Source organism: Mesorhizobium sp. AA22 (genome assembly GCF_001672375.2).
Classification (GTDB): domain Bacteria; phylum Pseudomonadota; class Alphaproteobacteria; order Rhizobiales; family Rhizobiaceae; genus Mesorhizobium; species Mesorhizobium wenxiniae.
The window spans coordinates 2,914,067-2,971,737 of sequence record NZ_CP048406.1; the positions used below are offsets into that span (position 1 = coordinate 2,914,067).

At 62.5% G+C, this 57,671-nt stretch carries 49 protein-coding genes (2 of these 49 running past the window's edge); 31 read left to right on the plus strand and 18 right to left on the minus strand.

Features of this window, described 5'->3' with window-relative positions; genetic code table 11:
* A protein-coding gene (locus A9K68_RS14190; RefSeq protein WP_029351638.1) for an ABC transporter permease crosses the window boundary here: on the minus strand, nucleotides 1-696 show its 5' portion. Its footprint begins 303 nt before the window's first position; 696 of the gene's 999 nt are visible here — the first part of the coding sequence; it begins with the start codon at nucleotides 694-696; its stop codon lies beyond the left edge, outside the window.
* 40 nt (nucleotides 697-736) lie between these two features.
* Nucleotides 737-1,477 carry an ATP-binding cassette domain-containing protein gene (locus A9K68_RS14195; protein WP_029351636.1) on the minus strand — a complete coding sequence of 247 codons (741 nt, stop codon included), beginning with the start codon at nucleotides 1,475-1,477 and terminating at the stop codon, nucleotides 737-739.
* A gap of 426 nt (nucleotides 1,478-1,903) precedes the next feature.
* On the opposite strand from A9K68_RS14195, the gene A9K68_RS14200 reads away from it, so the two are divergent.
* A complete protein-coding gene (locus A9K68_RS14200; protein ID WP_065006737.1) occupies nucleotides 1,904-2,893 on the plus strand; it encodes a sugar-binding protein in 990 nt (329 codons plus the stop codon).
* 135 nt (nucleotides 2,894-3,028) lie between these two features.
* A complete protein-coding gene (locus tag A9K68_RS14205) occupies nucleotides 3,029-3,826 on the plus strand; it encodes a FadR/GntR family transcriptional regulator (protein WP_065006738.1) in 798 nt (265 codons plus the stop codon).
* Between the two features lie 8 nt (nucleotides 3,827-3,834).
* Here A9K68_RS14205 and A9K68_RS14210 read toward each other — a convergent pair whose 3' ends face one another.
* Nucleotides 3,835-4,773: an NAD(P)-dependent oxidoreductase gene (locus A9K68_RS14210; RefSeq protein ID WP_065006739.1), complete on the minus strand. Its 939-nt coding sequence runs from the start codon at nucleotides 4,771-4,773 to the stop codon at nucleotides 3,835-3,837.
* A 155-nt stretch (nucleotides 4,774-4,928) separates the two neighbouring features.
* On the opposite strand from A9K68_RS14210, the gene A9K68_RS14215 reads away from it, so the two are divergent.
* Both A9K68_RS14215 and A9K68_RS14220 read left to right on the plus strand, forming a co-directional pair.
* Nucleotides 4,929-5,825: an NAD(P)-dependent oxidoreductase gene (locus A9K68_RS14215; RefSeq protein ID WP_065006740.1), complete on the plus strand. Its 897-nt coding sequence runs from the start codon at nucleotides 4,929-4,931 to the stop codon at nucleotides 5,823-5,825.
* A gap of 102 nt (nucleotides 5,826-5,927) precedes the next feature.
* Nucleotides 5,928-6,704, plus strand: a complete 777-nt coding sequence (locus A9K68_RS14220) for a FadR/GntR family transcriptional regulator (protein WP_065006741.1) — start codon at nucleotides 5,928-5,930, stop codon at nucleotides 6,702-6,704.
* Here A9K68_RS14220 and A9K68_RS14225 read toward each other — a convergent pair.
* A complete protein-coding gene (locus tag A9K68_RS14225; RefSeq protein ID WP_065006742.1) occupies nucleotides 6,691-7,002 on the minus strand; it encodes a DUF3175 domain-containing protein in 312 nt (103 codons plus the stop codon). The genes A9K68_RS14220 and A9K68_RS14225 overlap by 14 nt on opposite strands.
* Nucleotides 7,003-7,179: 177 nt before the next feature.
* On the opposite strand from A9K68_RS14225, the gene A9K68_RS14230 reads away from it, so the two are divergent.
* The 10 genes from A9K68_RS14230 (at nucleotide 7,180) to A9K68_RS14275 (ending at nucleotide 16,469) form a co-directional block, all read left to right on the plus strand.
* Entirely contained in the window at nucleotides 7,180-8,412 is a 1,233-nt protein-coding gene (locus A9K68_RS14230; protein WP_065006743.1) for an MFS transporter, read from the plus strand.
* A gap of 152 nt (nucleotides 8,413-8,564) precedes the next feature.
* Nucleotides 8,565-8,888, plus strand: a complete 324-nt coding sequence (locus tag A9K68_RS14235) for a metalloregulator ArsR/SmtB family transcription factor (protein WP_065006744.1) — start codon at nucleotides 8,565-8,567, stop codon at nucleotides 8,886-8,888.
* Nucleotides 8,885-9,295 carry an SRPBCC domain-containing protein gene (locus A9K68_RS14240; protein WP_065006745.1) on the plus strand — a complete coding sequence of 137 codons (411 nt, stop codon included), beginning with the start codon at nucleotides 8,885-8,887 and terminating at the stop codon, nucleotides 9,293-9,295. The genes A9K68_RS14235 and A9K68_RS14240 overlap by 4 nt, the downstream gene beginning before the upstream one ends.
* Before the next feature lie 121 nt (nucleotides 9,296-9,416).
* Nucleotides 9,417-9,638, plus strand: coding sequence for a hypothetical protein (locus A9K68_RS14245; RefSeq protein WP_065006772.1), 222 nt, complete (start codon nucleotides 9,417-9,419; stop codon nucleotides 9,636-9,638).
* Between the two features lie 234 nt (nucleotides 9,639-9,872).
* Nucleotides 9,873-10,901: a LacI family DNA-binding transcriptional regulator gene (locus A9K68_RS14250; protein WP_065006773.1), complete on the plus strand. Its 1,029-nt coding sequence runs from the start codon at nucleotides 9,873-9,875 to the stop codon at nucleotides 10,899-10,901.
* 307 nt (nucleotides 10,902-11,208) lie between these two features.
* Nucleotides 11,209-12,333 carry a sugar ABC transporter substrate-binding protein gene (locus A9K68_RS14255; protein WP_065006774.1) on the plus strand — a complete coding sequence of 375 codons (1,125 nt, stop codon included), beginning with the start codon at nucleotides 11,209-11,211 and terminating at the stop codon, nucleotides 12,331-12,333.
* A gap of 71 nt (nucleotides 12,334-12,404) precedes the next feature.
* Entirely contained in the window at nucleotides 12,405-13,952 is a 1,548-nt protein-coding gene (locus A9K68_RS14260; RefSeq protein WP_065006746.1) for a sugar ABC transporter ATP-binding protein, read from the plus strand.
* A complete protein-coding gene (locus A9K68_RS14265) occupies nucleotides 13,949-14,929 on the plus strand; it encodes an ABC transporter permease (RefSeq protein ID WP_065006747.1) in 981 nt (326 codons plus the stop codon). Before A9K68_RS14260 ends, A9K68_RS14265 begins: the two co-directional genes overlap by 4 nt.
* A complete protein-coding gene (locus A9K68_RS14270) occupies nucleotides 14,926-15,912 on the plus strand; it encodes an ABC transporter permease (RefSeq protein ID WP_065006748.1) in 987 nt (328 codons plus the stop codon). The genes A9K68_RS14265 and A9K68_RS14270 overlap by 4 nt, the downstream gene beginning before the upstream one ends.
* A gap of 71 nt (nucleotides 15,913-15,983) precedes the next feature.
* Entirely contained in the window at nucleotides 15,984-16,469 is a 486-nt protein-coding gene (locus A9K68_RS14275; protein WP_156768205.1) for a gluconokinase, read from the plus strand.
* Nucleotides 16,470-16,508: 39 nt separating this feature from the next.
* On the opposite strand, the gene A9K68_RS14280 is transcribed toward A9K68_RS14275, so the two are convergent.
* From A9K68_RS14280 to A9K68_RS14320, 9 genes are all read right to left on the minus strand, one after another.
* Nucleotides 16,509-16,958 (minus strand): Rrf2 family transcriptional regulator, encoded by a 450-nt coding sequence (locus A9K68_RS14280; protein WP_029351604.1) that lies wholly within the window; start codon nucleotides 16,956-16,958, stop codon nucleotides 16,509-16,511.
* A 250-nt stretch (nucleotides 16,959-17,208) separates the two neighbouring features.
* Nucleotides 17,209-18,195: a sulfate ABC transporter substrate-binding protein gene (locus tag A9K68_RS14285; RefSeq protein ID WP_029351602.1), complete on the minus strand. Its 987-nt coding sequence runs from the start codon at nucleotides 18,193-18,195 to the stop codon at nucleotides 17,209-17,211.
* A gap of 200 nt (nucleotides 18,196-18,395) precedes the next feature.
* Nucleotides 18,396-19,436: a sulfate/molybdate ABC transporter ATP-binding protein gene (locus A9K68_RS14290; RefSeq protein WP_065006751.1), complete on the minus strand. Its 1,041-nt coding sequence runs from the start codon at nucleotides 19,434-19,436 to the stop codon at nucleotides 18,396-18,398.
* An 81-nt stretch (nucleotides 19,437-19,517) separates the two neighbouring features.
* A complete protein-coding gene (cysW, locus tag A9K68_RS14295) occupies nucleotides 19,518-20,402 on the minus strand; it encodes a sulfate ABC transporter permease subunit CysW (protein ID WP_029351598.1) in 885 nt (294 codons plus the stop codon).
* Nucleotides 20,395-21,246 (minus strand): sulfate ABC transporter permease subunit CysT, encoded by an 852-nt coding sequence (gene cysT / locus A9K68_RS14300; protein WP_029351596.1) that lies wholly within the window; start codon nucleotides 21,244-21,246, stop codon nucleotides 20,395-20,397. The genes cysW and cysT overlap by 8 nt, the downstream gene beginning before the upstream one ends.
* Nucleotides 21,247-21,278: 32 nt before the next feature.
* Entirely contained in the window at nucleotides 21,279-22,307 is a 1,029-nt protein-coding gene (locus A9K68_RS14305; RefSeq protein ID WP_065006752.1) for a sulfate ABC transporter substrate-binding protein, read from the minus strand.
* Between the two features lie 238 nt (nucleotides 22,308-22,545).
* Complete coding sequence (locus A9K68_RS14310) at nucleotides 22,546-23,259, minus strand: M15 family metallopeptidase (protein WP_065006753.1); 714 nt, start codon at nucleotides 23,257-23,259, stop codon at nucleotides 22,546-22,548.
* Between the two features lies 1 nt (nucleotide 23,260).
* Nucleotides 23,261-25,366, minus strand: a complete 2,106-nt coding sequence (pbpC, locus tag A9K68_RS14315) for a penicillin-binding protein 1C (RefSeq protein ID WP_065006754.1) — start codon at nucleotides 25,364-25,366, stop codon at nucleotides 23,261-23,263.
* A 195-nt stretch (nucleotides 25,367-25,561) separates the two neighbouring features.
* Nucleotides 25,562-31,042: an alpha-2-macroglobulin family protein gene (locus A9K68_RS14320; protein WP_065006755.1), complete on the minus strand. Its 5,481-nt coding sequence runs from the start codon at nucleotides 31,040-31,042 to the stop codon at nucleotides 25,562-25,564.
* A gap of 278 nt (nucleotides 31,043-31,320) precedes the next feature.
* Here A9K68_RS14320 and A9K68_RS14325 point away from each other — a divergent pair, with 278 nt between their 5' ends.
* The 3 genes from A9K68_RS14325 (at nucleotide 31,321) to A9K68_RS31340 (ending at nucleotide 41,702) form a co-directional block, all read left to right on the plus strand.
* Nucleotides 31,321-33,249, plus strand: a complete 1,929-nt coding sequence (locus A9K68_RS14325) for an autotransporter assembly complex family protein (RefSeq protein ID WP_065006756.1) — start codon at nucleotides 31,321-31,323, stop codon at nucleotides 33,247-33,249.
* Nucleotides 33,249-41,165 (plus strand): translocation/assembly module TamB domain-containing protein, encoded by a 7,917-nt coding sequence (locus A9K68_RS14330; RefSeq protein WP_246811376.1) that lies wholly within the window; start codon nucleotides 33,249-33,251, stop codon nucleotides 41,163-41,165. Before A9K68_RS14325 ends, A9K68_RS14330 begins: the two co-directional genes overlap by 1 nt.
* Before the next feature lie 270 nt (nucleotides 41,166-41,435).
* A complete protein-coding gene (locus tag A9K68_RS31340) occupies nucleotides 41,436-41,702 on the plus strand; it encodes a hypothetical protein (RefSeq protein WP_065009878.1) in 267 nt (88 codons plus the stop codon).
* Nucleotides 41,703-41,827: 125 nt separating this feature from the next.
* Here the strand turns inward: A9K68_RS31340 and A9K68_RS14340 are convergent, their stop codons facing one another.
* From A9K68_RS14340 to A9K68_RS14355, 4 genes are read right to left on the minus strand one after another with little or no spacing between them, the layout of a single operon-like run.
* Nucleotides 41,828-42,511 (minus strand): transporter substrate-binding domain-containing protein, encoded by a 684-nt coding sequence (locus tag A9K68_RS14340; protein WP_065009879.1) that lies wholly within the window; start codon nucleotides 42,509-42,511, stop codon nucleotides 41,828-41,830.
* A complete protein-coding gene (gene hpaI, locus A9K68_RS14345; RefSeq protein WP_065009880.1) occupies nucleotides 42,498-43,289 on the minus strand; it encodes a 4-hydroxy-2-oxoheptanedioate aldolase in 792 nt (263 codons plus the stop codon). Before hpaI ends, A9K68_RS14340 begins: the two co-directional genes overlap by 14 nt.
* An 8-nt stretch (nucleotides 43,290-43,297) precedes the next feature.
* Nucleotides 43,298-44,080, minus strand: a complete 783-nt coding sequence (locus A9K68_RS14350) for a fumarylacetoacetate hydrolase family protein (protein WP_065009881.1) — start codon at nucleotides 44,078-44,080, stop codon at nucleotides 43,298-43,300.
* Nucleotides 44,081-44,104: 24 nt separating this feature from the next.
* Nucleotides 44,105-44,998: an intradiol ring-cleavage dioxygenase gene (locus tag A9K68_RS14355; protein ID WP_065009882.1), complete on the minus strand. Its 894-nt coding sequence runs from the start codon at nucleotides 44,996-44,998 to the stop codon at nucleotides 44,105-44,107.
* A gap of 256 nt (nucleotides 44,999-45,254) precedes the next feature.
* On the opposite strand from A9K68_RS14355, the gene A9K68_RS14360 reads away from it, so the two are divergent.
* Genes A9K68_RS14360 through A9K68_RS14405 form a run of 10 tightly spaced genes read left to right on the plus strand, consistent with a single transcriptional unit; the run spans nucleotide 45,255 to nucleotide 52,629 of the window.
* Nucleotides 45,255-45,992 carry a GntR family transcriptional regulator gene (locus tag A9K68_RS14360; protein WP_065009883.1) on the plus strand — a complete coding sequence of 246 codons (738 nt, stop codon included), beginning with the start codon at nucleotides 45,255-45,257 and terminating at the stop codon, nucleotides 45,990-45,992.
* Nucleotides 45,992-46,813, plus strand: a complete 822-nt coding sequence (locus A9K68_RS14365; RefSeq protein ID WP_065009884.1) for a sugar phosphate isomerase/epimerase — start codon at nucleotides 45,992-45,994, stop codon at nucleotides 46,811-46,813. The genes A9K68_RS14360 and A9K68_RS14365 overlap by 1 nt, the downstream gene beginning before the upstream one ends.
* Before the next feature lie 46 nt (nucleotides 46,814-46,859).
* Entirely contained in the window at nucleotides 46,860-47,528 is a 669-nt protein-coding gene (locus A9K68_RS14370; protein ID WP_065009885.1) for an amino acid ABC transporter permease, read from the plus strand.
* 9 nt (nucleotides 47,529-47,537) lie between these two features.
* Nucleotides 47,538-48,188 carry an amino acid ABC transporter permease gene (locus A9K68_RS14375; RefSeq protein WP_065009886.1) on the plus strand — a complete coding sequence of 217 codons (651 nt, stop codon included), beginning with the start codon at nucleotides 47,538-47,540 and terminating at the stop codon, nucleotides 48,186-48,188.
* 41 nt (nucleotides 48,189-48,229) lie between these two features.
* Complete coding sequence (locus A9K68_RS14380; protein WP_065009887.1) at nucleotides 48,230-49,054, plus strand: transporter substrate-binding domain-containing protein; 825 nt, start codon at nucleotides 48,230-48,232, stop codon at nucleotides 49,052-49,054.
* Between the two features lie 7 nt (nucleotides 49,055-49,061).
* Nucleotides 49,062-49,838: an amino acid ABC transporter ATP-binding protein gene (locus A9K68_RS14385; protein ID WP_065009888.1), complete on the plus strand. Its 777-nt coding sequence runs from the start codon at nucleotides 49,062-49,064 to the stop codon at nucleotides 49,836-49,838.
* 18 nt (nucleotides 49,839-49,856) lie between these two features.
* Nucleotides 49,857-50,717 carry a shikimate dehydrogenase gene (locus A9K68_RS14390; protein WP_065009889.1) on the plus strand — a complete coding sequence of 287 codons (861 nt, stop codon included), beginning with the start codon at nucleotides 49,857-49,859 and terminating at the stop codon, nucleotides 50,715-50,717.
* Nucleotides 50,718-50,731: 14 nt separating this feature from the next.
* A complete protein-coding gene (locus tag A9K68_RS14395; protein WP_065009890.1) occupies nucleotides 50,732-51,100 on the plus strand; it encodes a 5-carboxymethyl-2-hydroxymuconate isomerase in 369 nt (122 codons plus the stop codon).
* Between the two features lie 33 nt (nucleotides 51,101-51,133).
* Nucleotides 51,134-51,583, plus strand: coding sequence for a type II 3-dehydroquinate dehydratase (gene aroQ / locus A9K68_RS14400; RefSeq protein ID WP_065009891.1), 450 nt, complete (start codon nucleotides 51,134-51,136; stop codon nucleotides 51,581-51,583).
* Nucleotides 51,584-51,591: 8 nt separating this feature from the next.
* The gene (locus A9K68_RS14405) at nucleotides 51,592-52,629 is read left to right on the plus strand and encodes a Gfo/Idh/MocA family oxidoreductase (protein WP_065009892.1); all 1,038 of its coding nucleotides are present in this window, start codon (nucleotides 51,592-51,594) and stop codon (nucleotides 52,627-52,629) included.
* Nucleotides 52,630-52,841: 212 nt separating this feature from the next.
* On the opposite strand, the gene A9K68_RS32275 is transcribed toward A9K68_RS14405, so the two are convergent.
* A complete protein-coding gene (locus A9K68_RS32275; protein ID WP_281409502.1) occupies nucleotides 52,842-52,973 on the minus strand; it encodes a hypothetical protein in 132 nt (43 codons plus the stop codon).
* A 477-nt stretch (nucleotides 52,974-53,450) separates the two neighbouring features.
* Between A9K68_RS32275 and A9K68_RS14410 the strand changes: the two genes are divergently transcribed.
* The 4 genes from A9K68_RS14410 to A9K68_RS14425 form a co-directional block, all read left to right on the plus strand.
* The gene (locus A9K68_RS14410; protein WP_065009926.1) at nucleotides 53,451-55,103 is read left to right on the plus strand and encodes an ABC transporter substrate-binding protein; all 1,653 of its coding nucleotides are present in this window, start codon (nucleotides 53,451-53,453) and stop codon (nucleotides 55,101-55,103) included.
* Between the two features lie 226 nt (nucleotides 55,104-55,329).
* Entirely contained in the window at nucleotides 55,330-56,364 is a 1,035-nt protein-coding gene (locus tag A9K68_RS14415) for an ABC transporter permease (protein ID WP_082982534.1), read from the plus strand.
* Nucleotides 56,365-56,376: 12 nt separating this feature from the next.
* A complete protein-coding gene (locus A9K68_RS14420; protein WP_065009893.1) occupies nucleotides 56,377-57,534 on the plus strand; it encodes an ABC transporter permease in 1,158 nt (385 codons plus the stop codon).
* Nucleotides 57,535-57,586: 52 nt separating this feature from the next.
* Nucleotides 57,587-57,671, plus strand: the 5' end (the start) of a protein-coding gene (locus A9K68_RS14425; RefSeq protein ID WP_065009894.1) for an ABC transporter ATP-binding protein. It continues 2,120 nt past the right edge of the window; only the first 85 of its 2,205 coding nucleotides appear in the window; it begins with the start codon at nucleotides 57,587-57,589; its stop codon lies beyond the right edge, outside the window.

The following is a 57,671-nucleotide window of genomic DNA, read 5'->3' on the forward strand; positions in this document are numbered from 1 at the left end:
GATCATATAGACCGCGACCTTGATCTGGCGCACCGGAACGCCGGTCAGCGTCGCCGCATGCTCGTTGCCGCCGATGGCGAAGATGTGCCGGCCGAATTTCGTCCAGCGCAGGACGAAGCCGGTGATCAGTGCCAGCACGATCGTGTAGAGCACCGGATTGGCGATGCCGAACACAAAGGCGCCGCCGCCCAGCGCCAGAAGCTTGTCGTGATCCGGCCCGAACTGGAAGACGACGGTGTTGTTGGAGGCGACCATGGCAAGGCTGCGCGCAATCGACAGCATGCCGAGCGTCACCACGAACGGCGGAAAGCCGAGATAGGCGATCAAGATACCGTTGAAGGCGCCGATGATCAGCGCTGTCGCGATTGCAGCGGCAATGCCGATCTCGATGCCGTAGCCGGCATGCATGGTCACCGCCAGCACCATCGAACACAGGCAAAGCACCGAACCGACCGAAAGGTCGATGCCGCCGGTGATTATGACGAAGGTCATGCCCAGAGCGACGATGGCGACGAAGGTGACGTTACGGGTGATGTTGTAGAGGTTCTTCGTCGTGGCGAACGAATCCGTGGCGACAGACAGGAACAGGCAGGCGAGGATGACCGCGATCACCACCCAGAAGGTCTGGCTGGCAAACACCCTGGTCAGCAAAGTGTGCTGCTTCTGCGCGATCGTCTGGTCAAGAGTTACTGCCATCGTCGACCTTTATCTGCTTGCGTGATGAAACCCGCTGACATCAAACCTGTTCGATGGCGCCGGTGATGAGCCCGGTGACTTCCTCGGGCGAACTCGACGCGATCGTCTTGTCGGCAACCTTGCGGCCGCGCCGCATGACGATGACGCGGTCGGCAACGTCAAAGACGTCGGGCATGCGGTGACTGATCAGCACGACCGCAATGCCCTGGTCGCGCAAATGGCGGATCAGGTTCAGCACCTCGGCGACCTGTCGGACCGAAATCGCCGCCGTCGGCTCGTCCATCAGCACGATCTTAGCCTGCGAAAGCATGGTGCGGGCAATCGCCACCGCTTGCCGCTGGCCGCCCGACATCTGCTTGACCAAGTCGCGCGGGCGGGTTTCGGATTTCAGCACGGCAAAGATCTGGCCGGCGCGCTTGTACATCGCGGCGTAGTCGAGGATGCGAAACGGCCCGACGCCGCGGCGCAGCTCGCGGCCGAGATAGACGTTGGCGGCGGCCGTCAGATTGTTGCACAGCGCCAGATCCTGATGGACGATCTCGATGCCGTGCTGGCGCGCCTCCACCGGCTTGTGCAGGATCAGTTCCTTGCCGTCCATCTGCATCGTGCCGTGGCTCGGGCGGAAGTTGCCGGCGATCATCTTGACCAGTGTCGACTTGCCGGCGCCGTTATCGCCCATCAGGCCGACCACCTGTCCGGCCTCGATCGACAGCGAAACGTCGTTGACGGCTTGGATGGCGCCGAAATGTTTCGAGATGTTGGCGAGTTCGAGAACCGACACCAGACTGCTTCCTCCCCGTGGTTCCGGCCAGCGGTTCTGCCGCGGCCTCGCTCTCCCCAGCCCCTCCCGGGAACAGCGCTTTCGCCCATTTACGCACATGCCCCCTTGCCGTCAACAGCGGCCTCTTTCGAAAAATCCGTTTTGTAGGACAAATAGCAATTGACGTTGGTCGCAAGCCGATATTAGCTAAGCGTCGGAGGAGATTATGCCGATCTCCTGTTCCGGCGCGCCGGCGGAATCGGCGGAGGTTTATCGGTCGAGGATCTGGCAGCGTCCGTACCGCGCTGGTCTGCGGCCGCATCTGGAAATACTTATCGGCCCGGCTTGGCGACACGAGTGCTCGCGAAACGAACCTCTGTCATCGCGCATCCGGGCCGGTCTGTGTGGCGGGCACGCCGTGTCCGTCTGTTTCAAGGGAGGACTGAAATGAGGAAATCACTATTGCTCGCTGCCGTCGCCATGCTGGCGTTGGGCGCCGGGCCGGCTATGGCCAAGAAACAGCTCGTCATCGTGGTGAAGGGGCTCGACAATCCGTTCTTCGAGGCCATCAACCAGGGTTGCCAGAAATGGAACTCGGAAAACGCCAACTCGGAATATGAATGCTTCTACACAGGTCCGGCGTCGACCTCGGACGAGGCCGGCGAAGCCCAGATCGTTCAGGACATGCTAAGCAAGCCAGACACGGTGGCGATGGCCATTTCGCCGTCCAACGCGCCGCTGATCGCGCAGACGATCAAAAGCGCCAATCCGTCGATCCCCATCATGACGCTCGACGCCGACCTCAGCAAGGAAGATGCGGCGCTGCGCAAGACCTATCTCGGCACCGACAACTACCTGATGGGCTACAAGATCGGCGAGTATATCAAGAAGGCCAAGCCGGATGGCGGCAAGATCTGCACCATCCAAGGCAATCCGGCGGCCGACAACATCCTGCGCCGCGCTCAGGGCATGCGCGACGCGCTTACAGGCCAGAAGGATCTCCCGGCGCTCGCCGGCGAGGGCGGCTGGACCGAGGTCGCCGGCTGCCCGGTGTTCACCAATGACGACGGCGCCAAGGGCGTGCAGGCGATGACCGATATCCTCGCCGCCAATCCCGATCTCGACGCTTTCGGCATCATGGGCGGCTGGCCGCTGTTCGGTGCGCCGCAGCCCTATCGCGACCTGTTCAAGCCGATGGCCGATAAAATCGCCAAGAACGAGTTCGTCATCGGCGCTGCCGATACGATCGGTGAGGAAGTGGCGATCGCCAAGGAGGGTCTGGTGACCGCGCTAGTCGGCCAGCGGCCGTTCGAGATGGGCTACAAGGCGCCCTCGGTGATGATTGACCTGATCGAAGGCAAGCCGGTCGCCGATCCGGTCTTCACCGGTCTCGACGAGTGCACCAAGGATACGGCCGACACCTGCATCCAGAAGTAGGTTCGCAGTTTCGGGGCGTCCGATCGACGGGCGCCCCGTCACACCGGTTCACGAAAAACCTACGAGGTGAGATTGCTGGGGCGAACCGCTCCTGCTTTGCCGCGCCTTGAGTTCAGCATGTGCCGGGGAACATGGATGTCGGACGCAAGATCGAAAAAGCGACTTACCACGGTTAATGCACGGGCCAAGGTCAAGGCACAGGCTGCCCGTCCGCCCGGCGCGCGCCGTACCGATGCGGCGCTGATCCCCGGATCGAGCGTGCATGCGTCGCTGGCCAACGAGATCGGCCTCAGGATCGTTCGCGGCGACTATCCGCCGGGAGCCATCCTGCCCAACGAGGCCAAATGGTCCGAGACTTTCAACGTCAGCCGCTCGGCGGTTCGCGAAGCGATCAAGATGCTGATGGCCAAGAGCCTGCTGGCTTCACGCCCCAAGATCGGCAGCTGGGTCGAGCCGAAGGAGCGCTGGAACCTGCTCGATCGCGACGTGCTGGCTTGGTACGCGACGTCGCCCGACCGCGAAGTGTTCCTCAGAACCGTGCAGGAGTTCCGTCATATTATCGAGCCGGAAGCCAGCGCCTTTGCCGCGATCCGGCGTAGCGACGAGCAGATGGCCGAGATCAGCCAGGCCTGCCGGGAGATGGGCCAAGCGACGACGCTGCAGGAGCGCACCCGCGCCGATACGCGTTTTCATCTCGCCATCCTGCGGGCGTCGGGCAACGACCTCCTGGTACCGCTCGGCGTGCTGATCGAATCCGCGCTCGACCACCTCTTCGTTTTCGTCACCCGCGAAACCAGCGACCAGCCTCGAGCGCAGGCGCTGCATGAGGCGATCGAGAAGAACATCCGGCTCCAGCGGCCGGCTGCAGCCCGCACCGCAGTGCACAGACTGCTCGCCAATACCGACGACGTTATCGGGCGGTCGCGGCGCTAGAGCGGTCCTTAAACCTCTTGCCGCTTGCCGTCCTTGCTCGGTGTCAGGTCGACGCCATTGACCTTGCCGATATGCGTCGCCAGCATCGGCACATATTGATCGGCCGGCCCAGCGGCGAATGCGCCGGCGAATGCGTTCTTCGTGGCATTGCCAAGCGGGTTGGCGATGCCGGCAGCACCCGCCATCGATTCGAGATAGGTGAGGTCCTTGAAGGCGTTGGCGATGGTGAATTTGTGCGCATCGCGGTCGCCTTCCAGGGTCCAGCGCATAAAGGTCTGGTAGAAGCCGCAATCCATGCGGCCGTTGCGGATAACGCTGTCAAAGCGCGGCGGCGAGATGCCGACCTTCTCAGCCAGCGCCAGCGCCTCGGAATAGATCGCCGCATAACCCAGCGAAATAAAATTGTTAAGCAGCTTCATGCGGTGGCCATCGCCGGTGTCGCCGATGTGGACGATGCGTCCGGCCCAAGTGTCGAGCACCGGCTTCAGTCGGGCAAAGACCGCGTCGGACGCGCCGACCATGGCGTCGAGCGTGCCTTCCCAGGCCTCCTTCGGCGTGCGGCTGAGCGGGGCATCGACATAGTCGACGCCGAGCGCCTTGAGTTCGGCGGCAAGCGCTACGGTCGAGGTCGGGTCCGAGGTCGAGCAATCAACGACCACCGAACCCTTCTTCAGGCCTTCCTTGAGGCCGCCGGGCCCGCGGATGATGGCTTCGACCTCGCGCGAGCCGGTGACGCAGATGAAGACGATATCGGATGCCACTGCCACGTCGCGCGAGGTCGCGGCTTCCTCCGCACCCCGGCCGAGCAGGTCTTCCGCCGGAGCGCGGTTCTTGCGGCCGAGGAATGTCAGCGAATAGCCCTTATCGACGATGTTCTTCGCGATCCCGTGCCCCATCAAGCCCAGTCCGATGAAGCCGATCTTTTCGCTCGCGGCGGTGGTGTTCATGTCCGTGTAATCCTGTGTTGCGGTCTCGATGACGGCGCTGCACTTTGGCAGGCGAATTGTTGAAGCGGGTTTTTGCCGCAAGCGGTTGGTAGACGATTGCAGAGTTCGATATTGTCTGACAATACACATGAATTCCAGGGAATGTGGAGAGCAAAATGACCAAGCGGATCATGTTCACCGGCGGCAGCGGCAAGGCCGGGCGTCATGTCGTGCAGTATCTGGTCGAGCAGGGGTGCCAGCTGCTCAACATCGATACCAAGCCGCTCGACAATCCCAAGGTGCGCACGCTGATCACCGACATCACCGACAGCGGGCAGGTGTTCAACGCGCTGTCGAGCTATATGGGCCTGCATGAATTCGACCCGTCGCTGCGCGCGCAGCCGGTCGACGCCGTGGTGCATTTCGCGGCGATCCCGCGCATCATGATCACGCCCGATAACGAGGTGTTCCGTATCAATGCGCTCGGCACCTATAATGTAATCGAAGCGGCGGTGAAGCTCGGCATCCGCAAGGTGGTGATCGCCTCCAGCGAGACGACCTATGGGCTGGTCTTCGCCAACGAGCCGCGCGACCCGACGCATTTCCCGCTCGACGAGGAGTATGATGTCGACCCGATGGACAGCTACGCGCTGTCCAAGATCGTCAACGAGAAGACGGCGCGCGCCTTCGCGCTGCGCAGCGGCATCGACATCTACGCCTTGCGCATCGGCAACGTCATCGAGCCGCATGAATATTCGCTGTTCCCGAAATGGTTCGCCGATCCGGGTTTCCGCAAGCGGATCGCCTGGAGCTATATCGACGCGCGCGACCTCGGCCAGATCACGCTTCGCGCGATCGAAAAGGATGGGCTCGGCTATCAGGTGTTCAACGCAGCCAATGACGACACCTCGTCCGATCTGCCGACGGCTGAACTCTTGAAGCGGTTTTATCCCGGCGTGCCGGTCAACGCTGAGCTCGGCGAATACGAGACGCTGCTTTCGAACCGCAAGGCGCGGGATGTGCTCGGGTTCCGCCCTGAACACAGCTGGCGGAAATACGTCAAGTCGGCATGACGGGGTCGATGCACCCGGGCTGATCTGTGCACAGAAGCAGGCTTTGCAGCCCGAGGCTTTTCCTGTGCTTGACAGCTTTCGGAATCCGGACTTTGTGAACGCATGCGGGACGGCAAGCCGAATAGGGGAAAAACACCGGCCAAGGCGGCGTCCGCCGAGCGCCCGGCTGTCGTCCGCCGTGCCGATGCGGCGCGTATGCCTGGGCCGAGCGTGCATGCGTCACTAGCCAACGAGATCGGTCTCAGGATCGTGCGCGGCGACTATCCGCCGGGAACCATCCTGCCCAACGAGGCCAAATGGTCCGAGACTTTCGACGTCAGCCGCTCGGCGGTGCGCGAAGCGATCAAGATGCTGATGGCCAAAAGCCTTTTGGCGTCGCGTCCGAAGATCGGCAGCTGGGTCGAGCCGAAAGAGCGCTGGAACCTGCTCGACCGCGACGTGCTGGCCTGGTACGCGACCTCGCCCGACCGCGAGGTGTTCCTGAAAACGGTGCAGGAGTTCCGCCACATCATCGAGCCGGAAGCGACCGCCTTTGCCGCGATGCGCCGCACAGACGAGCAGATGGCCGAGATCAGCCAGGCCTGCCGGGAGATGGGCCAAGCGACGACGCTGCAGGAGCGCACCCGCGCGGACACGCGTTTTCATCTGGCCATCCTGCGCGCCTCGGGCAACGACCTTCTGGTGCCGCTCGGTGTGCTGATCGAATCGGCCTTCGATCATCTGTTCGCTTATACGACGCGGGAACTGGACGATTTGCAGCACGCGCAGAAGCTGCACGAGGCGATCGAAAAGAACATTCGCCTGCAGCGGCCGGATGCGGCGCGCAACGCGGTGCGCAAGCTGTTGGCCAATACAGATAGCGTCATCAAGTCGAGGTAGGCCGACCCTCTAATCTTTCTCTCGGGCGCCCAAACACCGCGCGCAGTTCGTCCTTGGCGTCCTCCAGCACTTTCTTCTGCTTGGCCGGCAGGTTCTTGCCGGCACGGTTGATGTAGAAATTCAGCATCGACATGGCGGATTGGAACGGCTCGGCCTTGCGCCGGTCACTATGTTCGGCCGATCGCTTCAGCGAGGCCGCGATCTTTTTAGGGTCGTGGGATTCGAAGACGTGCTCCTCGAGGTCCAGCGCATCGCTGTGCTCCGTCACCTCGGCCGACCATTTCCTTTTCGCGGTCATGACAAAACTCCTTCCATTGGTGCGTTGATGGAAACTCCGGGACGGCGGCCACTGTTCCACTTCAGCTCAAATCCCTGGAGCCACGGATTTGCGTGATGTGGCGCTGCACGGCGCCGCCAATGTGCCGATAGTGGCGTCGAACCGGTCGATTTTGCAGAATCGCGGACAGGAAACGCCTTGACCACAACCTTCTCCAGCCAGCCAAGCAGCCCCGGCATCGACAGCGCCTATGCCTGGATGCGGCTCGGCATCTCGATGCTGCTGGCGACGATCGGCGGCGTCGGCATGTGGGCGGTCGTCGTGGTGCTGCCGGCGGTGCAGGCCGAATTCGGCGTCGATCGCGCCGCCGCGTCGATGCCCTATACCGCGACCATGGTCGGCTTCGCCGTCGGTAATGTTGTGGTCGGCCGCGCCATCGACCGCGCGGGCTACTGGATACCGGCGCTCATTGCCTCGGTGGCGCTCGGCACTGGTTTCCTGCTGGCGTCGCTGACCACTTCGATCCTGCAGTTCACTCTTGCCCAGGGGCTTTTGATCGGCGTCGGCACGTCGGCGATCTTCGGGCCGCTGATCGCCGACATCTCGCACTGGTTCAACCGCCGGCGCGGCGTCGCGGTGACGGCTGCCGCCGCCGGCAGCTATCTCGCCGGGGCGGTCTGGCCGATGGCGATGCCCTATGTCATGCAGAGCGAAGGCTGGCGCTTCACCTATGGCGCGATCGGCGTCGTCTGCGTCGCGACCATGGTGCCGCTGATCCTGCTGCTCAGGCGCGGCGCGCCACGTGCCGCCGCTCCCGGGTCGCCCGGCAGCCGGCCCGTCCAGCCGATATCGCTGTCGCCGGCAGCCCTGCAGATGCTGCTCGTCGTCGCCGGCCTGGGCTGCTGCGTGGCGATGTCGATGCCGCAGGTCCATATCGTCGCCTATTGCATGGACCTCGGCCATGGTATGGCGCGTGGTGCCGACATGCTGTCGATCATGATGGTGGCGGGCGTCGTCAGCCGGCTGGCATCGGGTTTTCTTGCCGATCGCATCGGCGGCGTGAAAACCCTGCTGATCGGCTCGGTACTGCAAGGCTTGTCGCTGTTGTTCTACATCCCCTTCGACGGGCTCGCCTCGCTTTACGTCGTCTCGCTGGTTTTCGGCCTGTCGCAAGGCGGCATCGTGCCTTGCTATGCCATCATCGTGCGCGAATACATGCCGGCCAGAGAGGCCGGCCAGCGCGTCGGCATCGTAATCATGGCGACGATCTTCGGCATGGCGATCGGCGGCTGGATGTCGGGCTGGATCTACGATATGACCGGCTCCTACGCCGCCGCATTCCTCAACGGCATCGCCTGGAACCTGCTGAACATGGCGGCCATGGTGCTGCTGCTGTGGAAAGCGCGGCGCAGCGCCGCGGCAATGGGCTGAGCACTGACCCTTTGAATTTCGGCTCACGACCCCCAGCGGAAGTCGCTGACTAGTGGCTGACAGTCCGCTATCACCGGGCCACGTTCGTGCTTGACTTACACATATCTCGGCGGTTATTGATTGATCAAATAGCCAGCGAGTTATCGATTGCCATGTCACAGCCCCATGAGATCCTTTTCAGAACGCTTGCCGATCCGACGCGACGGGCCCTCTTCGAGCGGCTGTGTCGCGACGGGGACCAGACCGTCGCGGCTCTGACCGCTCGGGCTGGGGTCTCGCAACCGGCAGTGTCAAAGCACCTTGGGGTTCTGAAGCAGGCCGGGTTGGTGCGCGACCGCCACGAAGGCCGCAACACGCACTATAGCGCGGAGCTCGGCGCCTTGGCGCCGCTGATCGACTGGACGAACCAAATGGCTGGGTTCTGGCAAAGCCGGTTCGACAACCTCGAAGACTTGCTCAAAAGGATGGACCAATGACCAATACTGAGACCGAAACGCGCGCCGTCGTTGTCGAACGGGAGGTAGCTTTTCCGCCGGAAAAGATCTGGCGCGCCCTCACGCAATCACACCTGATCGAGGAGTGGCTGATGAAGAACGATTTCAAGCCAGACGAGGGGCACCGTTTCAATCTTAGCGCGGACTGGGGGGCGGTCGACTGTCAGGTCCAGGCAGTCGAGCCCAACAAGACGCTGTCTTACACGTGGGATACCAAGGATCTCCGGAGTGTCGTCACGTGGACGCTCACCCCTACGAGCACGGGGACCCATCTGCGCATGGAGCAGTTGGGCTTCCGGCCGGATCAGCAGCAGTATTACCAGGGTGCCAAATATGGCTGGCAGCGGTTCTTTGCGAACCTGGAGCAGGTCCTGGCGCGGATAGAGTAAGGCGTGCCGGCGCCAACGGGCAATGGCCAACAAGACGTCATCAAATCAAACAAGCTTGCAAGAAGGCTGGCGCCAAGCGGGTCGCCCGATCCGCTTCAGCTCGTCTTCAGAGGAGGTGCTCATGAACTGGAACACGTGGATTCGGCAACTCCACCGCTGGCTGTCGATCATTTTTACGGCGGTCGTCGCTGCCATCTTCATCACCTTGGGCGTAGGTGTCGAGCCCGCCTACTGGGTATACCTCATGCCGCTGATCCCGCTCGCCTTGCTCATGCTCAGCGGTCTCTACTTGTTCGCATTGCCGTACGCCACGAGGTGGCGCAGCGGACGACGCACGGCGTAGAAGCCTGAGCACGGTGGACGACAAGACGCCCGCTCACCACCCACAGCCGAAATTCAAACTGTGGCGCTACCCGAGTTCGGGTAGCTGTCCTGGCCGGTTAGCTTGACAATGGGGTAAGGCTGCGCGACGCCAGACGGGTGCGGCAAGTCGGGTTGGCATGGCGATAGTGGCAAAGACGCTGAACAGCATTTCGTGGCCGCGCTTCGGCGAAAGCGCCGCATTCGGGACAAGGCTGTGACCAAACCGCGCTCGCGCCGCGGCGGCGGCCGTCCGACGATCGCCGATGTCGCGCGTAAGGCCGGTGTCGGCGCCATCACGGTTTCCCGCGCCTTGCGCGAGCCGGGGCGTGTTTCGGAAGATCTGCGCCGCCAGATCCAGGCGGCTGTCGATGAGCTCGGCTATCTGCCCGACCCGAATGCGCGGGCGCTGGCTTCGGCGCGCGCCGAGGTCTTTGGCGTGCTGGTGCCGTCGCTCACCAACAGCGTCTTTGCCGAAGTGCTGCGCGGCATCTATGACAGCCTGTCCGACAGTTCCTACCGTATCCAGCTCGGCAATACCCATTATTCCGGCCTCGAGGAGGAACGGCTGCTGCAGGTGTTCGGCCCGCAGCGCCCGGCGGCGCTGATCGTGGCGGGCATCGACCAGACGCCAACGTCGCGAAGACTGCTCGAGACGGCCGGCTGCCCGGTGGTACAGGTCATGGAGACCGGGCCCGATCCGGTTGACATGATGGTCGGCTTCTCGCATTTCGACGGCGGCAAGGCGGCGACGGAGCACATGATCGAAATGGGCTATCGCCGCATCGGCTTCATCGGCGCGCGCATGGACCCGCGCTCGCAGCGTCGTTTGGCAGGCTATCGCGCGGCGATGGAGGGGGCCGGTCTGTTCGACCCGCGGCTGATCACCACCACGCCGGTGCCGTCCAGCGTGACGCTCGGCCGCGAACTGTTTCGTGACGCACTGGCCAAGGTGCCGAGGCTCGACGGTGTTTTCTGCAACAACGACGACATCGCGCTCGGCGTACTGTTCGAGTGCCACCGCGCCTCGATCGCCGTGCCGATGACGATCGGCATCACAGGCTTCAACGATCTCGACATGATGGAAGTGGCTTTTCCATCGGTCACTAGCATCCGGACGCCTCGCTACGAGATCGGCCGGCTGTCTGTCGCGATGGCGCTCGCGGCGATTGCAGGCAAGCGGCCGCAAGAGCCGGTCGTCGACCTCGGCTTCGAACTCAAGTGCCGCGAGAGCACAGCCCGCTAAAGGCACTGAAGCGCTTTGCAGGCATCGCGAAATGCCGCTTTACACCACGTCATGGGTAGCGCTACCATACGACTCTAGGCAGAAGTCGCGGCATAGATCGAAGTCTGTTTATTATATATAAGCGACAGCTCACACTTGTTTATTATGTATAATATGATAGTTTTTACTTCGGTTTACCAACCGGCAAGGGAGGAGAACGGGTCGGCATTCGGCCGCCTGAAAGGCGCGACGAGCAAGGCGGGAGGTGCCGGGCCAGACGCGCGAGACGCGTAAGAACAATCAGAAACTGCAACTGGGAGGAATATCGATGATCAAGTCACTCGTTGGTGGCATCATTGCCGCCACTGCATTGGTTATGCTGAGTTCGTCGGCGCTCGCCGAAGCCGAAATCGTCAAGGGCCCCTCTGCCGAGCCGGAATGCTTCGCGCCATGGGCGGCCGACACGCAGTTCTTCAAGTTTCCCAAGAAAGAAGGCCCGTACCGCATCGCGCTCGCCAATGGCTACATCGCCAACACCTGGCGCATCCAGATGGTGCAGACGGCAAAAGCCTATGCGGCGCAGCCGGAGGTCGCGGCGAAACTGAAGGAATTCAAGGTCGTCTCGACCGGCGAAGACGTGCCGGCGCAGATTTCGGCGATCAACAACTTCATCGATTCCGGCTATGACGCGATCGTCGTCAACGCGCAGAATCCGACGGCGTTCGGACCGGTCATCAAGCGCGCCAAGGAAGCCGGCGTCGTGCTGGTCGCCTTCGACAACATTCTCGACACCAAGGACGCCATCAACGTCAATGTCGATCAGAAAGGCCTTGGCGAGTTGTGGGCCAACTGGCTGATCAAGCATATTCCCAATGGTGGCAAGATCCTCGAAGTGCGCGGTGTCGCCGGCACGTCGGTCGACACCGACCGCCACAACGGCATCCATGAAGTTCTCAACGCTTCGGGTAAGAAGTGGGAGGTCACCGAAGTCATCGGCAAATGGGACGATGGCGTGGCGCAAAAGGCCTCGGCCGACGCGATCGCCACCAACGGCCCCTTCGACGGCGTCACTGGGCAGGGCGGCGACACCGGCATCGTCCAGGCGATGATCGACGCCAAGCATCCGTTCGTGCCGTTCGGCGGCGAAACGGAGAACGGCTTCCGCAAATTCTGCGCCAAGTTTGCCGCAGACGGGCTGAAATGTTCGTCGGCCGGAACCGGCCCCGCACAGGTGGCGGTCGCCATCAAGACGGCAATCGCAGCGCTCGAAGGCCAGGTCGTCCCGCAAGCGGTGAAGCTGCCGCTGGCGATCGTCGAGCATCCGAACTTCAAAGAAGGCGAGGACTATTTCCCCGACCAGTCCGACAATTTCTTCGTCGGCAACTCTTTCCCGACCTGCGGCATCAATTTCACGGCGCAGGAAATCATGGGCCAGAGCAAGGAAAACCAATAGACTGATCGCTCGGCGCCGCGGGATAATGCCGCGGCGCCGGTCCCGAAGAACAAGCGCCTTGGGAGGGGCCGATGGACGGTGCGGTTCCGCTCTTCCGCATGGAGGGCATATCCAAGCGCTATGGCGGTGTGCGGGCGCTGGAAAAGGCCGAGCTTTCGGTAACACCAGGCAGCATTCACGCCATCCTCGGCGAAAACGGCGCCGGCAAATCGACGCTGATCAAGGTCATGGCTGGCGTCGTCGCGCCTGACGAAGGCCGCATGATGCTGGACGGAAGCGAGGTGAGCTTCGCTTCGCCGGCCGCGGCCAACCAGGCCGGCATCGTCTGCATTTTCCAGGAACTGTCGCTCGTCCCCGAACTCAGCGTTGCCGACAACATCGTCATTTCCGATCCGCCGACACGCTTCGGCATGATCGACCGCAAGGCGCAGCGACGCATCGCGGAAGAAGCCCTGGCGCGCGCGGGCGCTGCCGACATCCACCCGCTGGCGCTGGTCAAGGATCTTCCGCTTTCAAGAAGGCAGATGGTCGAGATCGCCAAAGCACTTGCAAGGAAGCCGCGCATCCTGATCCTCGACGAGGCGACCTCGGCGCTGACTGCGGCCGACGTCGCCAAGATTTTCGGCGTGCTGAAGCGGCTGCGCTCGGAAGGGCTGGCGCTGCTCTACATCTCGCATCGCATGAACGAGATCGCTGAGCTTGCCGACCAGTGCACGGTCTTCCGCAACGGCCGCAATGTCGCCAGCTACGCAGCAGGCACCAAGAGCGACAATGAAGTCGTCGAGCTGATGATCGGCCGCGAATACAGCCATATCTTCCCACCGAGGCCGATGCGCGCGCCGGCCACCGCCGCTCCCGTGCTGGAGGCGCGCAAGCTTTCCTGGACCGACCGGCTGGACAATATCTCGCTGTCGGTCGGCGCAGGCGAGGTCGTCGGCCTCGGCGGTCTCGACGGCCAGGGCCAGCGCGAATTGCTGCTCGCCTTCTTCGGCGTGCTGCGCGGCCTCAGCGGGCAGATATTGATCGACGGCAAACCGGTGGCGATCGCCAGTCCGGCCAAGGCGCGCGGTGACCGGATCGGCATGGCGCTGATCCCGGAAGACCGCAAGACGGAAGGCCTGATGCTGCCGATGACGGTGCGCGAAAACCTCTCCTTCGCCGCACTCGACCGGCTGTCCAGGCGCGGCATCATCGACCGTGCCGCCGAGCAGCGGCTGATCGACGACATGGTAGCTCTGCTGGCGATCAAGACGGCAGGCCTCGACGTTCCGGTCGGCGCACTGTCCGGCGGCAACCAGCAGAAGGTCGTCATCGCCAAATGGCTGATGCGGCAGCCGCGCATCATCCTGCTCAACGACCCGACGCGGGGCATCGATGTCGGCACGAAGCAGGAACTGTATCAGCTGATGCGCAAGCTTGCCGACCAAGGCGCGGCGATCCTGTTTTACTCGACCGACTATGACGAGCTGATCGGCTGCTGCGACCGGGTGCTGGTGCTCTATGACGGAGCAGTAAAGCGCGAGCTGGTCGGCGCCGAGATAACCGAGCGGGCGCTGATCGCCAGCGCGCTCAACATCAATGGCGAAGAGATGCCTGTTGGCCAAGGAGCGGACGCGTGAAGGACTGGCGCTACTGGCTTGCCGAACAACGCGGAACGCTGCTGGCGTTCGGCATCTTCATCGTGATGTTTACGATCTACACCTTGAACCATCCGGCGGGCTTTACCGCCAATGTCGTGCAGACGGCTTCCAACAAGGGCGTGCTGCTCGCCTTCGTCGCCATGGCGCAGACGCTGGTGGTGATCACCGCCGGCATCGACCTTTCCGTCGGCATGATCTTTCTGCTGACCAACTGCCTGGCCTCATGGCTGGTCATCGGCACCGGCATCGAAACCGCGTTCGGCGTCGTCGCGGTGCTCGGCACCGGGCTGCTGTGCGGGGCGATCAACGGTGCCATCGTCATCTACGGAAGGCTGCAGCCGATCGTCACCACCATCGCCACCGGCGCGGTCTATTTCGGCATCGCGCTGCTGCTTCGGCCGTTCCCGGGCGGCTCGGTCAACGAGGATCTCGCCGACGCGCTGACCGGGCGGCTGTTCGGCGTGGTGCCGGCGAGCCTGGTGGCGCTGCTGGCCGTCGTGCTCGTGGTCTGGGTGCCGTTCAGCCGATCGGTGCTCGGCCGCGCGGCCTATGCCGCGGGATCGTCGGAGACGGCGGCCTACATGTCCGGCGTGCCGATCCGCCGCGGCAAGTTCGCCGCCTATGCGCTCGCCGGCCTGCTGGCCGCGATCGGCGGGCTGTTCCTGACCTTCTTCACCTATACGGGCGAGGCGGCCTATGCCAGCGGCAATGCCTATACGCTGTTCTCGATCGCCGCCGTGGTGCTTGGCGGCGTCTCATTGTTCGGCGGCAAGGGCAGCGCCATCGGCGCGATCTTCGGCGCGCTCGCATTCCGCACCATCGGCGACCTGCTCTTCGTCTTCGATTTCGATCCGCTCTGGCAGCCGCTGTTCCAGGGCGTCATCCTGCTGATCGCCGTCAGCCTCGGCGCCTTCGCCCTGTTCAGGGTCCGTAACCGGCTGGAGTGGTTCCTGTGAGCGAAACGACCATCGGCGGCATCGCCGGCCGCATGCCGAAATTCATCCGCCGCGCTGATCCCGCGGTGCTGACCGCCTTTGCCTGCATCGTGCTGCTGCTGTTTGTCGGCAGCCTCTATTCGCGCAGCTTCCTGTCGCCGGAATATCTGCTGCAGCAGCTCAAGGTGGCCTCGTTTCTCGGCGTCATCGCCACCGGCATGATGCTAGTCATCCTGCTCGGCCAGATCGACCTGTCGGTGCCGTGGTCGGTGGCGGCGGGCGCAATGATGGCATGTGCGGCCGCCGCCTACGGCCCGGTCGGCGTGGCGCTGGCGATCCCGTTTGGCATCTGCTGCGGTGTCGCGATCGGCGTCGTCAACGGCATCGGCGTCGCTTATCTGCGCATTCCCTCGATGATCATCACGCTCGCCACCAATGCCGTCGCGCAAGGGCTGATGGTGGTCTATACGGGCGGGTTCTCGCCGCAGGATTCGGCGACCCGGGCGATGCGCTATCTGGCGACCGGCTTTGCCATTCCGGGCGTGCCCAACGCGGTCGTCATCTGGGCGCTGATCGGTGCTGCGATGGTTTTCGTGCTGACCCGCACCGGCTTCGGCCGTACCGTCTACGGTATCGGCAACCGCGAGCGCGCCGCCTACCTCTCCGGCATCGACACGCGGCGCGTCGTGCTGATCGCCTTCGCCGTGTCCGGCGGGCTCTCCGCCTTCGGCGGCGTGCTTCTGGCCGGCTATGCCTCCAAGGCGGCGCAGTCGATGGGCGACGCCTATCTCCTGCCGTCGATCGCAGCGGTCGTGCTTGGCGGCACCTCGATCCTCGGCGGCCGCGGCTCGTATCTCGGCACGGTCGCTGGCGTCATCCTGATCACGCTTTTGCAATCCATTCTTTCGGTCATGCAGATGCCGGAGGCGGGGCGGCAGATCATCTACGGCGTCGTCATCGTCGCCATGCTCCTGCTTTACGGCCGCGCGCCGGCCAGCCGCTGACCCGCATCGTGGACGAAAAGGCAGCACAAACGCAGGGGCATCGCGTTCGGCCCGCACCGGCCGTCGTAGTGATGGGCGTCGCCGGTTGTGGCAAATCGGCCGTCGGCGAAGCGTTGGCCGCAGCGTTGGGCGCCATCTTCGTCGAGGGCGACCGGCTGCATCCGCCGGAAAACGTCGCGCGCATGGCAAGCGGCGAGCCGCTGACCGACGCATTGCGCGAAGGCTGGCTCGACGCGATCGGCCGGCGCATTGCGGGATCGGTCGGCGATGGGCAGGGCGTGGTGGCCGCCTGTTCGGCGCTAAAGCGCAGCTACCGCGAGCGTCTGCGCGGCTTTTGCCAGGACATTGTTTTCCTCTATCTGGAAATCGATCCCGCGACCGCGAAGCAGCGTGTCGGCTCCCGCCAGGGCCATTTCATGCCGGCAAGCCTGGTCGACAGCCAGTTCGCCACGCTAGAAGCGCCGGCAGCCGACGAGAACGCATTGACGCTCGATGCGACGCGCCCGATCGCCGACATTGTCGGCGACGTCGTGAGCCTGTTCGAGGCGAATTCCTGAGCGGGTCGCCGGCGCGGATCCCGCTTTAGCGGCGGCTGATCAGATCTGCGACGTCAGCTCGACTGGAAAATCGTCATTGTCGGCGTCGCGCATCGCGGCGAGGCTGCGATTGTCCAGCACCTCGGCGATCGCCTGGCGCACCTCCAGCATCATGTTCCGGACCTGGCATGTCGCCTCGTCGCAATCCTCGCAGCGCTGATATTGGGTGCGGCTGGCGCAAGGGATTGGCGCCAGCGGCCCGTCGAGGACACGCACGACATGGCCGATCTTGATCTCGGAGGCCGGCCGGGCGAGGCGGTAGCCGCCTTCCTTGCCCTTGCGGCTCTGGACGAAGCCGGCATTGCGCAATTCGCCCAGAATGGCATCCAGGAATTTCTTCGGGATGTTGTTGGCGACGGCAATGTCGTTGACGAATGCGAGCTGACCGACCGGCAAGCCTGACAGATGCACGAGGGCCTTGAGGCCGTATTTGCCTTTTTTGGTAAGCATGCTCGATTCAGTTCATGAAAACCCCAACCGCCCGCATCTGGCGGTTGTTTGTGTGTAAATCATGACGTTTGGTCGCACGACGCAGTTCGCGAAAACAAGCCGTCTGATGGCACAGTAGGCACAAACACGTTGATTCTTCGTGACGTTTTGGATGGTACGGCCGGAAATGCGCGAAATCACCTTTCCGGGCCGCGAAAACGAAGAAAGCCGGCAAAAGCCGGCTTTCGCTTCAAGTTCGAAGATCGCTTGCTCAGCGGCTGCCATAAGTCTGGTCGAGCAATCCGCCCGCGGCGAAATGCTCGGCCTGGATCTTGGCCCAGCCGCCGAAGACGTCCTCCACCGTCAGCAGGCGGACATCGGGAAACTCAGCCTTGTATTTGGCGGCGACCGCCGCGTCGCGAGCCCTCAGTCCGTTGCGGGCGGCGATGTCCTGGCCCTGCGGCGTGTAGAGGAAGTCGAGATAAGTCCTGGCGAGGTCACGCGTACCATGCTCGTCGGCGACCGTGTCGACAATCGCCACCGGAAACTCCGCCAGCAGGCTGACCGAAGGCGTCACCTGCTCGAACTTGTCATCGCCATACTCCCTGCGGACGCCGCGCGTTTCCGACTCGAAGGTGATCAGCACGTCGCCGATCTCGCGCTGCACGAAGGTGGTGGTCGCGGCGCGCCCGCCGGAGTCGAAGATCGGGACATTGTTGAACAGTTTGGTGACGAATTCCTTCACCTTGGCATCGTCGCCCTTGAAGGCTTCCTTTGCGTAGGCGGTGGCCGCAAGATAGGTGTAGCGCGCATTACCGGACGTTTTCGGATTGGGGAAGATCACCTGCACGTCGTCGCGCACGAGATCGTCCCAATCCTTGATGTTCTTCGGATTGCCGGCGCGCACCAGGAAGGACGGCAGCGAATAGAAAGGCGAGGCGTTGTCGGGGAAGTCCTTCTGCCAGTCGGCGGAGATAAGACCCTTGGAGACCAGGAAGTCGATGTCGATGACCTGGTTGAAGGTGACGACATCGGCGCCGAGGCCCTCGGCGATGGCACGTGCCTGCGCCGACGTCCCGGCATGCGACTGATCTATGGTCACGCCGGGGTGCTCGGCGACGAAGGCCTTGTTCACCTGCGCAAACAGTTCGCGGCCGACATCGTAGGACGCGTTCAGCAATTTGTCGGCCGACCACGCTTGGGAGGATGCCAGGAACAGGCCGGCCAATGTGGCGACGCCAAGCAAAAATCGCTTCATGAAAACAGGCTCCTGAAATGCCGTTTATCGCAGAAGGATAATCGGGCGATGCCCGACACGACGAGGCATGCAACCCGGATCTATGGTGTTGCTGTGAGAAAAAGCATTGCCGAATCGGCCCGTTGAAAGGATTTTCTTCCAAGCAGATGCATTTCGGCGTGTTCTCAGCACGCCGAGGTAGCCCGCTTAGATCCAGCCTTCTACACAGCTGGAAAAAGCTTCCAGCGCCGCGGCCTGAAGGCCACCCGGCTTTTCTGCGCCGCCGGATGGTCGACGGGCAGCTCGACCTCGACCCGCTGACGCTCGCCGCCAATTTCGAGCTCCACCCGTCTGGTGCCGGCGACGCGGCGGCTGGCGGCGACTGTGCCGGCGATGCAGCCGTTGCATTCGTCTACCAGTTCGACATCGTGCGGACGGAAGAACAGCGTCGCTTCGCCTTGCGGTGCCTGCGGCGCGGACAGCCCGATCGGGCGATCGGCGATCCAGACCTGGCCGTCCTCGATCTTGACGGGAAGCGAGCTCGATTCACCGATGAAGCCGTAGACGAAGGGCGAATTCGGCGTGTCGTAGATTTCATCGGCGGTGCCGACCTGCTCGATGCTGCCCTGGCTCATCACCACGACGCGGTCGGCAAGCTCAAGCGCTTCTTCCTGGTCATGGGTGACAAAGACCGTGGTGTAGCCGGTAGCGTCGTGGATGTCGCGCAGCCAGCGGCGCAACTCGCGGCGGACCTGGGCGTCGAGCGCTCCGAACGGCTCGTCGAGCAAAAGCACGGCCGGTTCGATCGCCATGGCGCGGGCAAGCGCCACGCGTTGGCGCTGGCCGCCCGAAAGCTGCGCCGGATAGCGCTTTTCCAAGCCGGAAAGCTGGACGAGGTCGAGAAGCTCGGAGGCACGGCGGCGGATTTCCTGCGCCGACGGACGTGTCGGCCCGTGCCGGACTTTGAGGCCGAAGCCGATATTGTCGGCGACCGTCATATGGCGAAACAACGCATAATGCTGGAAGACAAAGCCGACATTGCGCTCCTGGATCGACTTTTGCGACGCATCCTCCTCGCCGAAGAAGATCGTTCCTTTCGTCGGCCGCTCCAGCCCGGCGATCAGCCTGAGCAGCGTCGTCTTGCCGGAGCCGGAGGGTCCGAGCAACGCGATCAGCTCGCCGGACTTGATGTCGAGTGAAACGTCGTGGAGGGCCGGAAACCGCTCAAACTCCTTGCGCACGTTGGCAACGCGAACTTCCATCAACCGTCCCTTTTTTGTCGATGCATGTCGTTATCCCGAAACTGCTACGCACTTTGGGCGACATCAAACTCTTTATTTCATCTAGTGTCCGCGCGTCGCGGCGAGCTCGGCGCCGTAGCGCATTTCGAGAAGTGTTTTCAAGACCAGCGTGACGAGCGCCAGGCCCGCAAGTAGTGAAGCGACGGCGAAGGCGGCTGCGGCATTGTACTCGTTATACAGGATTTCGACATGCAGCGGCATGGTGTTGGTCAATCCGCGTATGTGGCCCGACACGACGGAGACCGCGCCGAACTCGCCCATGGCGCGGGCATTGCACAACAAGACGCCGTAGAGCAGCCCCCATTTGACGTTGGGCAGCGTCACGTACCAGAACGCCTGCCAGCCATTGGCGCCGAGCGACAGCGCTGCCTCCTCGTCGCCATTGCCCTGTTCCTGCATCAAGGGAATCAGTTCGCGGGCGACGAACGGGAAAGTGACGAAGATGGTGGCGAGCACGATGCCCGGCACGGCAAACAGGATGACGATGCCATGCGCCTTCAGCCAGGCGCCGAGCAGGCCCTGTGCTCCGAACAAAAGCACATAGACCAGGCCGGAAATGACCGGCGAGACCGAAAACGGCAGATCGATGAGCGTGGTGAGGAAGGCTTTGCCCTTGAACTCGAACTTGGCGATCGCCCAAGCGGCGGAGATGCCGAAGACGACATTGAGTGGCACCGAGATCGCCGCCACCAGCAGTGTCAGGTGGATCGCCGAGCGCGTGTCTGGGTTGGTCAGCGCCTCCGTATAAGCACTGAGGCCCTTTGCGAAGGCTTCGTTGAAGACGACGATCAGCGGCAAGAGCAGGAAAATGCCGAGGAAGGCAAAGGTCACGATCATCAGCACGGCTTTCGCCGGGCGGCTTTCGGTCACTGCCGCCGACTGGCTTTCGTGGTGCGGTGCGTAGGATTTGATCTCCGGATCAGCCATAGCGCTTGCGGCTCCACGTCTGCACCAGATTGATGACCAGCAGCATCACGAACGACAAAGCGAGCATGATCGCCGCGATCGCGGTCGCCGCCGCATAATTGTATTCCTCCAGCCGGATGACGATCAGAAGCGGCGCGATCTCGGATTTGTAGGGCAGATTGCCGGCGATGAAGATGACGGAGCCGTACTCGCCAACACCGCGTGCGAAAGCCAGCGCGAAACCGGTGACGATGGCCGGCGCCAGGCCCGGAAGCAGAACTCGGGCGATGGTCTGGAAGCGATTGGCGCCGAGCGTCGCGGCCACTTCCTCCACCTCCTTGTCGATCTCCTCCATGATCGGCTGAACGGTGCGCACGACAAAAGGCAGCCCGATGAAGATCAGCGCTATGACGATGCCGAGCGGCGTGTAGGCGACCTTGATGCCGAGCGGTGCCAGCAGGCTCCCGAGCCAGCCATTCGGCGCGTAGAGCGTGGTCAGCGCGATACCGGCCACCGCCGTCGGCAAGGCGAAGGGCAGGTCGACCATGGCATCGACGATGCGGCGGCCAGGAAAGTTGTAGCGCACCAGTACCCAGGCGACGATCGTGCCGAAGACGACATTGACCGCGGCGGCAATGAAGGCGGTGCCGAAGCTGATTTCAAGCGCATTAATGGTGCGGCGGTCGGTGGCGATCGCCCAGAAATCGGCCCAGCCGAGCGCGGCCGATCGCCAGACCAGCCCCGAAAGGGGAATGAGGATGATGAGCGTGAGGTAGGCAAGAGAGAAGCCGAGCGTCAATCCGAAACCCGGAATGACGCTCGGCTGTCTGAACCGCCACCCCGCCTTTGCGGGTGCTGTGGTCATGTCGTCCTGATCTAGAGTCTAGCTTACTGGGTCTACTGGGCCGGCTTATAGATCTGGTCGAATATACCACCATCGCCGAAATGGTAAGGCTGCGCCTTCTTCCAACCGCCAAAAAGTGGATCGTCGATGGTGATCAGCTTGATCTCCGGCAGTTTGGCGAGGTCCTCCGCCGGCACCAGGTCGGGCTTCGACGGGCGATAATGGTTTTTGGCGATCAGCGTCTGGCCTTCCTTGGAGTAGAGGTAGCTCAGATAGGCTTCGGCGACTTTTCGCGTGCCCTTGGCATCGACATTGGCGTCGACCACAGCGACGGGCGGCTCGGCCAGGATCGAGGTCGGCGGGTAGACGATGTCGAAATTGTCGGCGCCGAACTCGTCGAGCGCCAGATAGGCCTCGTTTTCCCAGGCCAGCAGCACGTCGCCCAGGCCCTTTTGCGCGAAGGTTACGGTCGCGCCGCGCGCACCGGTGTCGAGCACCGGAACATGGGCGTAGAGATTGCCGACGAATTCCTTGGTCTTGGCTTCGTCGCCGCCATCCCTGGCATTGGCATAGGCCCAGGCGGCGAGATAGTTCCAGCGTGCGCCGCCCGAGGTCTTGGGGTTTGGCGTGATCACTTGGACGTCGTCCTTGACCAGATCGCCCCAGTCGTGGATGCCCTTCGGGTTGCCCTTGCGGACGAGGAAGACGATGGTCGAGGTGTAGGGCGCCGAATTGTTCTCGAACTTGGTCCTCCAGTCGGGATTGATCTTCTTCGATTTCGAGACGATCGCGTTGATGTCGCCTTCGAGCGCCAGCGTCACCACGTCGGCGTCGAGGCCGTCGATCACGGCGCGGGCCTGTGCGCCCGACCCGCCATGCGATTGCTGGACGGTTACCGTCTCACCGGTCTCGGCCTTCCAGTGGGCGACAAAGGCCTCGTCGAATTGCTTGTACAGCTCACGCGTCGGATCATAGGACACGTTGAGGATGGTGGTATCGGCAAACGCGAAACCGAGTGTTCCGAATTGGACCGATGCAGCGACCAGGGCGCCGAGCAGTTTCCTGAAATGAGGATTGGTCATTTACGCCTCCGTTGAGATCGCTGCAATCTACTGAATTGGTAGAAATTAGATGCACTCAATGTTGCTTTTTTTGTCCGTTCGAAGCAATTTTCCGCCGACATTTGGCCTTATGAAGAAATTCTTTCCTCTCGACGGCGGGGTGCCGAATCCGGGCTCATGCAGCGATCTATCTGGAGATCGCGCCTCGGCAATGGCTCGATGTGGTCTGGACGCGATTTGCTTCGCAGCGATCAGTGATTTAGTCGGCGGTGAGGGGAAAATCGAAGCGCTGCTTTGGAAACGGCTCGTTTTCCAGCGTGAAATGCCACCATTCGCGGGCATAATTCCTGAAGCCGCCGGCGCGCATGGCCTCGACAAGCCTCTTGCGATTTGCGGTTGCTACCCCGGCGAGCGGACGGTGCGCCGTTTCGCTCATCGGGTCGAAACAGTCGAAGCCGGTGCCGAAATCGAGCGTGTCGGCATCGGGCGCGCCACAGGCCTGTTTCGGAGCGGTGTTGCGGTCGACTCGCGCGATGGCGACATCGACGGTCGAGCCGCGCGAATGCGTCGACAGTTCACCGACATAGCCTTTGGCGATGAGGTCCTTTCGCTTGACCACTGGATACCATTGCGGGTCGGGTGGTCCGCCTTCTCTCGTCCATTCGCCCATGTCGGAGACGGCGCGCGCAGGGCGGTAGCAGTCAAAGACGACCAGCGTCAGGCCTTTGGCGGCAATCGCTTTCTGGACGCCGGAGAGCGCTTCCGCCGCTCGCCCGGTGAGGATGCATACTGGCGCGTCGTAGCCGGCCGCCTTGCGGCGCAGGAAATTGACTGTGCGGGCATAGCGGACGTCCTGCCGGATGGTGGGATCGATGTCGGCCAGCCGAACGAAGCCGGCGGGGAGGTCCGCGGAAACGGTATCGGCAGCCCACAGCAGGGCGCAAAACGCAATGCGCTGAATCGCTTGGCGCATTCTATTCAACGAACACTTTCACGCTGGCCGCGCGCCCGACCGCGTCGATCACGGTCAGGGTCGAATAGCCGGCGCCGTCCGGCTGCCAGGTCGCACTGCGCCGCCGGTCGATGCCGACCAGCGGCTTGCCATTGGCCAGCCAGCGGAACGGGGCGCGGCCGCCTTGCAGCTTCAGCACCAGCGGCGAGGCCCTGGCGGCGGTGGTGCCGAGATCGACGCGGGCGCCGTCGGGCGGAAAGATGATCGTCGGCGCAGGCTCGGTCGGCGTCGCCTGGACCAGCCCGTCGGCGCCAGAACCGAAACGCTCCAATGTCACCGGCAGATCGTCGCGCCTGCGTCTGGTGACGCCGGCCGGCTGGCCTGGCAGCGGCACGGGAGCCAGGCCGGAGCGGACAAAGCCCTCGAACAGGATCGGTGCGGCCGAGACATAGCCGGACAGGCCAGGCACCGCGCCGGCATCGGGGCGGCCGACCCAGACGCCCAGCACGTAGCGCCCGTCGAAGCCGACCGACCAGGCATCGCGGTAGCCGTAGGAGGTACCGGTCTTGTAGGCGATGCCGCGCCGGGCGACACCCTCGGGCGGCTTGACGCCCGACAATATGTCGGTGATCTGCCAGTTCGCCTGATCGTCAAGGATGGTAGCTGTGGAGCGTTCGGCATTCGCCGGCTCGGTGCCGTCATGCAGCGTGTGGGCCTTGCCGCCATTGGCAAGCCCGGCATAGAGCTGGATGAGGTCGCGCAGCGTCACGCCGACGCCGCCAAGGCCGATGGCGAGGCCCGGCGCCTTGTTGACGGGCAGGATCGGCGTGACGCCGGCCTGCCGGAAGCGCGCGAGCAGCCGCGCCGGCCCGACCGCGTCGAGCACACTGATCGCCGGCACGTTGAGAGACAGTTGCAGCGCCTGCCGGATGCTGACGTCGCCCTGGTAGCCCATGTCGAAATTCTTCGGCCGGTAGCCGGAAAAATCCGTCGGACTGTCGTCGATCAGCGTTTCCTGCGCGACCAATCCCTGTTCGAAGGCGAGCCCGTAGATGAACGGTTTCAACGTCGAACCGGGCGAGCGGACGATTCTGGTCATGTCGATCCAGCCGGAGCGGCTGGCGTCGAAATAGTTGGCAGACCCGACTTCGCCGAGGATCTCGCCGGTGCGGGTGTCGGCCAGCACCATGGCGACGGACAGGCGGGGGCCGAGCCTGGTTGCGGCATCCCTGGCCACCTGTTCCAGCCCTTCCTGGACGCTTTTGCGGATCGTCAGTTGTAGCTTCTGGCCGGGGCCGGCCTTGGAAAGCGCCGCGTAGGCGGCGTGAGCGGCGAGCGCCGGCAGCGTGCGGCGGACGCCTGAAACGTCGTCGAGCGCGGCGCGTGCGGCCTCGCGCTCGCCGAGCAGGCCCGATGAAACCATGCGCGCCAGCACCCGGTCGCGGGCGGCATGAGCGATTGCGAGATTGCGGTCGGGCCGGCGCTTTTCCGGCAACTGCGGCAGGGCAACAAGCAGGGCCGCCTCCGAGACCGTCAGCCGCTTCGGCTCTTTGCCGAAATAAGCCAGCGAGGCGGCGCGCACGCCTTCGAGGTTGCCGCCATAGGGCGCCAGCGTCAAATAGCGTTCGAGGATCTCGCGCTTGGTGAGCCGCCGCTCGATCTGTAGGGCGCGCAGCATCTGCTTGATCTTCGAGCCTAGGCTGCGGCTGTCGCGCGGCTCTGCCAGCCGGGCGAGTTGCATCGACAGTGTCGAGCCGCCGGAGACGATACGGCCATTGGCCACGAACTGGCCGGCGGCGCGGGCCAGCGCCAGCACGTCGACGCCTTCATGATCCCAGAAGCGCTTGTCCTCGTAAATCACCAGCATGTCGACGAGTTGCTTGTCGACCTGGTCGAGGCGGGTGGCGAGCCGCCAATACCCGTCCGGCGTGGCGAAGGCGCGCAACAGTTGGCCGTCGCGGTCCTGCACTTCGGTCGACACGGTGAGTTCGGCCGGCAACGGCGGCGGAAAGGCGCGGTCGAGCTGCCAAAGCCCGCCCGCGGCGATTGCTGCTAAGCCGGCGAGGAAGGCGGCGGCGATGGCCGAACGGCGCAGGATTTTTCGGTAAAGCACGGCGCTGCCCCTCATCCGCCTGCCGGCACCTTCTCCCCGTATAGTGACGGGGAGAAGGGGGCTGTCGCGACCCTTGGCGCCTTTTCTGCGACGTTCGAGGTTGGCGAAAACTTCGGCGCAAGCTTCTTTCTCCCCGTCTCTGTACGGGGAGAAATGCCCGGCAGGGCAATGAGGGGCAGCGCCATCGCCATATTCGCCGCCATCGGCGCCTTATGGCGCCTTGACCTCCATCATCCCGGTCGCGGTGCGGGCCGAATATTGCGGCCGGTACATGTCCTCGACCGTTGCAGCCGGATGGGCATAGGTGCCCGGTGTCACCGCGCGCACGACATAGGCGAGCGTAATGTTGCGGTCGCCGTCGCCATCGTTCGGATTGAAGGCCGCGACGAAACGGTCGTCGCGGAATTCGAGATGGGCGGCGTCGGTCTGAGCCAGCCACGAGAAGTTCGACAACTGGGCGCTGGAAACCAGGCCCGGATTGTCGATTTCGAAGCCGGCCGGCAGCAGATCGGTGATCACGAGCCGCGACGGCCACTTGTTCTGCTCGTAGATATTGAGCACCACGACATAGCGTTCGTTCTGGGTCACCTCCGTGACATTGGCTTCGGTGCCGTCGAGCTTGTAGTGGGTGCGGCCGATGGTGAAGCCGTTGCCGCCGGCCGGCAGCGGCTGGATCGGCGAGGCCACCGTGGTGACGACCGCCTGCAGCGGGTTGCTGCCGGTGTTGGCGACGGTCAGCGGGCTGTCGGCAATGTCGCTGCCGGCGATCTGGTCCGAATAGGCGCCGGCATGCGGCGCGCCGTTGATGGTCAGCGCGATCGAATCGTTGCCGGCCTTCAGTGCACGGGCCGCCAGCAGCATCCAGGACTCGTCCTGCGTGCTGGTCCATCTGACGGCGGCGCGTTCCTGCGTCACCCGCTTGATAAGCGCCGGCACGATCGTCGGCACCGGCTTCGATTCGGCGGCAAGCGCCAGCATCGCCGCGCCGTCGCGCAGCGGCGAGCCATAATCGGACCTATAGTAGTCGTATGCTGAGCTTGAACTGGCCAGTTGCAGGGCGGCCTGGAAGGTGGCTTCCGAGCGCTGCGTGTCGCCATAGAGCGCCAGGCCCGCCGCCAATTGGGCAACGGCCATCGGGCTGGTAAAGGCTTCGATCTGGGTGTCGGCATAGTAGCGCAGATCGCCGATCGAGGCCTTCTTGTTGCGGGCCAGTACATAGAGCGCATAGGCGATCTGGCTGCCGCGATCCTTGACGTCCTGGTCGTAGCCGATCGCGTTTTGCAGATTGCTCAGCGCCTGGTTCATCGCCTGGGTCGGCACGTCGTATTTCTGCTCGCGCGCCCGGGTCAGGAAGTCGGTGACATAGGCGTCGAGCCACAGGTCGCCGGAGCCCGGGCCCCACAGGCCGAAGCTGCCGGCCGAAGCTTGGTAGCTCAGCACCTTGTAGATGGCGTCCTGGATGCGGCCGCGCAGGTCGGCGTCGCTGGCCATGCCGACGCCCGATGCCATTTCGTTGACATAGAGAAGCGGCATGGCGCGGCTGGTGGTCTGCTCGGCGCAGCCATAGGGGTAGCGGTCGAGCGTCATCAGGAGCGACGGCACGTCGAAGGCCGCCGCCTGCGAAACGCCGACGCTAACCGAAGCGCCGTCGAGCACGCTTGCCGCCAGGAGCTCCTTGTCGACGCGCAGCGACCCGCCATTGCCCTTGAGGTCGACCACCATGCGGGTGGTCACCGGCAATTGCGCCGGGCGCACCGGAACATACAGCGTCTGCTCGACAGCGGTGCCGTCGGCATGGGCGAGCTTGATGGTGATCGAGGCGTTGCCCGGCGTTTCAGCGATCAGCGGCACGGTTAGCGTCTGCCGCTTACCCTTGGCGAGCGTCAGCTTTTCGGGCAGGGCGGCACTGCCGGTCGAAAGATTGGCGGTGGTGTTTATCGACAGTGCATAGTCGCCCTCCGGGCCGTCGGCGTCGGTGACGTCGAGCCGCATGACGGCCGAATCTTCAGGCGCCAGGAAGCGCGGCAGGCCGGCGGTGATCACCACCGGATCGCGCACGATCACGTCGGACTGGTCATGGCCGACCCCGTCCTTAGTCCAGGCGACGGCCATGACGCGCACGGTGCCGTTGAATTGCGGGATGTCGAAGTCGATCCGCGCCTTGCCGTCGGCGTCGAGCGGGACCGGACCGGAGAAGAAAGCGACCAGCTTTTCGGTCGGCGGGCTGCCTTGCGATTGTATGTTGGCGCCGTCGCCGCCGGTGCGCAGCTTGCCTGATGTGCCCAGCGAGCCGTCGATCAGACGGCCGTAGAGGTCGCGTACCTCAAGGCCGAGCATGCGCTGGCCGAAGAACCAGGTCTCAGGATCCGGCACCTTGTAATTGGTCAGGTTGAGGATGCCGACATCGACGGCCGCGACCATGACATAGGCGTTGGCACCCGGCTGCACACCGGCCACGGAGACCGGGATCGACAGCTGCTGGCGCGGCATGGTCTTGTCCGGCGGCGTCAGGGTGACGGCGAGCTTCTTGGAGCCCGGATCAACCTTCAGCCATTTGACGCCGATGGCGCGCGCCGGCATGCGCGTTTCCTGCGCATCGCCCGGCCTGAACAGCGTTGCCGTGACATAGGCGCCGGCGCCCCAGTCGTCGCCGACCGGGATGTCGATGGTGCTGCCATCTGCCGGCACGCTGGCGGTGACGGTTTTCAAGAGTTTGTCCGCGCCGATGGTGAGGAGCAGCTCGCCGGCAAAATGCGGCGACACTTTGAGTTTGGCCACTTCGCCCGCCGCGTAGTTGTCCTTGTCGAGGGCGATTTCGAGGCCGTCAGGCGTTTCGGTGGTGGTGGAGCTGACATACCAGCCGGCGTCGAATTCGTAGCTGGTCGCCGGGCCTTCCGGGTCCGATGTCTCGATCTCGAGCCGATAGCGGCCCCAGTCGACCGGCAGCGAGACGGTGGCCTCGCCGTCGGCGGTCAGGTCGACCTGGCCGTTGGCCACCGACTTGGTGAAGGTGACCGGCTCATAGTTCCAGGAATTGCTTGAGCGGTACCATTGGTAATTGCGTTCGACCTTGACCAGCGACCATTGCGCGCCCTGCAGCGCCTCGCGCCTGCCGTCGGGGTCGACCGCAATCAGGCTGAACTTCGCCGTGCCGCCTTGCGGCACCTCGTCACCGTCGAAATCCGGGCGGATGCCGATCATGTGGCCCTGCGGCCGGATGCCGATGTTGAGCGAGCGCTCGACGGCGCGGCCGCCGGTCTCGCGCATCCTGACCGTAACCTTGGCATCGACGAGCTTGGTGGTCGAGGGCAACTGGTCGACGGAAACCGGGAAGGTCGCCTTGCCGTCCTCACCGACCACCGGCAGATCCGTGAACGGCGTGATTGACGGTTCGGCCGACTGCTCGTCGGCGAGGCCGAAGGAATAGCCCTTGAAGCGGTCCCAGTCACGGGTGGTCGACAGCGTCAGTTCGCCTTCGAGCGCCAGCCCGGCGGCCGGCGCGCCATAAAGGAAGCGGCCGTCGACGGTGACGTTGGCAGTTTCGCCCTGCGCGATCTCCTGCTTGTCGGAGGACAGGTCCAACTCGATGCGATCCGGCACGAAATCCTCGACCAGGAACATCTGGCTGGCGACCGCCGCCTGCTTGGGGTCGGTGTGTATCGCCACCGTCCAGGTGCCGCGCATGGCGTTGGGTTCGAGCGGCAGGTCGACGGCATGGCCGCCGGCCGATGCGCCGTCGCTGACGATGCGGCGGTTCTCGACGCCGTCGGGACGGGTGAAGATGAAGGTCAACGGCAGGTTCTCGACGGCCTTGGCGGCGCCGTCGCGGGCAAGCGCCGCGACGTGGACGTCCTCGCCGGCGCGGTAGATGCCGCGTTCGGTCCAGGCATAGACGTCGAGTGCGCCCGGCGCCGGACGCCCGGTGACGCCACGATCGGAAAGATCGAAGCCGGCGCGGCCCATGTCGAGGAAGACGAAGTCGCTGTCACCTTGCTTGGCTGTCAGCACCGCCGGGACCATGCCGCCGTCGCCGCGCGTCAGTCCGGGGTTGAAGACGGCGCGGCCTTCCGCGTCCGTGGTTGCGGTGCCGAGGATTTCGTTGTTCCTGGCGAGCAGCGTCAGTTCAGCACCTGATATCGGCTTGGCGGTTCCGAGCGAACGGGCAAAGACGTTCAGCCCATCCTGTCCGGTATAGGTCGACAGGCCGATATCGGAGACGACGAACCATTGCGTAGCGCGCGAATCATAGTCGTTGTCATTCTCGTCGACCGGTTGCGCGGTCAGCACATAGACGCCGGGCTTGCGCTGCGGCAGTGCTTCGTCGACCGGGAAGGAGGTGGTGACTTCCTTGTTCAGGTCGTTGGCGATGTCGAGCTGGCCTTGCCAGACCGGCTCGCCCATCTGATCGGAAATGTTGGTGATGTCATAGCCGTCAAGTTGGCGCAGGAACTGGTAGCCGGACAGAAGCTGGGTCAGCGAGCGGTCGCCGATGCGATAGAGCTTCATTTCGGCGGCGTTCATGTTGACGGTGACGACCGGAATACCGCGGCGCGCGCCGGCAGGCAGCACGAAGCTGTCGCCGGTGAAACGGGCGGACGGGGCGCGGTCCTGCACATAGATGGACAGCACCACCGGTGCGGTGATCACCTCGCCGATGGCGGCCGGCAGGCCGGGGCGGAAGGTCACGTCGTAATGCTGGCCGTGCTCGAGCCCTTCGACGCAGATCTGCTTGTCCTTGGCCTCGACGCCCTTGGGAGCGGCGTTGTCGACGGTGACGAATTGCGAATAGTCGACGCCGGTCTTGACCAGATCTTCGGAAAACTGCGCGCAGATGCGCGGCGCACTGGTGTCGGCTTCGACCGTGTGATCGATGACGCGAAAGCCCTTGCGCGCTTTCAAGTCTTCATAATCGGCCTTGACCGCCGGAGAATTGACCAGCGCGAGGCTCGCTTCGTAAGCCTGCAGGGCGGGCCGGGCGAGGTCGCGGCGATCGAGCGCGGCGCCAAGCAGCGCCAGCACGGCGGCGCGCGTCTTGGTGGTGCGCAGCAATTTGTAGGCGTTGAAGCCGGCGGAGGTGGCGTTCGCAGGCAGGGTAGACGCCTCCGCGCTGTTGGCGGTCGGCTGCACGGCGAGCGTTTCCTGCGCCAGTTCGAACCAGAGCTTGCCATCATCGGGCAATACCGAAACCAAAGCCTCGTATTTCTGCATGGCCGAGCGGTGGTCGCCGGTCAGCGACGCCTGTTCGGCCGCCTCCCTCAGTGCCGTCAGCCCTTCGGTGGGCTTGGTGTAGGCCGGGCCTGTGAGCCTGTTGCGGTATTGCTGGGCCTGGTCGGCCATCCAGGTGGGGAAGAAGGCGAGATCCGGCGGCGCGCCGATATCGAGGTCGCCATCGATGTTAACGACCTTGCCGGCGACGGCGCCCTTGAAGGGTTTCAGCGTGTTGTAGTCGGATTTGAGAAAACACCATTTGGCTTTGGGGTTGTAGGTGAAGGCGCGGCAGGCCGGATCGCCCAGGCATGTCGTCTTGCACTGGTCGAGGCTGACATTCTGGTCGGATCTGAGATCGAAGCCGAAATAATCGGAATTGTCTGACGTCACCACCCGGCGCGCTTCGGCCGCTTGCGCGACACCGCTCCAGGTGAAAAAGAGAAGGAAAAGAATCGACAGACCACGAGCCGCGCGCATTGCCATAAACCCCTCCAGACACTGCTTTACGTTACGTCCGGACATGTTCAAGCTTCAGTCAGCCTTGTCAACACGAGGACGCGGCAGGTTCCGCCTGCCAACGGTTTCCTTTCCGGCGGATGACCGGTAGTACCTCCATAGGACAGGGATCACGCATTCTTGCGGTGACGCAGAAGGTGTGAATTCCAAGCCCTGTCCATTTCAGACAATTGGATTGTGGCCCCTTTACGAGCAATTCAGAACTTCATTCCAATTTTAGCTTTGGACGCTAGGGTAGAGTTGTAATGTCGGCGTATGAAAAGCAGATGTCGGGAGGAACCGCGCCACGGCGCGTGTTTTCGCTCGCTTTGCTTTTCTCCTTGCTATGTTCGACTGCACTGGTTGCCGCGAGCGGAAATGCGGCCGCTTTCGAGATCTTCGGCATCAAGCTGTGGGGATCGTCGGAGGATGAAGATGCCGACATCGTCGATCCGTTGCGCTATGCGGTGACCATCGAGGCGCCTGACGCCGACGAGGATCTCGCCGAGAAGCTCGAAAACGCCTCGGCGCTGAAGGACGACGAAGAACGTCCAGTCTCTGGTTCGCTCGGCCTGCTGGCCAAGGCGCGTGGCGACCGCGATCAGCTTGTCGCCGCACTTTATGCGGACGCCCGTTACGAGGGCGTCGTCACCATCACCATCGAAGGCAAGCCGCTCGACGATTTGCCGCCCGACGCCGAATTTTCGGGTCCGCAGCCGATTCCGGTGGTGATCAACATTGCGACCGGGCCGAAATTCACGCTTGGCGACATCAGGCTGGCGGGCGATGCGGCGGGGCTGGCGGGGGCAGATTTCGGCCTGATCGCCGGCGGCGATGCCGGTTCCGGTGCCGTGCTCAAGGCCGAGGCGTCGATCGTGCGGGCGCTCAAAGAGGAAGGCAGGCCGCTGGCCAAGGTGACGGAGCGCGAGATCATTGCCGACCACGCCACCTCGACGCTCGACGTGACGCTGACTGTGGCGGCCGGGCCGGTTGCCGGCTACGGCGACACCACGGTCGAGGGCACCGAAAAGGTCGACCGCGATTTCACCGAATATATGACCGGCCTGAAGCGCGGCCGCCAATATTCGCCGGAAGAGATCGACGAGGCGCGCGACCGCCTGCTCGGGCTGGAAGTCTTCAACAGCGTGACGCTGAAGGAGGCCGACAGTCTCGATGCCGACGGCAACATCCCGATCGGCGTCGAAGTGAGCGAGCGCAAGCCGCGCTATTTCGGCCTTGGCGGCACCTTCTCCAACACCGAGGGGCTCGGCCTTGAAGGCTATTGGGGCCACCGCAACCTGTTCGGCCGTGCCGAAAAGCTGCGTATCGAGGGCGCAATCAGCGGTATCGGCAGCAATGAGCTGACCGAGCTCAACTACAATGCCGGCATCATGTTCGAAAAACCGGGCGTGGTCGGGCCGGCGTCGAAATTCTTCGCCGGCGCCAACACCGTATTAGAGCATCCCGACGCCTACGACCATTTCTCGGTCAAGGGCAACACCGGCCTGTCTTATGAACTCGACAGGCAGCAGACGGTTTCCGCGGAAGTCGCGCTCGACTATTCGAAGATCACCGATTCCTTCGGCAAGCACACCTATCTGATAGCCAGCATTCCGCTGCGATATGTCTTCGACAACCGGGACAGCCGGCTCAATCCGACGACGGGATTCAGGGCGCTGGCCTATGCCGAGCCGAGCTACGACATTTTGAACGGTGCGGCCTTCGTCAAGCTGAGGGGCGAAGGATCGGCCTATCAGTCGCTCGACGCGGCCTCGAAGTTCGTCTTGGCCGAACGTGTCGCCATCGGCTCGATCATCGGTGCTGGCCTTCAGGATGTTCCGGCCGACCGACGCTTCTATTCCGGCGGCGGCGGCTCGGTGCGCGGTTATGCCTATCAGGGCATCGGTCCCAAGGACATCGACGGAGAGCCGATCGGCGGGTTATCGTTCTTCGAGACCTCGGTCGAGATGCGCATCGCCATCACCGACACGATCGGCGTCGTGCCGTTCGTCGATGTCGGCACCGTCTCGACCAATCAATTCCCGGATTTTTCTGGCATGAAGGTCGGCACCGGCGTCGGCCTGCGCTATATTACGCCGTTCGGACCGCTGCGCATCGATGCGGCGGTGCCGCTCAACCGGGGTCCCGATGACCCGCATTTCGGCATCTATGCCGGCATCGGCCAGGCGTTCTGATGACAATGTTCAAGCGCATCCTTCGCATTGTCCTTTACACGCTGCTCATCCTAGTGGCGGCGGTGGTCGGTGCGCTCGTCGTGCTGACCAAGACCGAGCGCGGCCGCGACAATCTCGCCGGCATCATCTCGACCGTGGCGTCGACCGATGACCGGAAGGTCACGGTCAGCGGCATCGACGGCATCTGGTCCGGCGCGCTGACTGTCGATCATGTCGTGCTGGAGGATCGTCAGGGCGCCTGGCTGGTGGCGCGCAAGGTGGCCGTCGACTGGTCGCCGCTGGCGCTTCTGTCGAAAAACTTCAGCGCCGGCCGCATCGCCGCCGATCGCATCGAGCTGGCGCGGCTGCCGGTGGCCGGCACGCAGCCGGGCCAGGGTGGCGCCCCCACGCTGCCGGTGTCGCTCGACATCAAGCAGATCGACCTGCCAGAAATCGCGCTCGGGCAGGCCCTGGCCGGCAGCGGTATTGCAGAGCTCGCGGCCAAGGGTTCGTTCAAGGCCGACGCGGCGCCATTGGCGCTAGAAACCAGCCTCAACATCACCCGCCACGACGGCAAGCAAGGCAAGGTCGACGCCAACATCCATTTTGCGCCCGCCGACAACAAGCTCGATCTCGATCTGAAGGCATCCGAGCCGGCCGGCGGCATCATCGCCAATCTGCTCAAATTGCCGGATGCGCCGCCGATCAACGTCGTCGTCACCGGCACGGGGCCGGTCGCCAACTGGAGCGGCATCGGTACCTTCGTCGTCGACGGCCAGATCGTCACCCAGCTCACCGGTCGCCACCAGCTCACCGACAAGGGCAACTATGTCGAGGCAAAGGGCGACGGCGATTTCCAGCGCTTATTGCCGGACAATCTGAAATCCTTGTTTGCCGGCAAGACCAGTTTCGACCTTGCCGGAACCGCGATCGTGACGGGCGGCGTCGAAGTCGAGCGCGCCAGCATCGACAGCGATGCCGTGCATGGCACGGCCGCGGGCATCATCGACCCCAATGGCGCCAGCGACCTTTCGGTGGAGCTCGCCGCCAAGGGCCCACCGATCGTGCTCAGCCTCGGCGCTGCGGCACAGCCGGTGACGGTCGCGATCACCGGCGCCACGGCCCGCGCGTTCGGCGGCGGCAAGGCGCCGATAGTCGACATCGGCGCGTCCCTGGTCTCGGTGGTGGCGGGCGGCACGCGGGTGGACGATCTGGTGGCTGAAATCCATTCCGACGGCTTCGATATCCAGGACCGCAGCGGACCGGTCACCATCAAGCTTGCGGCCGGCGGCCTGAACACCGACGTGGCGACGCTGGCGCCGCTGGTGACCGGCAGGGTGACCGCTGATCTCGCGGGGTCGGTCAGCAAGGACGAAATCGTCGTCGATCAAGGCACGCTGCGCAGCGATGCGCTCAATGCCTCGGTGACGTCCAGGGTGACGCTGGCCGATTTGGCGATGACGCTCAAGATGAATGCCGATGCCGTCTCGACTGCACTGCCGCCGCAGATCCGCTCGGTTCTGGGCAAGCGCGTGACATTCTCGGCGACCGCGACCCGTGACCCGCAAGGTTCCTTTGCCGCCAACGCGCTGCAACTCACTTCGGGCTCGCTCAGCGCCAGCGGCACCGCCAGCGCGACGGGCACCGACATCAAGGCCGACATCAAGGGTACGCTCGGCGATGTTTCGGTGCTGTCGCCGATGGTCGGCGTACCGGTCGGCGGGGCCGTCGATTTCGCGCTGACGGCGAGCGGCGCGCGCACGGCGCCGGATTTCTCGGTCTCGGCCGACAGCGACAGCCTGACCGCGTCGGGCCGGACGGTCAAGACGATCAAGCTGACAGCGACGGGCAAGGCCGACATCGTCAATCCCGCTGCCGATGTCGCACTGACAGGGTCCGTCGACGACCAGCCGCTCGATCTCAGGGCATCTTTGGTGACGCGTGACGGAACGCGTTCCCTCAACGGGCTTAGCCTATCGCTGGCCGACAACAAGGTCTCGGGCGATCTCGTGCTCGACGACAGCTTGCTGCCGCTCGGCACACTGACACTCGAAGCGCTCGATATCGGCCCGCTGGCCGCACTTGCCGGGCAGACGGCGGCCGGCGACGTGCAGGGCAGCATCCGCCTCTCGAATGATGGTGGCGTGCCGGCAGTTGCGATCGATGCCACGAGCGGGTCTATTTCGCGCGGCGATCTGGCGGCGAAGACCATCGCCGTCAACGCGCTGGTCGCCAACTATCTCAAGGCACCGGCGATCTCCGGCACGATCAAGGCCGATACGGTCACGTCGGGAACCACCGTGATCAGCGGCATCGGTGTCGATTTGAAGCGCGAAGGCGACTGGACCGGGTTTTCCGGCGGCGCCACCGTCAAGGACATTCCGGCCAGGGCCGAAGGCAGGGTGAAGATCGCCGACGGCACGACAAGTGTCGAGATCGCTTCCGGCGAAGCGGCCATTCGCGGCATCAGGGCGGCGGTCGCGCAGCCGTCGAGCTTAAACATCGCCAATGGCATGGCCAGCATCGAGAAGCTGATGCTCGATGTCGGCGGCGGATCGGTGACCGTGTCCGGCACCGCCGGCCCGACGCTCGACCTCGCGGCAGAGTTTTCCGCACTGCCGGCCGCCCTTGCCAATGATTTTTCACCCGGCCTCGACGCCGCGGGCACGCTCGGCGGAACAGCGCAAGTGACGGGACCGTCGGCATCCCCCGACATTCGTTTCAGTGCGCAGCTCAGCGGCGCCGAGACCCGCCAGACCCGCCAGGCGGGGCTCGGGTCGCTCAATGTCGATGCGGCAGGCAGCTACTCCTCTGCCGGTGGCATTGCCATCGACCATGCGACGCTTGCCGGTGACAAAATTTCCGGCAAGGCCGCCGGCACCATCAACCCGAACGGCGCCAGCGATTTTGCGCTCGACCTCGCCTCGACCGGCCCGAGTCTGCCGCTGGCGCTTGGCAGCACCGAGAGCCCGATCAATCTCGAATTGCAGGCGCTGTCGGTGGAGGTCGCGGGGCAGGGCATGCAATCGACGCTGAATATCTCCGCGACACTGCCGTCGGTCGCCACCAACCTCGCCAAGGCCGAAGGCTTCGCGCTTGCGCTCCATTCCGACGCCTTCGATCTGAAGGGCCGGACAGGGCCGATCTCCGGCACGGTGACGGCGGACAAGATCGGCCTGGACAATCCGACCATCGCGCCGCTGCTCGCCGGAAAGATCACCGCCAAGGTCGCCGGCAGTCTGGCGACCGACGCCATCGTGATCGACAGCGGCTCGGTGACGAGCGAGGTACTGGACAGCGGCTTTAATGGAAGGGTCTCCCTGGCCGATGGCGCCATCGATCTCAACCTCAGGGCGGTTGCGGCTTCCGCGGCACTGCCGGCGGCAGTGCGCGGCGTGCTCGCCGAGCGGACGCAGCTCAGCGTGGCACTGAAGCGCGACGCCAACGGCAATGTCACCGCCAACGCCATCAGGCTGGTATCAGGTGCATTCAGCGCCGACGGGCAGGCCAGCCTCGCCGACAACAAGGTCAGCGCCGAGGTCAAGGGCGCGCTGTCCGACGTCTCGCTTCTGTCCGGGGATGCCAAGGGCGCCATCGCTTTCGCGCTAAACGCGCAAGGCGCCGGCACCGCGCCTGACCTGTCACTGACGGTCGACAGCGACCGGCTTTCGATGGCGGCGCGAGAAATCACCGGGCTAAAGCTTACCGCGACGGGGAAGGGGGACATCGCCAGCCCGGCGGCCGATATCTCGCTAACCGGATCCGTCAATGACGAGCCACTCGATTTCAAGGCGTCGCTGGTAACGCGGCAGGGAAAGCGGTCCATAGACGGACTAAGCCTGTCACTGGGCGACAACAAAGTTTCGGGCGACCTTGCTCTCGACGATAGCTTCCTGCCGCTCGGCACGGTGGCGCTGGATCTACCCGATATCAGTCCGCTCGCAGCCCTGGCGCTGGAAAAAGCTAACGGCGACGTGCGTGGCACGATCGCCTTCTCGAAGACCGGCAATGCGCCTGATGTCGCCATCAAAGCGACCACAGATTCAATTTCGCGCGGCGATCTTTCGGCAAAGACGGTCACCATCGATGCGCTGATTGCCAACTATCTCGCCGCACCGGTGATCTCCGGAAAAATCCGTGCCGACAGCGTCACCTCCGGCGGCACCGTCATTCGCGGCATCGATGTCGATCTCAAGCGCGAAGGCGACTGGACCGGGTTTTCCGGCGGCGCCACCGTCAAGGACATTCCGGCCAGGGCCGAAGGCAGGGTGAAGATCGCCGACGGCACGACAAGTGTCGAGATCGCTTCCGGCGAAGCGGCCATTCGCGGCATCAGGGCGGCGGTCGCGCAGCCGTCGAGCTTAAACATCGCCAATGGCATGGCCAGCATCGAGAAGCTGATGCTCGATGTCGGCGGCGGATCGGTGACCGTGTCCGGCACCGCCGGCCCGACGCTCGACCTCGCGGCAGAGTTTTCCGCACTGCCGGCCGCCCTTGCCAATGATTTTTCACCCGGCCTCGACGCCGCGGGCACGCTCGGCGGAACAGCGCAAGTGACGGGACCGTCGGCATCCCCCGACATTCGTTTCAGTGCGCAGCTCAGCGGCGCCGAGACCCGCCAGACCCGCCAGGCGGGGCTCGGGTCGCTCAATGTCGATGCGGCAGGCAGCTACTCCTCTGCCGGTGGCATTGCCATCGACCATGCGACGCTTGCCGGTGACAAAATTTCCGGCAAGGCCGCCGGCACCATCAACCCGAACGGCGCCAGCGATTTTGCGCTCGACCTCGCCTCGACCGGCCCGAGTCTGCCGCTGGCGCTTGGCAGCACCGAGAGCCCGATCAAACTCGAGCTGCAGGCGCTGTCGGTGGAGGTCGCGGGGCAGGGCATGCAATCGACGCTGAATATCTCCGCGACACTGCCGTCGGTCGCCACCAACCTAGCTAAGGTCGAGGTGCTCACCCTGGCATTGCACTCGGACGCCTTCGACGTGAAAAGCCGGACAGGGCCGATTTCCGGCACGGTGACGGCGGACAAGATCGGCCTGGACAATCCGACCATCGCGCCGCTGATCGCCGGCAAGGTCACCGCCAAGGTCGCCGGCAGTCTGGCGACCGACGCCATCGTGATCGACAGCGGGTCGGTGACGGGCGACGCGCTGAACACCGGCTTCGACGGAAGGGTCTCGCTGACCGACGGCGCCATCGATCTCAACCTCAGGGCGGATGCGGCTTCCGCAGCGCTGCCGGCGGCAGCGCGCGGAATGCTCGCGGAGCGGACAGAACTCAGTGCCGCGTTGAAGCGTGACGCCAATGGCAATGTCAACGCGAACGCGATCAGACTGGTATCCGGCGCGCTGACCGCCGACGGGCAGGCCAGCCTTGCCGACAACCAACTCGCCGTCGACATCAAGGGCGCGCTGACCGACATCTCGCTTCTGTCCGGGGATGCCCAGGGCGCCATCGCTTTCGCGCTGAACGCGCAAGGCGCCGGCACCGCGCCTGACCTGTCGCTGACGGTCGACAGCGACCGGCTCTCGGTGGCCGAACGCGAGATCACCGGGTTGAGGCTCACCGCCACCGGCAAGGCCGATGCCGCCAACCCGGCGGCCAATGTCCAACTGACCGGAAATGTCGCGGGCCAGCCCCTGCAAGGCCGTGCCGTGCTGGCGACGTCAGACGGCAAGCGCGCTATCAACGGGCTTCTGCTGTCACTCGGCAAGAACCGGGTATCAGGCGACCTGGCACTTGACGAGGCGTTCGTGCCTGATGGCACCGTGGCGCTCGACCTGCCTGATATCGGACCGCTCGCAGCCCTTGCGCTGGAAAAGGCGGAAGGCGACGTGCGTGGCACGATCGTCTTCTCGAAGACCGGCAATGCGCCTGAGGTCACCATCAAGGCTTCGACGGCTTCAATTTCACGCGGCGATGTTTCGGCAAGGACGGTCACTATCGATGCATCGATCGCCAACTATCTCGCGGCACCGGTGATCTCCGGAAAGATCCGTGCCGACAGCGTCACCTCCGGCGGCACCGTCATTCGCGGCATCGATTTCGATCTCAAGCGTGACGGCGACTGGACAGGCTTTTCCGGCGGCGCCAACGTCAAGGACATGCCGGCCAGGGCCGCCGGCCGCGTCAGGGTCGCCAACGGCACGACGACCGTCGAGCTCACCTCCGGCCAGGCGACCATGCGCGGCATCAAAGCGGCGATCGCTCAGGCCTCGACCATCACCATCGCCAACGGCACGACCAGCCTGGACAAGCTCGCACTCAACCTCGGCGGCGGCACGGCGACGGTTTCGGGCAAGGTCGGGGAGGCGCTCAATCTCAACGCGACGCTGGCGCGGGTGCCGATGTCGCTGGCCAACAGTTTCTCGCCGGGCCTCGATGCCGCCGGCTCGATATCGGGCACGGTGAAGGTGACGGGCGCGCCGGCCAATCCGGCCGTCGCCTTCAAGATCGACGCCGCAGGCGTCCAGACGTCGCAGACCCGCGGTGCCGGTTTCGGCGGCATGGGCGTTTCGTCCTCCGGAACATATTCTGGCAACAGGCTGACCTTCGACGCCAGCATGAGCGATGCCGCCGGTCTCGGCCTCAAGGGCGGCGGCACGATGACGACATCAGGCACGCCCACCCTTGATCTCGACTTTGCCGGCAAGGTGCCGTTCGCTTTCCTCACCCGGACACTTGCCGCTCAAGGCCTGTCTTTGAGCGGCACGGCCGACGTCAATTTGAAGGTGCGCGGCCCGGCGACGTCGCCGGTGATCACAGGCACGGTCCGCACGTCAGGTGCCCGCCTGATCGATGCACGCTCGGGACTTGCGATCAACGATATCACCGCCGATGTGGTGATCGGCGGTGGCGTCGCCAGGATCAACCGCCTGACCGGCAAGTTGTCGACGCGCGGCAGCCTGTCGGCCAGCGGCACGGTCGGCATCAGTCCGGCGCAGGGTTTTCCAGCCGATCTGTCGGTCAAGCTCGTCGACGGCCGCTACACCGACGGCAGGGTGGTCACCGCCAACCTCAGTGGCGACCTGACCATCAAGGGGCCGCTCGCGTCGGCGCCGGTGATCTCGGGTACGATCAACCTGGCCAAGACCGTCATCACCGTTCCCGAAAAGCTGCCGGGCTCGCTGGCGGCGCTCGACGTCAAGCACAAGAACGCACCGGCAGCCGTGCGCGCGCAGGACAAGGCGTTGCGCCCGGCGACGGCGAGCGGCAGCAGCGGTGGCGGCGGCCTCAACCTCGATGTCACGGTCAACGCGCCGAGCCAGATCTTCATCCAGGGCAGGGGTGTCGATGCCGAGCTTGGCGGTTCGCTGCGGCTGACCGGCCCGGCATCGTCGCCGCAGGCCGTTGGCACCTTCACCTTGCAGCGCGGGCGGCTGACGATCCTCGCCAAGCGGCTGACCTTCACCGAAGGCACGGTCGGCTTTTCAGGCTCGCTGGTGCCTTATCTCAACCTCACAGCGACATCGACGACGAGCAGCGCCACCGTCACCATCGTGGTGTCGGGCGAGGCGACCAATCCGAAATTCAATTTCTCGTCGGTGCCTGCGCTGCCGGAAGACGAGGTCCTGGCGCAACTGATTTTCGGCCGCTCGATGTCGAACCTGTCGCCGCTGCAGATCGCCCAGCTTGCCGAAGCCGCCGCGCAGCTGGCCGGTGTCGGCGGCTCGACCTCGCTGCTCCAGAACCTGCGCAGCGCGATCGGCGTCGACGATCTCGACGTCGTCACCGACGAGGAGGGCGGCACCGCGGTCTCGGCGGGCAAATATCTCAACGACCGCACCTATGTGACCATCCAGAAGGGCGACAAGCCGGGTTCGGGCAAGGCGGCGGTCGATCTCGACGTCGGGCGCGGCGTCAAATTGCGCGGCGAGGCCACAGACGCCGGCGAAGCCAAGGGCGGCGTTTTCTACGAGCGCGAGTACTGAAGCCGGCCGACGCGAGAGGGTCTGGCAATCCGACAATTGTCGCCGTTTTGGCACCCCGTCCGGGATCGGCTGGCGCTGTGCAAAGCTTCGCGCATGACGCCGGAAATCGGGACCAATTTTCGGTTAGACTAGCGGGCATCAACGTTCTCACACGACAAGTCAAACCACACCGCGCTCCTCTTCGGCGTGCGCCTCTGGAGAGGACGATAGTCCTAACGCAATCGTACCACCCGGCAATAAACCGCCGACCGGCTTCCGCGCCGCCGCCTGATGATGCTCACCCAGTCGGTCGCTATCGCGCTCGCAGTTTTCCTGGCGGTCATGGTGCTGGGGGAGGAGCGCCGATCTGGGCCATTCTCGCGGTGGCGGCGGGGCGTGGCCGACACGCGCGGGCACATCCACACGGTCGTCAGGACGCCGAATGGCAACGACTACGGCAAGGACTTGCTGCGCCAGCACCACGAAGCACACGCCCATGATCCAGGGCCACGGCCACCCAACCCGTCGGAACAAGAGTTGCTCGACATCGTACGCTAAGGCTCAACGAAACATGAACTTCCGAGTCGGAACGCTTGAGAGGGAAGAGGATTCCAATTGCCTATTCGGGAGTTAACGTGTCGCGTCCCCTCGACCTGGCTCCCTCGCATGTCCCGCCAACTGCTTCAGCTGCTCGGCTTACCCGCACTGCAATGCTGTTGGATGAAGTCCGATAGGAAGGTTGAAGCGTGAACACACCTCCGATGCACAGCGATCGCCTGAGGCACTTTCGAGAATGTCCCCTCAACAATGCGGAAACCTGGATTCTCTTCGCAGAAACGTGACAGGGACTCGGTCAAGCCCGCAGCCGCATCGCACTGGGAGGATACAAGCATGTCCAGGGCGGAGGCGAAATTTTCGGTATGGAGGACAATTGCATTTCTAACCTGTCGCTCAAGCTGCTTTGTATACGCTGCGGTTCTGGCGGCGGCAATGCGCACCCCTTCGACGTCAACATGCTCGACGCTGCCTAGCGGGCTACCGTCTGGCACCAGAAAGCTGGCGGTCACCGCGGTATAGGGGGGCGAGAAGGAGAACCTGTCGGCACGTGATGGATCGGAAGCAATGAACGCAACGTCCCACTCGTTGCCTTCGGCAGCCGTAAGAATATCAGCGGCCGATCCGTATTGAACCAGCGACAAACCACAGTCGAGTTCTGCCGCAAGTTCGATCGCGATCTGCGCGCTCGGCCCTGTCAGAAAGCCTGTCCCTGGATCGAGTTGGACAAGTGCGGCATTCGACATGTTGACCGCCGCTCTGATGACTCCCGTCGGTGCGATTTCAGTGAGGAGCTCATCACGTTCCGACATCGTGGTACGCTCCCTGAGATGCAAATCGTGCCGCGAGTGCTTCCGATCCCCTTGCCAGAACAGCGACATCGACACCAACGGCAGTAAATAGTGTTCCCAGCGAGAGGCACCGTGCCGCGAACTTCTCATCCGGGGTAAGAATGCCCGCAGGCTTGCCCAACGATTTCAGGCGTCCAATCGCGTCAACAATTGCATCGACCACCTCCGGGTGGCTCGGTTGGCCCCTGTGTCCGAAACTCGCTGCCAGGTCTGCCGGTCCTACGAATACGCCATCCACTCCCTCTACCGACGCGATCGACTCGAGGTTGCCAAGCGCTTCCCGCGTCTCAACTTGCAGCAACAGGCAAATTTCCCGTTCCGCATTTTGCGCATAGTTCGCAACTCGGCCGAAACGAGTGGCGCGCGTCAGGGCAGAAACACCACGAATTCCATCCGGAGGATATCGCACGGCCGCGACTGCGGCTTTCGCCTCTTCTGCATTCTGAACGTAGGGAATGAGCAGTGTCTGAACGCCAATATCCAGGAAACGTTTGATGAGAACGGGGTCGTTGATGGCCGGGCGGACGACTGGGGAAACGTCGTATGGTGCGACCGCTTGCAATTGCGGCAGGACGGTCAGAACGTCACCTGGAGAATGTTCCGTGTCGAACAGCAGCCAATCGAAACCTGAATGCGCGACGATTTCCGCGGCGTAGTTTCCCGGCAAGCCACACCACAGGCCGATCTGACTTTGACCAGAAAGAAGCTTCTGCTTGAATCGATTGACAGGATGTTCCATCTAGCACCTCACACAAACGACACGCCGATGGAGCCAACAGGGCCATAGTCGGCCTGAATGACATCACCTTTCGCGATATCGACAGGGCGCGTGAAGGAGCCGGCCAGGACTATTTGTCCCTTCTTCAGGCCACCGCCCACAGCATAAAGTTTGTTGACCAGCCACGCGATGCCGGCTGCCGGATGTCCCATGATCGCCGCCGACACGCCCGACTCCTCGATGATGCCGTTCTTGGAAAGAGTCGCTCCGACCCAACGGATATCAATGTCCATCGGGCGAATTATACGGCCGCCAACGACGAGGGCGCCGAAAGCTGCGTTGTCCGCAATGGTGTCGGTGATCGCTCGAGGGACTTCGGTCCGGTAGTCGATAATCTCGAGCGCCGGGACAACGAACTCGGTCGCACGCATGACGTCATAGATCCTGGTGCCGAGCCCGACGAGATCCTCACCCATAACAAAGGCCAGCTCGACCTCGAGGCGCGGCTTGATAAACAAGTCAGCCCTGATCTGCGCTCCGTCGTTGTAAAGAGCATCGTCAAGAATGCAGCCGTAGTCCGGCTCCGTCATTTTCGAAGCCATCTGCATTGCGCGTGACGTCAGGCCGATCTTATGCCCGACGATCCGTGCGCCCTTGGCCACCCTCGCCTCCGCCCACAAAGCCTGAATTCGGTAGGCGTCCTCGAGTTCGAGGTGCGGGTAGGTCTTGCTAGGCTGTATGATCGGCTTCCGCTCGATTTCAGCTTTGAGCAGCGCGTCTGCCGCGGCCCGGCGTTCTTCTTCGGTGATCATATCGTTTGCTCTGCTGATGGCGATTTACTTGATCGGAGGTCGCGGCAAAACGGCTTCGCCGGGTTCCATGACATAGGTGTAGTCGAGCGAGAACCATGGGCCAGGAATATCCGTTTCGGTCGGATGGGACGCCTCATGGCGAATGAAGTCGCCGGTCAGGGCTGCCGTGACACCGAACTGAACATCGGAGTCGATGTTCGGGTCGCTGGGGTCGAAGACCTGGGAAATCAGCGTCTTGTATCCGTGCTTGAAGATCAGTGCGTGCAGGTGCGCTGGTCGGTACGGATGGCGTCCCTGAGCTTTGAGCAGGCGTCCGACGACGCCATCGACCGGTATGGGATACCCGACCATCTTGACGGTCCTGAACCAGAACCGACCTTGCTCGTCGGTCATGAATTTGCCGCGCAAGTTCATCTCGGCCTGGTCCGGGTCCTGGTTTTCGTAAAGACCGACGGGAGATGCATGCCACACATCCACTTCAGCGCCGGCAATTGGCTTACCGTCGCGGTCAACGACCCTGGCATGCACGAACAAGGGAGTGCCCGGCGTCTCGGATCGCATAATCGTCCCGCCATTTTCGACTCGCGGAGAGTTGAGGCGCCAGAATGGGCCCAACAGCGACTGGGAGGTCTCAGTCTGTCCCCTGTCGCCATTGTTCAGTAGGCAGACAAGTGAAGACACGCCAAGAGAACCGGCCATCAGCACAAACTCGTTATGGTGATCAGTATGCAGTTGCCCGATCTCATTCAGCATGGCTGTCGCCTCCCGAAACTCGACCTCCGTCAGTCGAACCTCGCGCACGAAGGCATGAAGATGCGTGACCATCGCCACGAGGATTTCTCTCAGGCGGGGGTCTTCAGTGCGATTCATCACAGCGAGGACGGCTGGCGTCAGATCGCTTTCATTTTTGATCACCATGTGGGCTACCTCCCGATTTCCCCGACTAATCCAATAATCGATTATCTGTCAAGGCCGCCGTACATTCTCGCGGGTCCCACAAGTGGAGACAAAACAGGGTACCGACATATAATCGATTGATTTAATTATGTTTTATTCGCATAGAAGAAGCTAAGGGTTGACTTTTTTGCAGATTTCACCCTACTCAAGTTGACAGAAATAATCGTTTATTATATCGATCAGCGACAATTAGTTCGGGGGAGCCTTGGGAGGAACAATGGTACCGGATGACGACGGCGCATTTGCTCCGACGACAGAAGATGCTCGCTCGTCTTCTGGCTTTCTCGATGATGGCAAAAACACAATTGGGAGCCAGCTTGCATCCCGTCTTCGTGAAGCGATCATCTCCGGCGAGCTTCAGGCCGGCAGCAAGATCAATCTCGACAAGGCGCGCAAGACGTTCAACGTGAGCCTCAGTCCGTTGCGTGAAGGGTTGGCGCGGCTGATATCGGATGGTCTAGTGGAGTTCGAGGACAATCGCGGCTACCGCGTTTCATCAATTTCCTTGGCCAATCTGGAAGAGATAACCGCCCTGCGCGAAGAGTTTGAAGTCTTTGCGCTTCGCGAGTCCGTGCGGGCCGGCGATGTGGAGTGGGAGGGTAACGTCATGCGCGCGCTGCATCGCCTTAACCGCACCAATCGTGACGCGGCTCGGCCAGAGACACTGGAGCGCTGGGAAGAGCTCCACCGCGAATTTCATCTGACACTCGTATCCGGCTGCCGGAAGCCGATCCTGCTCCATTTCTGCAGATTGCTTCTTAATCTCAACGACCGTTATCGCCGGACGTTTCTGACCCGCACGTCGGGTGACCGCAACGTCAGCCAGGAGCACAGTGAGATTGCCCAGGGAGCCGTCGCCCGGGATCTGGACTATTCGTGCGATATGTTGCGTGAGCATATTCACCGCACGGGAACCAATCTGCGCAATCACCTCGCGACAAAGGGGATCTTGTGATGACCGTCGCGACGCCAAGACCGGGCCTTGAACTGGGCGTGGCGCATTTTTCATCCATCGCGCTGCCGCCCAAGGAATTCGCCGTGATAGCTGCTCGGGCGGGTTTTGCGTCGATAGGGCTGCGTCTGCACCCCGCCTTTCCAGGAGCCCCTTTCTACGAGTTGCCGGTGGGCAGCCAGAGTGCCCAGGAATTCAAGACAATTGCCGATGGCGAAGGCGTCAAGGTGTTCGATATCGAGTTCTTCGTGATCGACGAGAGCTTCGTCGCGGGCTCCCATGAGGCGACCGTGGCAGCCGCTGCGAACATAGGGGCGCGCCGGCTGAGTGTTTGCGGCGATGATCGAGACGGCGGCCGTCTTGCCACAAACCTTTCAGAGTTTTGCGCCCTCGCGGCGCGATATGGCATGTCAGTCGACATCGAAAACATGGGCTGGCGGACGGTAAGGACCTTTGGCGACAGCGTCGCGGTCGTGAATTCCTGTGGAGCAGAGAACGCCGGTGCCCTCGTTGACGGGATTCACTTCTTTCGAAACGGCGCCTCGATCGACGAGCTTCGCGGAAATGCAGGGAAGGTAAAACACGTCCAGCTTTGCGACGTCCGCGGGCCTGCTCCCAAAACATCGGATGCAATGATCGCCGAGGCGAGAAGCGGTAGGCTCGCTCCTGGAGAAGGCGAATTGCCATTGAAGGACCTCTGGGCGGCAACCGAATACGGCGCTGCTATCTCGGTTGAAGTGCCACTCGTCGGGTCGGTCGACCCGGAGGCACATCTAAAACATCTGCATGACAGCGCACTGGGAATTTTGAAACCGGATCATTGATCCGGCGTCGACGCGGCGTGGGCCGGTCGGGAGGAGGAAGTCTGACATGCCTTATACGTTCGATTTCGGTGCGGTCCTCGACCGAGCCCCGGAATTGCTATGGGGTTCGCTTGGAACGCTTGGCCTTGCGCTGGCTGGGATGCTCCTCGCACTCGTCATCGGAATCCTGGGCGTTGTTGCAAGGACTTCCAAGAGCGAGATCACGCGCACTTCCGTGATCGTTTTCGTTGAGGTCGTGCGTAATACGCCATTCCTCGTGCAGATCTTCTTCATATATTTTGCCCTTCCTCTCATGGGCATACGGCTCAATCCGACCGTTACGGCGATCATTGCCCTCGGCATCAATGGTGGGGCGTACGCAATCGAGATCATCCGAGGCGGGGTCGAGAGCGTGTCGCGCGGCCAGATCGAGGCAGGTTTCGCACTTGGACTGCACAAGGCGGACGTCTTCCGGCTCATCGTGCTCAAGCCGGCACTGCGGGCGATTTATCCCTCGCTCACAAGCCAGTTCATCTTGCTGACTCTGACAACGTCTGTCTGCACGTCAATCGCCGCTTACGAACTGACCTCGGCCGCCCAGCGCATTGAGTCTGACACCTTCCGCAGCTTCGAAGTCTATTTCACGGCGACCGCTATCTACCTGGTTATTTCGACGCTGATGATGGGCCTCTTTGCCCTCATTTCTCGCCACTACTTCAACTACCCGACGCGATAGGAGGCAGCCATGGGTCCCATCGGCGAAAATGAATTCTTCTTTTTGATGCAGGGTTTGAAGTGGACCGTGCTGCTCGCGATCGTGGGCTTCATCGGTGGGGGGATGTTCGGAATCCTGATCGCGCTGCTGCGCACCTCGAAGAAGAAGGTCGTCCGGACGATCACCGCAGGATATGTCGGCATCTTCCAGGGCACGCCCCTTCTGATGCAGCTCTTCGTTGTCTATTACGGCGTTGCGCTGTTGGGCGTCGAGGTCAACGCGTGGATCGCGGTCGCAATCGCCTTCACGCTCCATGCTAGTGCCTTCCTGGGCGAGATCTGGCGCGGCTCCATCGAGGCTGTGCCGAAGGGCCAGACGGAAGCCGCCAACGCCCTCGGTCTGCATTATGTCTCGCGGATGAAAGACATCATCGTGCCGCAGGCCCTGAAAATCTCGATGCCGGCCACGATCGGCTTCCTTGTCCAGCTCATCAAGGGCACGTCGTTAGCAGCAATCGTCGGCTTCATTGAACTGACTCGCGCCGGCCAGATCATTTCAAACCAGACCTATCGTCCGCTGCTCGTCTTCGGGATCGTCGGCGCAATCTACTTCATCATTTGCTGGCCGCTCTCCCATGCCGGAAGTGGCCTCGAAAAACGGATGGCGAAAGCTGCCCGCTAACCGCTTCGCTCGAAGCAAAACTCTTGAGGAGGAGAATAAGCATGCATAACAATCGTAGGAATTTTCTCGGACTTGCACTGGCAACCGTTGCCTTCGCAACCGTTGGCGCTGCCGCCGCCTCTGCGGCAACTGTAGAGGAAATCAAGGCAAAGGGCACGCTTGTGGTCGGCATCCAGGGCGACAATGCGCCATGGGGGTTCGTCAACACAAGCGGCCTGCAGGACGGCTTCGACGCTGACGTCGCCAACCTTTTTGCCAAGGAGTTGGGCGTGAAGGTTCAATTCCAGCCGCTCGCCGTTGCCAACCGAATTCCGGCGCTAACGACCGGGAAAGTCGACATCCTGTTCGCAACGATGGCGATGACGGAAGAACGTGCGAAATCAATTCAATACAGCAAGCCCTACGCCGCTAACACGATTTCGCTTTATGCGGCGAAGTCCGACACGGTTACGAAGCCTGAAGACGTTGCGGGATGGGAGATCGGCGTTCCGAAGTCCAGTTCGCAGGATAAGGCAGTAACGGACGCCGTCGGATCCACCGCAACGGTTCGCCGCTTTGATGACGACGCCACAACCATCCAGGCTCTCATCTCCGGACAGGTAAAGGCGGTTGGCGGCAACCAGTTCTATGGTCAGCGTCTGGATGCCGCGAATGCCGGCACCTATGAGCGCAAGATTAACTTTCTGACGACCTACAACGGCGTCGGGACCCGGCTCGGCGAGAAGGACTGGAACGAAGCCGTCAACGCCTTCATCGACAAGATCAAGGCCAATGGTGAGCTTGCCGCCATCACGAAGAAGTGGATGGCGATCGAGCTGCCGCAGTTCCCTGAATCCATTCCGAACATCCCGTTTACCGTCAATTAAAGCCCAAATGGAGAGTTCCGTGCTGCTCAATTCTGCACAAGATCAATCGACGCTGATTTCCCTTGAGGACGTGCAGAAGTGGTACGGCGATTTCCATGCTTTGAAATCCATCAGTCTGTCGGTCCGCAAAGGCGAAAAAATCGTCCTCTGCGGGCCGTCAGGCTCCGGGAAATCAACGTTAATCCGCTGCATCAATGCCCTCGAAACGATCGAGGACGGCAAAATCGTCGTCGAGGGTCAGGTACTGGACGGTAGCGCCAAATCCGTCGATGCGATTCGTCGCGAAGTGGGAATGGTCTTCCAGAGCTTCAATCTCTTCCCGCACATGACCATACTTCAGAACTGTACACTCGCCCCGATGCGTGTTCGAGGCACAACCCGCACTGACGCAGAGCGACTGGCTCGAAAATATCTCGAGCGCGTTCGAATCCTTGACCAGGCCGAAAAGTTTCCTGCACAGCTATCCGGCGGGCAACAACAGCGCGTTGCCATCGCTCGCGCGCTCTGCATGGAGCCGAAGGTCATGCTCTTCGACGAACCAACCTCTGCCCTCGATCCGGAAATGGTGAAGGAAGTGCTCGACACCATGATCGGGCTCGCCCGTGACGGCATGACGATGATCTGTGTCACGCACGAAATGGGCTTTGCCCGCCAGGTCGCCGATCGCGTCATCTTCATGGCCTCAGGAGAAATCATCGAAGAGGCCGAACCGGAGATCTTCTTCAAGTCTCCCAAGCACGAACGCACGAAAACCTTCCTCGGCGAAATCCTTGCCCACCACTGACGTTCGAAAGCGATACCAATGCACGACAAGAAATTCCTCGTGGGGCTGATCGGGGCCGACATCCTAATGTCAAAGTCCCCGGCGCTCCACGAAACGGAGGCTCGACATCAGGGCTTCGATTACCGTTACGAGCTTCTCGATCTGGCCGAGGCAGGCCTTCCTGCCTCGGCGCTGCCGGACCTCCTCGACGAGGAAGAGCGTCGCGGTTTTGCCGGGACCAACATTACACATCCGTGCAAGCAGTCTGTGATCGCCCACCTCAGCCGCCTTTCCGAGGATGCAGAGATGCTCGGTGCGGTCAACACCGTGGTCTTTCGTGACGGCGAGAGGATCGGCCACAACACTGATTGGTACGGTTTCTACGAGAATTTCCAGCGCGGCCTTCCGCACGTCACGAAGTCGCATGCCGTCCTGCTTGGCGCCGGCGGTGCCGGTGTCGCCGTGGCGCATGCTGCAATCAAGCTCGGTATTAAGCGATTGTCGATCTTTGACCAGGATTCGAAACGAGCAGAAACCTTGGCTGGGCAGTTGAACAATCGGTTCTCAAGAGATTGCGCTCGTGCCACGACGGATGTGGGCAGCACCCTGCGCTCCGCGGACGGCCTTATTCACGCGACACCGACGGGTATGAAGAGCCATCCTGGTTTGCCGATCGACCCGGAATGGCTTCTTTCACGGCATTGGGTCGCCGACATCGTCTATATGCCGCTCGTCACAGAGCTCCTTGCTCTCGCCGAAAGAAAAGGCTGCCGGACCCTTCGTGGCGGCGGCATGACCGTCTACCAGGCAGCAGCGGCTTTCGAATTGTTCACCGGGATAGCACCGGACGCAGAGCGCATGTCCCGTCACTTTATGGACTTGTGCCGCCTGTCGGCTTGATGGGGAGATCCCAAATGCCGCATATCATCATCGATTATAGCCGGGGCGCAGGCGAGCATGTAGCCATGGACCGGCTCACGCTGACCGTGCATCGCTGCGTTCGCGATGGCGGCCTTGTGAAACCTTCTGTCGTGCGCACGCTTACGCGGGAGGCGACATATTCCTGCGTGGGCGATGAGCATGTCGATAATCATTTCATCCAAATTATCGTGCGGATGGCACCGGGTCGTTCTGCAGAGACTAAGCAGAAGCTTCTCACTGCCGTTCTCGAGGCCGCGCGGGCGATCGCCGCGCCTGCTCTCGCAGCTGGAAGGCTCGGCTTGCGCGCAGATCTCTACGAGTCGGACCCTGATTTTGCTGTTCAAGCAATCGCGTTCGTCTGACCAGGACAGCGTGCTCAAGAGGGAAAATATACTATGAGCCTGATCTACGTTCTCAATGGACCAAACCTCAATCTGCTTGGTAAACGCCAGCCGCACATCTACGGGCATGAAACGCTCGCAGACGTAGAGGCGGACTGCCGCAAACTGGCGGCCGAACTCCGCCATGAAATCCGCTTTCACCAGAGCAACCGGGAATACGAGATCATCGATTGGATTCATGAGGCGCGCGAGGACGGTGCGGGCATCGTCATCAATCCGGCAGCCTTTACCCATACCTCACTCGCCATCCTCGACGCTCTGAACACATTTGAAGGGCCTGTGATCGAGATCCACATCTCCAATGTGCACAAGCGCGAAAGCTTCCGACACCATTCGTTCGTTTCGCACCGCGCGGACGGCGTGATCTGCGGCCTTGGAACAGAAGGATATCAGCTTGGCATCCGGCGCGCGGCGACAATGATCAAGGCGGCGAGCAAGGGCTGAGGTGCACCATGACCCAGCGGGTTAAGCTGGCCGTACTTGGCGCAGGGCTCATCGGTAAGCGCCATATTCAGCACGTCATGGCCGAGCCCTCGGCGCAACTCAGTGCCGTGGTCGATCCCTCGCTGGTTGGCGAGAGTATTGCCAAGGAAGCCAGCGTGAAGTGGTTTACAAGCTTCGCCGACATGGTTGCCGCAGACCGACCTGACGGGATCATCGTGGCTACGCCCAACCAGGCTCACGTCCAGAACGGGTTGGAAGCCGTTGAAGCCGGCGTTCCCGCACTCATCGAGAAGCCTATCGCCGACGACATTATATCCGGGGAAAAGCTGATCGCAGCGGCTGAGGCAAAAGGTGTTCCTCTTTTGGCCGGCCATCACCGCCGACACAATCCGGTGATGCAGAAGGCAAAGGAAATCATCGAAAGCGGGAAGCTCGGCCGCGTTCTTGTTGTCAATGCGATGTTCTGGCTGTTCAAGCCCGACGATTACTTCGACATCTCGTGGCGTCGTGAGCGCGGTGCGGGGCCGGTTTTCCTCAATCTCATCCACGATGTCGATAATCTGCGTTACCTTTTCGGCGATGTGGCCGCGGTCCAGGCACGCGAGTCCAACGCAGTGCGCGGCAACGCAGTTGAGGAAACGGCTGTGATCCTGATCGAGTTCAAGAATGGAGTTTTGGGAACTGCTACAGTTTCGGATTCGGTGGTCGCACCGTGGAGCTGGGAGATGACAACCGGAGAGAATCCGGCCTACCCCAGAACCGAGCAATCCTGTTACATGATCGGAGGAACGCACGGGTCGCTGGCTGTTCCGTCGCTCGAGGTCTGGCGCAATCCTGGTAAACGGAGCTGGTGGGAGCCACTTGACCAAAAGCGTATCGAGGTCGACGACGAGGACCCGCTCGTCCTGCAGATCAGGCAATTCTGCAACGTGATCCGCGGAGACGAACCGCCGCTTGTCAGCGGGCGTGAGGGGCTCGAAACCTTAAGGGTAATCGATGCGGTAAAACGCTCGGCGGCAACGGGAGAACGTATTGAGTTGAACTGACGCCTGAGCAATGTGTAACGCAACCGCCTGCTCGCCCTTCGCATCTCCTTGCATCCGATGCGAGGAGAACGCCGGCTCAACACCGACGAACGAGCAGTTGCGGCGGTCCTGTTTTCGAGCGCTCCTGTTCGAGACCGCTGGCAGTTAAGCCACTTCGACGTTCCTCAAATCGGCTGCATGCGCCGCATGTCGGATAGCTGGCCACCCTCGACTTAGGCATCGCCCTTCTGGCGGAGGAAATCGTCGCCGAGGATTTGGCCGATGGCCGTCTGCGTCACTGCCGCCGCTCTGTCTTCGCCACTATCGAAACGCGACGCGCTTCCGGCAACGACGCAACGCTTCATCGAATTTCTGGGTGACTGCTTGGAGCCGACTTAGGCGAGAAATCAACTCCGCCTTGAGCGTACCTTTTTGTCATTCGGTACTTGGGTCCGGATGTCCGCAACGGATCGCAGCATGCCGTCCGCGAGGTGCCCATCTAACCGCCGTTGTTAGGCGGCGGCCATATCCCCGTCGTGTGAACGTTGCCATGGCGCTTAACTAACAGAGATTATGCGCAAAATCAAAGTGCTACAGTGTCTTTTGCGCGCCCCAGAGGACGCGCGGCGCTGTCGTGAATGTCTCAGTTTGATCGATCCCGGAGATTCGAACGAAATCTGCCGGGCAATAGCAATTTTGCGCCAAGACTGTCGTTATCACGCGAACTGCTTCCCTTCCAAAGTTGCACATTCCTTGGCATGTTCCCAACCCGTGCCGTTTTTGACATCATGGCCCGGATGCGGAATGGTAAAAGGCAGAAAGCCAACAATGGGAGTTTCGTGATGACAATCTACAAGAGTAATGGCGATCGCGTTCCGGATCACATCCATGCAATGGCCGAAGAAGCCAAGGCCGGACGTGTCGATCGCCGCGAGTTTCTGGCTCTGGCCAGTGTCTTCGGCGCGTCCACGGCGATGGCCTATGGAATGCTCGGCCTCGCCGACCCGACGCCGGCGAGAGCGCAGGACGTACAGGGCAAGAAGGGCGGCATATTGAAGGTCGCCATGTGGATCAAGGATCCGAAGGATCCGCGCAAGGCCGACTGGTCGGAAATCGCCAATGCCGAGCGCCAGGCACTCGAGCCGTTGGTCAAGTACACAAACGAATACACGTTCCGCCCCTACCTGCTCGAGAGCTGGGACGTCAACGACGATGCCACCGAATACACGCTGCATGTGCGCAAGGGCGTCACCTGGAACAACGGCGATCCATTCACCGCGGATGACGTCATCTTCAATTTCAAGCGTTGGGCCGACAAGAAGGCCGAAGGCAATTCCATGCCCGGTCGTCTCGGCTCGCTGGTCAAGGACGACAAGCTGGATGAGAGCGCAGTCACCAAGGTCGACGATTTGACGGTGAAGCTGAAGCTCAGCACGCCGGATATCGCGCTCATCCCCAACGTGTGCGACTATCCCGGTCTCGTCGTCCACAAGACCTTCGACGAAAAGGGCGGCGATTTCAAAGCCTGCCCGATCGGCACCGGCCCGTTCGAACTCGTCTCCTACGATGTCGGCCAGAAAGTCGTCTACAAGCGCCGCGAAGACAACAAGTGGTGGGACGGCGAGGTCTTTCTCGACGGCATCGAGTTCATCGACTACGGCACCGATCCGGCGGCCACGGTCAGTGCCTTCGAATCCGGAGAGGTCCATACCAATTTCGAGACGTCGGCCGATTACGTGTCGATCCTCGACGGTGTCGACCTGGTCAAGTACGAGGTGGTCACCGCAGCGACCATCGTCTGCCGCACCAATGTGGCCAACAAGCCTTATGACGATCAGAAGGTCCGCAACGCGCTGCAGCTCGCAGTCGACAACGCCGTCGTGCTGCAGCTGGGCGGTGGCGATGCCGGCACTGTCGCCGAAAACCACCATGTCTCGCCGATCCATCCGGAATATTACGAACTGCCGAAGATTGCCCGCGATCCGGCCAAGGCGAAGGCGCTGATGGAGGAAGCCGGTCAGGCCGATTTCGAGCACGAGCTGATCACGGTCGACGAAGACTGGCACAAGAATACCGGCGATGCGATCGCCGCGCAGATGCGCGACGCCGGCATCAAGGTGAAGCGCACGGTGCTGCCGGGTTCGACGTTCTGGAACGACTGGACGAAGTATCCGCTGTCGATGACCAACTGGAACATGCGGCCGCTCGGCGTCCAGGTTCTGGCGATCGGCTACCGCACCGGAGAAGCCTGGAACGAAACCGCCTGGTCGAATCCCGAATGGGATGCCAAGCTCAACGCCGCGCTTGCGGTCGCCGACGCCGCCAAGCGCAAGGAGATGATGAAGGACATCGAGCAGATCCTGCAGGATTCCGGCATCATCATCCAGCCCTTCTGGCGCAAGCTCTACAGTCACTCGGTGGCTGCCGTTAAGAACTACGCCATGCACCCAACCTTCGAGCGCGATTACGGCAAAGTCTGGCTCGACGAGGCCTGATCGGGTCGATCGTGGAAGGGGCGGTTCGCCCCTTCCACCCACGCCATGCATGATTCCAGAACCGAAGTAGGCGCAGCAAGAAAGGCGCGGACTCTTCGGATAGGGGCGTGCAATAAGACAGGGTTGATCGCATTCTGAGGGTCCGTTTGACAGCCAACTCTGCCGATAGCGGCTGAAGTGGCGCCAAGCCGGCCTCAACCCCAACCAGACCGGCAGGGGGACCGCCATGCTTTCTTTCATCCTTCGACGCCTCGGCACCATGGCATTGACGATGCTGTGCCTGACGTTGGTCGTCTTCTTCCTGATCAATCTCGATCCCAATCTGAAAAAACTGGCGATCAGCCAGACCGAAATGCACACCTCGGCCGAGCAGCTCGAAAGCTGGCTGGTCAACCATGGCTATCGCCAGAATTTCTTCTCCCGCTATGGCCAATGGCTGGGTATCCTGCCCAAACAGCCGGTCACAGACCCGGCAACGGGCAAACCCGCGCGACGTTTTTCCTTCTGCAACGATCCTGTCGAGCCAACGTTCTCCGGCGTGCTACAGGGTGATTTCGGCTGCTCGACCAAGTTCAAAACGACGGTCGCGTCGAAGCTTTTCCCCGCGCTCGGCGCCACCGGTATCCTGATGTTCTGGGTGCTTGTGGTGATGGTGCCGATCTCGCTTCTGATCGGCATCCTCGCCGGCATGCGCGAAGGCTCGCGAACCGATCGAACGTTGTCCGTCGCCTCGATCGCCTCGACGGCGACGCCCGAATATGTGTCGGGCGTCATTTTCACCGTCATTTTCGCCTCATGGCTCGGCCTGCTGAACGGTTCGGCGGCTTCGGCCAGCCGAGGCATCACCTTCTACAATTTCACTTTGCCTGTCATGACGCTGGCGATTTACGGCATCGGCTACATCGCCCGCATGACCCGCGCCTCGATGGTCGAGGTGATGACGCAGCAATATATCCGCACCGCGCGGTTGAAGGGCCTCTCCTTCGGCAGCGTCGTGGTCAAGCATGCGCTGCGCAACGCGCTGATCGCACCGTTCACTGTCATCATGCTGCAATTTCCCTGGCTGCTCACCGGCGTCGTCATCGTCGAGGTGATGTTCCGCTACCAGGGGTTTGGCTACACGCTGGTCGAGGCGGCCGGCAACAACGACATCGATCTTTTGCTTGGCTGCTCCCTGGTCTCGGTGTTCATCGTCCTGATCACGCAGCTCATTTCCGATGTCGGTTACGCATTTCTCAATCCGCGTATCAGAGTTCAATAGGGGATCGGGCGGATGCAGCTTGAATATATCGGCGCCTTCGATGTGGTGCTTGGCGTGCTTGCGCGTTTCTGGCCGGTCTGGATCGCTCTCGTCCTGGTGATGGGAGCGAGCTTCGCCTACAAGAAGAGGCTTGGCCTCTACGGTCAGCTGTTCGACAGCAGCGTCGGCATCGTTGGCGTCGGCATCTGCCTGTTCTGGCTGTTCACGGCGATCTTCGCGTCGACCATCTCGCCCTTCAATCCGCTTGTCCAGATCCCGATCATGAAGGACGCGCTGCCTGGCGCGATCGAGCCGCAATCGGGACTTGTCTACCTGTTCGGCGGCGACAAGCTTGCCCGCGACGTGTTCAGCCGCATGGTCTATGGCAGCCAGATCGTGCTGATCATCGCGCCGGCGGCGACCGGTTTCGCGCTGATGGTCGGCATCACGCTTGGCCTGCCGGCCGGCTATTATGGCGGCAGGATCGATACGGTGCTGTCATTCCTCGCCAACCTGGTGCTCGCCTTCCCGGTGATTCTCCTGTTCTACCTCTTGGTGACGCCGGGCATCATGGAGACGCCGATCCCCTATGCGATGGCCGGGCTGTTCTTCCTGTTCCCGATCATCTTCTTCAGCGTGCTGTTCTGGACGCGCTACAAGAAGCGGCCGGACCGCCTTTACATCCTCCTGGGACTGACCCTTGTCATTGGCGGCTGGGTCTATGCCGGCCTGGTCTTCGATGCCGACCCGTTCAGGATCATCCATATCGATCCCAACCAGCTCAACATCTTCGTGGCGGTGGTGTTCGCCTCCAGCCCTGGCGTGTTCCGCATCGTGCGCGGCCTTGTCATGGACATCAAGACGCGCGACTATGTGGCGGCGGCGCAGACGCGCGGTGAATCGCCCTGGTACATCATGCTGTGGGAGATCCTTCCCAATGCGCGCGGGCCGCTGATCGTCGATGCCTGCCTGCGTATCGGCTACACCACGATCCTGCTCGGCACGCTCGGCTATTTCGGCCTGGGGCTGGCGCCCGAGAGCCCGGACTGGGGCACCGCGATCAAGGATGCCAGCCGGCTGCTGCGCTCCTTCATCCATCCGGCGCTGCCGCCGACGATCGCGCTGATGTCGTTCGTGCTGGGCCTTAATCTGTTGGCAGACTCGCTGCGTGAACAATCGATGAAAGATTGATGGACGGGTTCTCGACCCGATATGCTTGAAAGAACAAGGATTGGAGCGACCCATGAATGAGGCAGTTCGAAATCCCGCCGAGCCGATCATCGAGATCGAGAACCTGTCGATCTCCTTCTTCACCCGCAAGGGTGAGA

Coding starts and splice junctions, on each gene's coding strand:
- A9K68_RS14200 (WP_065006737.1), top strand. CDS start 1,904: ATGAGGAAATCACTATTGCTCGCTGCCGTCGCCATGCTGGCGTTGGGC.
- A9K68_RS14205 (WP_065006738.1), top strand. CDS start 3,029: ATGTCGGACGCAAGATCGAAAAAGCGACTTACCACGGTTAATGCACGG.
- A9K68_RS14210 (WP_065006739.1), bottom strand. CDS start 4,773: ATGAACACCACCGCCGCGAGCGAAAAGATCGGCTTCATCGGACTGGGC.
- A9K68_RS14215 (WP_065006740.1), top strand. CDS start 4,929: ATGACCAAGCGGATCATGTTCACCGGCGGCAGCGGCAAGGCCGGGCGT.
- A9K68_RS14220 (WP_065006741.1), top strand. CDS start 5,928: ATGCGGGACGGCAAGCCGAATAGGGGAAAAACACCGGCCAAGGCGGCG.
- A9K68_RS14225 (WP_065006742.1), bottom strand. CDS start 7,002: ATGACCGCGAAAAGGAAATGGTCGGCCGAGGTGACGGAGCACAGCGAT.
- A9K68_RS14235 (WP_065006744.1), top strand. CDS start 8,565: ATGTCACAGCCCCATGAGATCCTTTTCAGAACGCTTGCCGATCCGACG.
- A9K68_RS14240 (WP_065006745.1), top strand. CDS start 8,885: ATGACCAATACTGAGACCGAAACGCGCGCCGTCGTTGTCGAACGGGAG.
- A9K68_RS14245 (WP_065006772.1), top strand. CDS start 9,417: ATGAACTGGAACACGTGGATTCGGCAACTCCACCGCTGGCTGTCGATC.
- A9K68_RS14255 (WP_065006774.1), top strand. CDS start 11,209: ATGATCAAGTCACTCGTTGGTGGCATCATTGCCGCCACTGCATTGGTT.
- A9K68_RS14260 (WP_065006746.1), top strand. CDS start 12,405: ATGGACGGTGCGGTTCCGCTCTTCCGCATGGAGGGCATATCCAAGCGC.
- A9K68_RS14275 (WP_156768205.1), top strand. CDS start 15,984: ATGGGCGTCGCCGGTTGTGGCAAATCGGCCGTCGGCGAAGCGTTGGCC.
- A9K68_RS14280 (WP_029351604.1), bottom strand. CDS start 16,958: ATGCTTACCAAAAAAGGCAAATACGGCCTCAAGGCCCTCGTGCATCTG.
- A9K68_RS14285 (WP_029351602.1), bottom strand. CDS start 18,195: ATGAAGCGATTTTTGCTTGGCGTCGCCACATTGGCCGGCCTGTTCCTG.
- A9K68_RS14290 (WP_065006751.1), bottom strand. CDS start 19,436: ATGGAAGTTCGCGTTGCCAACGTGCGCAAGGAGTTTGAGCGGTTTCCG.
- cysW (WP_029351598.1), bottom strand. CDS start 20,402: ATGGCTGATCCGGAGATCAAATCCTACGCACCGCACCACGAAAGCCAG.
- cysT (WP_029351596.1), bottom strand. CDS start 21,246: ATGACCACAGCACCCGCAAAGGCGGGGTGGCGGTTCAGACAGCCGAGC.
- A9K68_RS14305 (WP_065006752.1), bottom strand. CDS start 22,307: ATGACCAATCCTCATTTCAGGAAACTGCTCGGCGCCCTGGTCGCTGCA.
- A9K68_RS14310 (WP_065006753.1), bottom strand. CDS start 23,259: ATGCGCCAAGCGATTCAGCGCATTGCGTTTTGCGCCCTGCTGTGGGCT.
- pbpC (WP_065006754.1), bottom strand. CDS start 25,366: ATGAGGGGCAGCGCCGTGCTTTACCGAAAAATCCTGCGCCGTTCGGCC.
- A9K68_RS14320 (WP_065006755.1), bottom strand. CDS start 31,042: ATGGCAATGCGCGCGGCTCGTGGTCTGTCGATTCTTTTCCTTCTCTTT.
- A9K68_RS14325 (WP_065006756.1), top strand. CDS start 31,321: ATGTCGGCGTATGAAAAGCAGATGTCGGGAGGAACCGCGCCACGGCGC.
- A9K68_RS14330 (WP_246811376.1), top strand. CDS start 33,249: ATGACAATGTTCAAGCGCATCCTTCGCATTGTCCTTTACACGCTGCTC.
- A9K68_RS31340 (WP_065009878.1), top strand. CDS start 41,436: ATGATGCTCACCCAGTCGGTCGCTATCGCGCTCGCAGTTTTCCTGGCG.
- A9K68_RS14340 (WP_065009879.1), bottom strand. CDS start 42,511: ATGTCGGAACGTGATGAGCTCCTCACTGAAATCGCACCGACGGGAGTC.
- hpaI (WP_065009880.1), bottom strand. CDS start 43,289: ATGGAACATCCTGTCAATCGATTCAAGCAGAAGCTTCTTTCTGGTCAA.
- A9K68_RS14350 (WP_065009881.1), bottom strand. CDS start 44,080: ATGATCACCGAAGAAGAACGCCGGGCCGCGGCAGACGCGCTGCTCAAA.
- A9K68_RS14355 (WP_065009882.1), bottom strand. CDS start 44,998: ATGGTGATCAAAAATGAAAGCGATCTGACGCCAGCCGTCCTCGCTGTG.
- A9K68_RS14360 (WP_065009883.1), top strand. CDS start 45,255: ATGGTACCGGATGACGACGGCGCATTTGCTCCGACGACAGAAGATGCT.
- A9K68_RS14365 (WP_065009884.1), top strand. CDS start 45,992: ATGACCGTCGCGACGCCAAGACCGGGCCTTGAACTGGGCGTGGCGCAT.
- A9K68_RS14370 (WP_065009885.1), top strand. CDS start 46,860: ATGCCTTATACGTTCGATTTCGGTGCGGTCCTCGACCGAGCCCCGGAA.
- A9K68_RS14375 (WP_065009886.1), top strand. CDS start 47,538: ATGGGTCCCATCGGCGAAAATGAATTCTTCTTTTTGATGCAGGGTTTG.
- A9K68_RS14380 (WP_065009887.1), top strand. CDS start 48,230: ATGCATAACAATCGTAGGAATTTTCTCGGACTTGCACTGGCAACCGTT.
- A9K68_RS14385 (WP_065009888.1), top strand. CDS start 49,062: ATGGAGAGTTCCGTGCTGCTCAATTCTGCACAAGATCAATCGACGCTG.
- A9K68_RS14390 (WP_065009889.1), top strand. CDS start 49,857: ATGCACGACAAGAAATTCCTCGTGGGGCTGATCGGGGCCGACATCCTA.
- A9K68_RS14395 (WP_065009890.1), top strand. CDS start 50,732: ATGCCGCATATCATCATCGATTATAGCCGGGGCGCAGGCGAGCATGTA.
- aroQ (WP_065009891.1), top strand. CDS start 51,134: ATGAGCCTGATCTACGTTCTCAATGGACCAAACCTCAATCTGCTTGGT.
- A9K68_RS14405 (WP_065009892.1), top strand. CDS start 51,592: ATGACCCAGCGGGTTAAGCTGGCCGTACTTGGCGCAGGGCTCATCGGT.
- A9K68_RS32275 (WP_281409502.1), bottom strand. CDS start 52,973: ATGAAGCGTTGCGTCGTTGCCGGAAGCGCGTCGCGTTTCGATAGTGGC.
- A9K68_RS14410 (WP_065009926.1), top strand. CDS start 53,451: ATGACAATCTACAAGAGTAATGGCGATCGCGTTCCGGATCACATCCAT.
- A9K68_RS14415 (WP_082982534.1), top strand. CDS start 55,330: ATGCTTTCTTTCATCCTTCGACGCCTCGGCACCATGGCATTGACGATG.
- A9K68_RS14420 (WP_065009893.1), top strand. CDS start 56,377: ATGCAGCTTGAATATATCGGCGCCTTCGATGTGGTGCTTGGCGTGCTT.